The sequence below is a fragment of the Streptomyces sp. XM4193 genome (assembly GCF_023072595.1).
Classification (GTDB): Bacteria; Actinomycetota; Actinomycetes; order Streptomycetales; family Streptomycetaceae; genus Streptomyces.
Genome location: NZ_JALLGK010000001.1, coordinates 746,610 through 804,280, shown reverse-complemented (window position 1 = coordinate 804,280; position 57,671 = coordinate 746,610). Strand labels below are relative to the sequence as shown.

At 71.4% G+C, this 57,671-nt stretch carries 46 protein-coding genes, 2 tRNA genes, 1 other RNA gene and 2 pseudogenes (1 of these 51 only partly in view); 19 read left to right on the top strand and 32 right to left on the bottom strand.

The annotated features are described in order from the left end of the window. The 4 genes from MTQ01_RS25100 to MTQ01_RS25095 all read left to right on the top strand — a co-directional run. A protein-coding gene (locus tag MTQ01_RS25100) for a YbaK/EbsC family protein (RefSeq protein ID WP_308294353.1) crosses the window boundary here: on the top strand, window positions 1-142 show its final stretch. 728 nt of this gene lie to the left of the window's left edge; the window shows 142 of its 870 coding nt (coding positions 729-870); the start codon falls outside the window, past its left edge; the stop codon is at window positions 140-142. A 185-nt stretch (window positions 143-327) separates the two neighbouring features. Continuing rightward, on the top strand, window positions 328-1,281 hold the full coding sequence (locus MTQ01_RS03425; protein WP_247486771.1) for an ATP-binding cassette domain-containing protein: 954 nt from the start codon (window positions 328-330) through the stop codon (window positions 1,279-1,281). A gap of 37 nt (window positions 1,282-1,318) precedes the next feature. Then, window positions 1,319-2,176, top strand: a complete 858-nt coding sequence (locus MTQ01_RS03420) for an ABC transporter permease (RefSeq protein WP_247486770.1) — start codon at window positions 1,319-1,321, stop codon at window positions 2,174-2,176. A gap of 287 nt (window positions 2,177-2,463) precedes the next feature. Then, complete coding sequence (locus tag MTQ01_RS25095; RefSeq protein WP_247486769.1) at window positions 2,464-3,423, top strand: helix-turn-helix domain-containing protein; 960 nt, start codon at window positions 2,464-2,466, stop codon at window positions 3,421-3,423. Between the two features lie 661 nt (window positions 3,424-4,084). Here MTQ01_RS25095 and MTQ01_RS03410 read toward each other — a convergent pair. Then, entirely contained in the window at window positions 4,085-5,155 is a 1,071-nt protein-coding gene (locus tag MTQ01_RS03410; protein ID WP_247486768.1) for a polyprenyl synthetase family protein, read from the bottom strand. Window positions 5,156-5,606: 451 nt separating this feature from the next. Between MTQ01_RS03410 and MTQ01_RS03405 the strand changes: the two genes are divergently transcribed. Then, window positions 5,607-7,613: an AarF/ABC1/UbiB kinase family protein gene (locus tag MTQ01_RS03405; protein ID WP_247486767.1), complete on the top strand. Its 2,007-nt coding sequence runs from the start codon at window positions 5,607-5,609 to the stop codon at window positions 7,611-7,613. A 265-nt stretch (window positions 7,614-7,878) separates the two neighbouring features. On the opposite strand, the gene MTQ01_RS03400 is transcribed toward MTQ01_RS03405, so the two are convergent. The 4 genes from MTQ01_RS03400 to MTQ01_RS03385 form a co-directional block, all read right to left on the bottom strand. Continuing rightward, a complete protein-coding gene (locus MTQ01_RS03400; RefSeq protein WP_247486766.1) occupies window positions 7,879-8,772 on the bottom strand; it encodes an IclR family transcriptional regulator in 894 nt (297 codons plus the stop codon). A 201-nt stretch (window positions 8,773-8,973) separates the two neighbouring features. Continuing rightward, a complete protein-coding gene (locus MTQ01_RS03395) occupies window positions 8,974-9,897 on the bottom strand; it encodes an ACP S-malonyltransferase (protein ID WP_247486765.1) in 924 nt (307 codons plus the stop codon). A 213-nt stretch (window positions 9,898-10,110) separates the two neighbouring features. Then, window positions 10,111-10,905 (bottom strand): TrmB family transcriptional regulator sugar-binding domain-containing protein, encoded by a 795-nt coding sequence (locus tag MTQ01_RS03390; RefSeq protein ID WP_247486764.1) that lies wholly within the window; start codon window positions 10,903-10,905, stop codon window positions 10,111-10,113. A 304-nt stretch (window positions 10,906-11,209) separates the two neighbouring features. Then, window positions 11,210-11,971 carry a DNA-binding response regulator gene (locus tag MTQ01_RS03385; RefSeq protein WP_247486763.1) on the bottom strand — a complete coding sequence of 254 codons (762 nt, stop codon included), beginning with the start codon at window positions 11,969-11,971 and terminating at the stop codon, window positions 11,210-11,212. 1,457 nt (window positions 11,972-13,428) lie between these two features. Between MTQ01_RS03385 and MTQ01_RS03380 the strand changes: the two genes are divergently transcribed. Together MTQ01_RS03380 and MTQ01_RS03375 are read left to right on the top strand one after the other, a co-directional pair. Continuing rightward, a complete protein-coding gene (locus tag MTQ01_RS03380) occupies window positions 13,429-14,814 on the top strand; it encodes a bifunctional o-acetylhomoserine/o-acetylserine sulfhydrylase (protein ID WP_247486762.1) in 1,386 nt (461 codons plus the stop codon). Then, window positions 14,811-15,965 (top strand): homoserine O-acetyltransferase, encoded by a 1,155-nt coding sequence (locus tag MTQ01_RS03375; protein ID WP_247487704.1) that lies wholly within the window; start codon window positions 14,811-14,813, stop codon window positions 15,963-15,965. The genes MTQ01_RS03380 and MTQ01_RS03375 overlap by 4 nt, the downstream gene beginning before the upstream one ends. Here the strand turns inward: MTQ01_RS03375 and MTQ01_RS03370 are convergent. From MTQ01_RS03370 to MTQ01_RS03350, 4 genes are all read right to left on the bottom strand, one after another. After that, on the bottom strand, window positions 15,938-16,453 hold the full coding sequence (locus MTQ01_RS03370; RefSeq protein WP_247486761.1) for a potassium channel family protein: 516 nt from the start codon (window positions 16,451-16,453) through the stop codon (window positions 15,938-15,940). The two genes, MTQ01_RS03375 and MTQ01_RS03370, sit on opposite strands and share 28 nt — an antisense overlap. Before the next feature lie 704 nt (window positions 16,454-17,157). After that, window positions 17,158-17,586: an arsenate reductase ArsC gene (locus MTQ01_RS03360; protein ID WP_308294352.1), complete on the bottom strand. Its 429-nt coding sequence runs from the start codon at window positions 17,584-17,586 to the stop codon at window positions 17,158-17,160. Further along, complete coding sequence (gene arsB, locus MTQ01_RS03355) at window positions 17,579-18,703, bottom strand: ACR3 family arsenite efflux transporter (protein ID WP_308294351.1); 1,125 nt, start codon at window positions 18,701-18,703, stop codon at window positions 17,579-17,581. The genes MTQ01_RS03360 and arsB overlap by 8 nt, the downstream gene beginning before the upstream one ends. Further along, window positions 18,700-19,101 carry a helix-turn-helix transcriptional regulator gene (locus MTQ01_RS03350; protein WP_247486760.1) on the bottom strand — a complete coding sequence of 134 codons (402 nt, stop codon included), beginning with the start codon at window positions 19,099-19,101 and terminating at the stop codon, window positions 18,700-18,702. The genes arsB and MTQ01_RS03350 overlap by 4 nt, the downstream gene beginning before the upstream one ends. Window positions 19,102-19,180: 79 nt before the next feature. On the opposite strand from MTQ01_RS03350, the gene MTQ01_RS03345 reads away from it, so the two are divergent. Next, complete coding sequence (locus MTQ01_RS03345; protein WP_247486759.1) at window positions 19,181-19,654, top strand: ArsI/CadI family heavy metal resistance metalloenzyme; 474 nt, start codon at window positions 19,181-19,183, stop codon at window positions 19,652-19,654. A 140-nt stretch (window positions 19,655-19,794) separates the two neighbouring features. Here MTQ01_RS03345 and MTQ01_RS03340 read toward each other — a convergent pair. Beyond that, window positions 19,795-19,868 (bottom strand) — tRNA-Pro (locus tag MTQ01_RS03340). 83 nt (window positions 19,869-19,951) lie between these two features. Then, entirely contained in the window at window positions 19,952-20,881 is a 930-nt protein-coding gene (locus tag MTQ01_RS03335; protein WP_247486758.1) for a metallophosphoesterase, read from the bottom strand. 309 nt (window positions 20,882-21,190) lie between these two features. On the opposite strand from MTQ01_RS03335, the gene MTQ01_RS03330 reads away from it, so the two are divergent. Then, a complete protein-coding gene (locus MTQ01_RS03330; RefSeq protein WP_211041526.1) occupies window positions 21,191-21,646 on the top strand; it encodes a GatB/YqeY domain-containing protein in 456 nt (151 codons plus the stop codon). Between the two features lie 380 nt (window positions 21,647-22,026). On the opposite strand, the gene MTQ01_RS03325 is transcribed toward MTQ01_RS03330, so the two are convergent. Then, window positions 22,027-24,357: a transglycosylase domain-containing protein gene (locus tag MTQ01_RS03325; RefSeq protein WP_247486757.1), complete on the bottom strand. Its 2,331-nt coding sequence runs from the start codon at window positions 24,355-24,357 to the stop codon at window positions 22,027-22,029. Window positions 24,358-24,761: 404 nt separating this feature from the next. Between MTQ01_RS03325 and MTQ01_RS03320 the strand changes: the two genes are divergently transcribed. Then, complete coding sequence (locus MTQ01_RS03320; protein WP_374207581.1) at window positions 24,762-25,109, top strand: WhiB family transcriptional regulator; 348 nt, start codon at window positions 24,762-24,764, stop codon at window positions 25,107-25,109. Window positions 25,110-25,472: 363 nt separating this feature from the next. Here MTQ01_RS03320 and MTQ01_RS03315 read toward each other — a convergent pair whose 3' ends face one another. Together MTQ01_RS03315 and MTQ01_RS03310 are read right to left on the bottom strand one after the other, a co-directional pair. Beyond that, window positions 25,473-26,834, bottom strand: coding sequence for an ArsA family ATPase (locus MTQ01_RS03315; RefSeq protein WP_247486756.1), 1,362 nt, complete (start codon window positions 26,832-26,834; stop codon window positions 25,473-25,475). Then, complete coding sequence (locus MTQ01_RS03310) at window positions 26,831-27,826, bottom strand: ArsA-related P-loop ATPase (RefSeq protein ID WP_247486755.1); 996 nt, start codon at window positions 27,824-27,826, stop codon at window positions 26,831-26,833. The genes MTQ01_RS03315 and MTQ01_RS03310 overlap by 4 nt, the downstream gene beginning before the upstream one ends. Before the next feature lie 43 nt (window positions 27,827-27,869). Here MTQ01_RS03310 and MTQ01_RS03305 point away from each other — a divergent pair, with 43 nt between their 5' ends. The 3 genes from MTQ01_RS03305 (at window position 27,870) to MTQ01_RS03295 (ending at window position 30,601) form a co-directional block, all read left to right on the top strand. After that, window positions 27,870-28,025, top strand: a complete 156-nt coding sequence (locus tag MTQ01_RS03305; protein ID WP_211041531.1) for a DUF4177 domain-containing protein — start codon at window positions 27,870-27,872, stop codon at window positions 28,023-28,025. Continuing rightward, window positions 28,022-28,495 carry a RidA family protein gene (locus tag MTQ01_RS03300; protein WP_247486754.1) on the top strand — a complete coding sequence of 158 codons (474 nt, stop codon included), beginning with the start codon at window positions 28,022-28,024 and terminating at the stop codon, window positions 28,493-28,495. Before MTQ01_RS03305 ends, MTQ01_RS03300 begins: the two co-directional genes overlap by 4 nt. A gap of 258 nt (window positions 28,496-28,753) precedes the next feature. Further along, window positions 28,754-30,601, top strand: coding sequence for a prolyl oligopeptidase family serine peptidase (locus MTQ01_RS03295; protein ID WP_247486753.1), 1,848 nt, complete (start codon window positions 28,754-28,756; stop codon window positions 30,599-30,601). On the opposite strand, the gene MTQ01_RS03290 is transcribed toward MTQ01_RS03295, so the two are convergent. The 14 genes and pseudogenes from MTQ01_RS03290 to ffs all read right to left on the bottom strand — a co-directional run bounded on the left by MTQ01_RS03290 (window position 30,537) and on the right by ffs (window position 45,869). Further along, window positions 30,537-31,607 carry an SURF1 family protein gene (locus MTQ01_RS03290; RefSeq protein WP_247486752.1) on the bottom strand — a complete coding sequence of 357 codons (1,071 nt, stop codon included), beginning with the start codon at window positions 31,605-31,607 and terminating at the stop codon, window positions 30,537-30,539. The genes MTQ01_RS03295 and MTQ01_RS03290 overlap by 65 nt on opposite strands. Before the next feature lie 357 nt (window positions 31,608-31,964). Beyond that, a complete protein-coding gene (locus tag MTQ01_RS03285; RefSeq protein WP_247486751.1) occupies window positions 31,965-33,233 on the bottom strand; it encodes a hypothetical protein in 1,269 nt (422 codons plus the stop codon). After that, a complete protein-coding gene (locus MTQ01_RS03280) occupies window positions 33,230-33,835 on the bottom strand; it encodes a SigE family RNA polymerase sigma factor (RefSeq protein WP_247487698.1) in 606 nt (201 codons plus the stop codon). The genes MTQ01_RS03285 and MTQ01_RS03280 overlap by 4 nt, the downstream gene beginning before the upstream one ends. A gap of 660 nt (window positions 33,836-34,495) precedes the next feature. After that, window positions 34,496-35,767 carry an aspartate kinase gene (locus tag MTQ01_RS03275; protein WP_247486750.1) on the bottom strand — a complete coding sequence of 424 codons (1,272 nt, stop codon included), beginning with the start codon at window positions 35,765-35,767 and terminating at the stop codon, window positions 34,496-34,498. Between the two features lie 326 nt (window positions 35,768-36,093). Continuing rightward, the gene (locus MTQ01_RS24825; protein ID WP_282613131.1) at window positions 36,094-36,969 is read right to left on the bottom strand and encodes a putative RNA methyltransferase; all 876 of its coding nucleotides are present in this window, start codon (window positions 36,967-36,969) and stop codon (window positions 36,094-36,096) included. 107 nt (window positions 36,970-37,076) lie between these two features. Next, window positions 37,077-37,448: a hypothetical protein gene (locus MTQ01_RS03265; protein WP_247486749.1), complete on the bottom strand. Its 372-nt coding sequence runs from the start codon at window positions 37,446-37,448 to the stop codon at window positions 37,077-37,079. Window positions 37,449-37,701: 253 nt separating this feature from the next. Then, window positions 37,702-38,439 (bottom strand): roadblock/LC7 domain-containing protein, encoded by a 738-nt coding sequence (locus tag MTQ01_RS25220; protein WP_374207580.1) that lies wholly within the window; start codon window positions 38,437-38,439, stop codon window positions 37,702-37,704. Window positions 38,440-38,842: 403 nt separating this feature from the next. Continuing rightward, window positions 38,843-39,937, bottom strand: a complete 1,095-nt coding sequence (locus tag MTQ01_RS03255) for a hypothetical protein (RefSeq protein WP_247486748.1) — start codon at window positions 39,935-39,937, stop codon at window positions 38,843-38,845. 521 nt (window positions 39,938-40,458) lie between these two features. After that, a pseudogene (locus MTQ01_RS25090) lies at window positions 40,459-40,647 on the bottom strand (hypothetical protein); the annotation flags it as partial. Window positions 40,648-41,219: 572 nt separating this feature from the next. Next, window positions 41,220-41,984 carry a DUF5063 domain-containing protein gene (locus MTQ01_RS03240; RefSeq protein WP_374207579.1) on the bottom strand — a complete coding sequence of 255 codons (765 nt, stop codon included), beginning with the start codon at window positions 41,982-41,984 and terminating at the stop codon, window positions 41,220-41,222. Next, entirely contained in the window at window positions 41,932-42,531 is a 600-nt protein-coding gene (recR, locus tag MTQ01_RS03235) for a recombination mediator RecR (protein WP_211040222.1), read from the bottom strand. The genes MTQ01_RS03240 and recR overlap by 53 nt, the downstream gene beginning before the upstream one ends. Window positions 42,532-42,845: 314 nt before the next feature. Beyond that, window positions 42,846-43,184, bottom strand: a complete 339-nt coding sequence (locus MTQ01_RS03230; protein WP_211040223.1) for a YbaB/EbfC family nucleoid-associated protein — start codon at window positions 43,182-43,184, stop codon at window positions 42,846-42,848. 191 nt (window positions 43,185-43,375) lie between these two features. Continuing rightward, window positions 43,376-45,700 (bottom strand): DNA polymerase III subunit gamma and tau, encoded by a 2,325-nt coding sequence (locus tag MTQ01_RS03225; protein WP_247486746.1) that lies wholly within the window; start codon window positions 45,698-45,700, stop codon window positions 43,376-43,378. A 70-nt stretch (window positions 45,701-45,770) separates the two neighbouring features. Further along, an RNA gene (gene ffs / locus MTQ01_RS03220) (signal recognition particle sRNA small type) lies at window positions 45,771-45,869 on the bottom strand. A 73-nt stretch (window positions 45,870-45,942) separates the two neighbouring features. Here ffs and MTQ01_RS03215 point away from each other — a divergent pair. Next, window positions 45,943-46,030 (top strand) — tRNA-Ser (locus MTQ01_RS03215). A 273-nt stretch (window positions 46,031-46,303) separates the two neighbouring features. Here MTQ01_RS03215 and MTQ01_RS03210 read toward each other — a convergent pair. Continuing rightward, window positions 46,304-46,618, bottom strand: a pseudogene (locus MTQ01_RS03210) (transposase); the annotation flags it as partial. A 282-nt stretch (window positions 46,619-46,900) separates the two neighbouring features. On the opposite strand from MTQ01_RS03210, the gene MTQ01_RS03205 reads away from it, so the two are divergent. The 4 genes from MTQ01_RS03205 to MTQ01_RS03190 all read left to right on the top strand — a co-directional run bounded on the left by MTQ01_RS03205 (window position 46,901) and on the right by MTQ01_RS03190 (window position 54,133). Beyond that, window positions 46,901-47,524, top strand: a complete 624-nt coding sequence (locus MTQ01_RS03205) for a PadR family transcriptional regulator (protein ID WP_247486745.1) — start codon at window positions 46,901-46,903, stop codon at window positions 47,522-47,524. Between the two features lie 88 nt (window positions 47,525-47,612). After that, window positions 47,613-48,392, top strand: a complete 780-nt coding sequence (locus MTQ01_RS03200; RefSeq protein WP_247486744.1) for an ABC transporter ATP-binding protein — start codon at window positions 47,613-47,615, stop codon at window positions 48,390-48,392. After that, on the top strand, window positions 48,389-51,238 hold the full coding sequence (locus tag MTQ01_RS03195; RefSeq protein ID WP_247486743.1) for an FtsX-like permease family protein: 2,850 nt from the start codon (window positions 48,389-48,391) through the stop codon (window positions 51,236-51,238). Before MTQ01_RS03200 ends, MTQ01_RS03195 begins: the two co-directional genes overlap by 4 nt. Window positions 51,239-51,388: 150 nt before the next feature. Continuing rightward, complete coding sequence (locus MTQ01_RS03190) at window positions 51,389-54,133, top strand: hypothetical protein (RefSeq protein ID WP_247487696.1); 2,745 nt, start codon at window positions 51,389-51,391, stop codon at window positions 54,131-54,133. Window positions 54,134-54,578: 445 nt separating this feature from the next. Here MTQ01_RS03190 and MTQ01_RS03185 read toward each other — a convergent pair whose 3' ends face one another. From MTQ01_RS03185 to MTQ01_RS03175, 3 genes are read right to left on the bottom strand one after another with little or no spacing between them, the layout of a single operon-like run. After that, on the bottom strand, window positions 54,579-55,040 hold the full coding sequence (locus MTQ01_RS03185; protein ID WP_247486742.1) for a nuclear transport factor 2 family protein: 462 nt from the start codon (window positions 55,038-55,040) through the stop codon (window positions 54,579-54,581). Beyond that, window positions 55,037-55,999 (bottom strand): SDR family NAD(P)-dependent oxidoreductase, encoded by a 963-nt coding sequence (locus tag MTQ01_RS03180; protein WP_247486741.1) that lies wholly within the window; start codon window positions 55,997-55,999, stop codon window positions 55,037-55,039. The genes MTQ01_RS03185 and MTQ01_RS03180 overlap by 4 nt, the downstream gene beginning before the upstream one ends. Before the next feature lie 12 nt (window positions 56,000-56,011). After that, a complete protein-coding gene (locus MTQ01_RS03175; protein ID WP_247486740.1) occupies window positions 56,012-56,917 on the bottom strand; it encodes an oxidoreductase in 906 nt (301 codons plus the stop codon). Window positions 56,918-56,982: 65 nt separating this feature from the next. Between MTQ01_RS03175 and MTQ01_RS03170 the strand changes: the two genes are divergently transcribed. Beyond that, a complete protein-coding gene (locus MTQ01_RS03170; protein ID WP_247486739.1) occupies window positions 56,983-57,600 on the top strand; it encodes a TetR/AcrR family transcriptional regulator in 618 nt (205 codons plus the stop codon). Window positions 57,601-57,671 lie beyond the last annotated feature (71 nt).

Sequence of the window (57,671 nt, the reverse complement as noted above, 5' to 3'; positions counted from 1 at the left end):
CGTGGACGAAGACCTGTTGGAGCACGACATTCTCTATTTCAACGCCGCCCGACTCGACCTCTCGATGGCTCTCGCCACGAAGGACTATCTGCGGGTGGTGAATCCGCGCACCGCGCGCATCAGCGAACCGCCCGTCGGCTGACGGAGGCGGGCCGGACCACCCTCCCGGCCCGCCTCGGTCTCCCCTTCAGCAACCTGCATGCGGCACCGTCTGCGCGTCACCACCGCCTTAGCATCTCAAGTGCAGCGGTGGCGGCATTTTCCGATCACATATCCGAACCGTGGCCTGCTACCGGGCCGTCGGAGAAAGCAACGGAGGCCCAACACGTGGCTCAACCCCTGATTGAGGCAACCAACGTCACGAAGTCGTTCGGCGAGGTCAAGGCGCTGAACGGCGTGAACGTTTCGGTTCCCGAAGGTTCCATTCACGGCCTGCTCGGCCACAACGGCGCCGGTAAGACCACCTTGGTCCACATCCTGTCGACGCTGCTGCAGCCGACTTCCGGCACCGCCCGCATCTGCGGGTTCGATGTGGCCAAGAACGGCCAGGACGTCCGTCGCGCCATCGGACTGACCGGCCAGTTCGCCTCCGTCGACGAGCAGCTCTCCGGACGCGACAACCTGAACCTGATCGCCCGTCTGCTCGGCGCCAGCAGCCGCCAGGCGCGCACCCGCTCGGACGAGCTGCTGGAGCTCTTCGACCTGACCGCGGCGGCGACCCGGCCCATCTCCCAGTACTCGGGCGGTATGCGGCGCCGGCTGGACATCTCCGCCAGCCTCGTCGGCTCCCCCCGCGTCATCTTCCTCGACGAGCCGACCACCGGTCTCGACCCCACCTCCCGGCTGGGCGTCTGGGAGATCGTGGAGCGGCTCGCCAACGACGGTGTCTCCGTCCTGCTGACCACCCAGTACCTGGAGGAGGCGGACCGGCTCTGCGAGGAGATCACCCTGCTCTCCAAGGGCAGCGTCATCGCCCGCGGCACCCCCGCCGAGCTGAAGGCCGACGTCGGTCAGCGCATGGTGACCGTGACGCTGGCCTCCGAGGCCGACCTGCCGCTCGCGGTGAAGGCGCTGGAGCACGCCGGTGCGCAGCCGAACACCCAGGAGTCGGGTGCGGTCATCAGCGTCCCGGTCGCCGTCTCCTCCGACCTCGCGGTGATCGTGCGCGCCCTGAACGAGGCGCACACCGAGATCGCCGAGCTCGGATTCTCCGAACCGACCCTGGACGACGTGTACTTGAGGCTCACGCACGAGCCCGGCGGGCAGCCGGTGCCGGCATGACCGTCCGTCCCATTCCCACCGAAGAAGGAGCGCACCGATGACGGTCATAGAGGCCGAGGCCGGTCACCAGCCGAAGCCGCCCACGCCGGTGAAGAGCCGGCCGATCGACCAGTGGGGCTCCAGCAACCTGGTCTCCCAGACCATCGCGCTGACCCGCCGTTCGATCAAGCCCTACCTCCAGACCGGCGTCCTCGTCGTCACGTTCATCGAGCCGCTGGTCATGCTGCTGATGTTCGCCGGCGTGCTGAAGGTCCTCGGTGACGTCCCCGGCGGCGCCGCGGGCGGCCCGGACATGGCGTACATCGACAACCTGGTCCCGGCGATCATGATCATCACCTCGGTCGCCGCCGGCGCCCAGGCGGGCAACGGTCTGATCAACGACCTGCGCAACGACGTCATCACGCGCTTCCACACCATGCCGATCCGCCGGTTCAGCGTGCTGCTGGCCCGCAGCTTCGCCGACGCGGCCCGCGGTCTCTACCAGCTGATCGCCGTCGCCGTGCTCGCCGCACTGCTCTTCGGCTTCGCGCCCTCCGGCGGGGTCCTCGGTGTCATCGGCGCCATCTTCGTGGCGCTGCTCGTCGGTTGGTCGATGAGCTGGATCTTCATCGCGATGGCCGCGGTCCTGCGCAACGGCGATGTGCTGCGCATGATCACCACGCTGATGACCTTCCCGCTGCTCTTCGCCTCCAACGCCTTCGTGGACCCGGAGTCGATGCCGACCTGGCTGCGTGTCATCGCCCAGGCGAACCCGATCTCCTTCGCCAACGACGCCACCCGCGGACTGGTCGGCGGCAACGCCGACGCGATGGAGCTGCTGCTGACCGTCGTGGTCTGCTCGGCGCTCGTGGCAGTCTGTGCCCCGATCTCCAAGAAGTCCTTCCGCGTCATGTGAACCGACGCGAACGCCGCGGTCCCGGCAGCAACCACCGCCGGGACCGCGGCGTTTGAGTTCGTGTCAGACGCACTGGACGCCTGTCCGGTTCCGGCCCGCGGTGGCCGTTTGCTACCCCGCAGTGGCCAGTTCTTCCACCTTCCCCATCACGAGGCGCCTCAAACCAATCAATCTCTGGCACCAAGCTGTCGGAACCGCACTCTGAAGTTCCACACCGGTCGACCTCGCCCCTAGCTTTGAGCTCGTCAGGGCAACTGCCCCGGAATGAGAACTCCCAAGAGGTTGACGTGTCGGAATCCGGAATTGGTCTGGGTAAGCGTTCGGAGCACCTCTACCGGACGCTGCTCACAAGGACGAGTTGGCGTACGCACGATCTGGTACACGCGCTGGACTGGCCGCAGGAGGAAGTCGTACGCGCGATGGAGACGCTGCGGACCGAGGGTCTGGCCAGCATCTCCGAAGGCGACAGCACCGCCTTCCGCGCGGTCGAACCGTGCATAGCACTGCCCGCGCTGCTCGCGCGGTGGATGCGGGAGGGGCGTTCGCCCCAGCCGCGTCCGGTGGAAATCGACCGGTTCATCGCGCTGCACGAGCGTGCCGCCGAGCGGGTCGCGGAAACCCCCGGCGAGGGCCGGAACCGCAAGGACACCTCCACGGTGATCGAGCGGATGGTCGCGAAGGCCGAGCGCGAGCTCATCTTCCTGGTCCCCGGTCACATCGAGGGCGGTTACGAGTTCTCCCGGCCGCTGGTGGACACCGCGCTGCGCCGTGGCGTACGGGTGCGTGCCATCTGGGCCTCCTCGGTCTTCCAGCCCCCGGCCGCGATGGCACACGCCCAGTGGCTCGCCCAGCAGGGACTTCCGCCGCGCACCATCAGCACCACCCCGCCGCGCGCGATGATCCTGGACGGGTCGGTGGCGGTCGCCGTCGACGAGGTCGAGGGTCCCCGAGTGCTGCGCTCCGCACAGGAGGTGGAACCGCTGCTCGCCCTGACCGAAAGGCTCTGGGAGCGCGGCGCCGCGATTCGGCAGGTGGGCCGGAAACCCGGCATCCCCACCCCCCGCCGACCGCGCACCGAGATCGTTCTGCGGCTGCTGGCCGAGGGCCTGACCGACGACGCGATCGCCCGCAGGCTCGGCTGCAGCGTGCGCACCGTGCGCAACGACGTCGCCTCCGCCATGAACGCACTTGACGCGCGTAGCAGGTTCCAGGCCGGCGCCCGCGCCATGCAGGTAGGACTCATCTGACCTGCGCAGACCGCGCATTGTCAGCACTCCCCGGCGCGCCCTCCCCCCAGGCGCGCACTTCTCCACCAGCGCCGCCGCCGGCGGCAACTCGGCTCGTACGGGGGCGTCTCCGCTCCGTTGGGACGTCCCCACTCGTGCAGCCCCCTCAAGCGTCCGGGCCCGTCTCCCCCCACGGCCCGCGACCGGTCCCGCTCAGCGCGACCCACCCGCGGTGAACCCCACCCGCAGCCCGCAGCCCGCAGCCCGGACCGCGCGGTCACCGGCTCCGTTCCACTCCGCCCGACGTTCCGTTCACCCGCCCGCCCGTCAACTCATTGCACGGCGCTGCACGTCAAGTCACGTCATTGCACGGCGCGTTGGGTCCCAACGCTCGGTCCCTGCACGCTCGGGTCCGACACCCGGCTCACGCCCGTCGTCGTCCAGCTGCACCGCACACCGGACACGTCACCCGCCCCTCACCGTAGGCGCGTTCGACACCTCGCTGTACACGCGCCCGGCGCTCCCGTACGCGTCGCCGGGGACGACACCGTCGGCCGGACGGCTCACGAGACGCTGTCAGCGCAGGGCCAACTCCACCGCCTGCAACCGCCGTTCGGCAGCTGGGTCGCCCAAAGCACTGCGTGCGCACGGCAGTTGGTGCCGCTCGCACGGTGTGGGCGCCTCAAGCGATGCGGGTGGCCACGAAATCGCAGAGTGCGTCGAGTGCGCCGCGGGCCGGCAGCGGCGGCAGCGGTGCGAGCGCCTTGCGGGCCCGTTCCAACCGCTCGTGCATCAGCTCCCCGGCACGTTCGACGGCCCGCGACCGGGCGAAGAGATCGAGCACCCGGCCGTGCCAGTCCTCGCCGCGCGAGCCGGGGCCTGCCTCCAGCAGCGCCCGCAGCCGAGCGCCGCGCGGATCGCGGTCCTCCAGGGCCAGCAGCACCGGCAGGCTGTGCACCCCGGCCAGCAGGTCCTTGCCGCGCTCCTTGCCGGTCGCGGCCTCCGACGGGGCCAGGTCGAGGATGTCGTCGGCGGTCTGGAAGGCGATCCCGATCTGCTCGCCGTACTCGACCAGCGCCGCGACGGTCTCCGGCGGCGCTCCGGCCTGGAGCGCCCCCATCCGCAGCGACATCGACAGCAGCGCGGCCGTCTTCCCCGCGGTGACCTGGAAGTAGTACTCGATCGGGAGTTCGCCCGGCAACGGGCCGGCCAGCTCGCGCAGTTGGCCTGCGACGAGACGGTCGGCGGTCTCCGCGTTCAGCGCGAGCGCGCCCGGCGCGAGTCCGGCGGCCATCCCCGCGGTCCTGGCCAGCAGCCACGTGCCGCCGAGCACCGCCATTCGGTTGCCCCAGCGCCGATTGGCCGTCGCGGCGCCGTGCCGGGTGGCGGCCTCGTCGACCACGTCGTCGTGGTAGAGCGAGGCGAGATGGACCAACTCGGCCGCCACGGCGGCCCGTTCGACCCCGGCCCGCTCGCGGTCGGCGAACTCGGCGCCCAGCAGCACCAGCAGCGGGCGCAGCCGTTTGCCGCCGCCGGCCGCCAGATGTCCGGTGAGATCGGCGAAGCGGGGGTCGGGCACATCGCGGCAGGTCGCCAGGAGCAGCTGCTCGACGGAGGCCATTCTGCGGCTCATCCGAAGGTCGAACTCGCGCTCTTCACCGGGGAGTTCGGGGGACCCGTCGACGGGAGCGGCGACGCCCGCGACGACGCTGCGGCTGTCCGCCAGGGCTTCGTACAGCTGCTGTGCGGTCACGCGGATCACCCCAAGCTCAGGCGGCACGACCGCGGGCAGAGCCGTCGCGGGCGGCCGGTTCGCCGCCACACTCGCAGCCGTCGGACCGGCCAACAAGCTGTTGACCGCTAGCTGCCAGGGCCCCGTCTCCCCGGCCGAACAGGCGCCTCGGGGGCGGCGTCCGGGCTCCCGGGGCGACGCGGGGCCGTGCAGCAAACTGCCAGAAGCCGCCGCGCGCGTACCGCGGGTCGCCGGCGCCGGACCACAATGCGCGTGCGTACCTCTTGGCACGGAGCGCGGCTCTGCACCGAGCGCGGCACCCGCCGCCGCCCGCCGGCACGAACCCGACGCCGTCCCGCCGACGGGAGCCCGCACCTCGCTCGTGCATGCCCGCCGACTCGACGTTCCGACGCCTTCTCCCGTACGCCCGCGCACAGTTCCCGCGTTCGGGTCTGTCCCTACGATCGGTGAGGTGAATCCCGTCGCTTTCCTCCTGATCGCCGCGGCAACCGCCCTGCTCGGACCGATGATCATGGCTGTCGTGGCCCGTCGGCTGCTCGGGCTGCGCATCGGCACCGTACGCGCGCTGCTCACCGGTCTGGTGGGCCTGCTCTCGGCCGCCGTGGTGGGCACCGCGATGGGCCCCGACGCCGGCCAGACCCCGCTGGTGACCGTCCAGTTGGGTGCCGCGCTGCTGGCGGCCATGCTGTTCCTGGTGCTCTCCGAAGCGGCGGTGGCGGGCGGCTCGATGCAGGGCGTGGCCCGGCTGCCCGGGGCTCTGCGGCGCCGGGTGACGCGCAGCCGCCGCTACACCCAGCTGAGCCGGATCGCCGTACGGCACGGACTGCGCCGCTTCCTCAACGGCCGCTTCCGGCGCGGCACCGCGGACCCGCGGGAACAGGCCGCGCTGGCACGTTCGCTGCGGCTCGCACTGGAGGAGGCGGGCGCCACCTTCGTCAAACTCGGGCAGGTGATGTCCTCCCGGTACGACCTGCTGCCGGACGTCTTCATCCACGAGTTGAGCTCCCTCCAGCACGAGGTGACGGCGGAGCCCTGGGCGGACATCGAGCAGGTGCTGGCCGAGGAGCTGGGCGCCTCGCCGACGGAGGTGTTCGCCGAGTTCAACCCCGAGCCGCTGGCCGCCGGTTCGATCGCCCAGGTGCACCGCGCCCGGCTGCACGACGGGCGGGCGGTCGCCGTGAAGGTGCAGCGGCCCGGAGCCCGCCAGGTCGTCGAACGCGACCTCGACATCCTCTTCCAGCTCAGCGACATGCTGGACCGGCACACCGACTGGGGCCGCACCATCGGCGCCCGCGAACTGGTGCAGGGCTTCGCCACCTCGCTCGACGAGGAACTGGACTTCCACACCGAGGCCCGCAACACGGCGGCCGTCGCCGCGCACATCGCGAAGAACGAGGCCGCCACCCGTTCCGAGGCCGACGAGAAGGGCGACGGCGCCGCACCGCGGGAGCTGCCTCCCGTCCGGCTGCCCAAGGTCTTCGAGAAGCTCTCCAGCGAACGCGTGCTGGTCATCGAGTGGTTGGAGGGGACGACCCTCAACCGGGCCGACTCGGTGCTGGAGGCGCGCGGCCTGGACCGGGCCGCCCTCGCCCGCGACCTGCTCAACTGCCTGCTGCGGCAGATCATGGAGGGCGGCGTCTTCCACGCCGACCCGCACCCCGGCAACATCCTCATCCTGGAGGACGGCCGGCTGGGCATGCTCGACTTCGGTTCGGTCGGACGGATCGACGCCTTGCTGCGCACCAGCATGCGCAGCCTGCTCTTGGCCATCGACCGCAACGACCCGCTGGCGCTGTCGGATTCGCTGCTGGAGCTGGTGGAACGGCCCGAGGGCATCGACGAGGAGCGGTTCAAACGGACGATGGGGCGCTTCGCCGCCCGCCATCTCGCCCCCGGCGCACGTCCCGGCCACGAGATGTTCGCGGACCTCTTCCTGATCGTCGCCAGGTTCGGGCTCACCGTGCCGCCCGAGATCGCGGCGGCCTTCCGCTCGCTGGCCACCGTGGAGGGCTCGCTGGAGCGGCTGAACCCCGGCTTCGACATCGTCGAGGAGGCACGCACCTTCGCCACCAACGAGCTCACCCGGCGGCTCTCGCCCAAGCAGCTGACCCGCTCCCTCACGGACGAGGCGGCCGTCGTCCTGCCCATGCTGATGCGGCTGCCCCGACGCCTGGAGCGCATCACCGGCGCCCTGGAACAGGGCCGGTTCAGCGTCGGCGTACGGCTGCTCGCGGACGAACGCGACCGCCGCTTCATCCGCGGCATCGTGCGCGACGTGCTGTTCGCCTTCCTCGGCGGGCTCGCCGGACTGATGGGCATCATGCTGCTCTCCACCGACGGCGGGCCGCAGTTCGCCAACTCGCTGCGGCTCTTCGAGATCTTCGGCTACAACATGCTGCTGATCAGCTCGGTGCTGGTGCTGCGCGTCCTGTTCACGGTGGCCAAGACCGACCGGTGACCGCGCGGTCCCGGCCCGCCGGCCACCCCGTACGCGACAGCCCGTACGCGACAGCCCGAAGCACGCCCCACGCCCGCCCCTCGGCGGGGACGCACGGCACGGGCGGGCGGGCACGGGCGCGGGGCGACGTACGGGCGCGGGGGCGCGGGGCAGCCCTCGGCGGGTGCCTCGGCGGGTGCGGGCAACCGCCGATCGGGCCGCAAGTGGGCGTCGTACGGGCCCGGTTGAGGCGCCCACGGAGGCGGTACGGGCCGCCCCGCCCCGGTCAGTCGCGCAGAGCCGCGGGCCGGCCCTGCTGGAGGAGGTCGCCGAGCCGGTTCGCGGCGTCGAACACCGAGGCGCCGAACCGCCGGAAGGCGATCGGGTCCATCCGGCCCGGCTCGCCGGACACCGACAGCGCCGCCACCACCCGGCCCGCGCCGATCCGTACCGGCACCGCGTACGCCACCTCACCGGGCACCATCGCGTCGGCTCCTCTGGCCCAGCCCCTGCGACGCACCTGGGAGAGGTGCGCCGCGGTGAACCGCGCACCCCGCAGCCCGGCGAAGATCTCCTCGGGCTCCTCCCAGGCCAGCAGCACCAGCGCGACCGCGCCGCCGGTCAGCGGCCGCGCGGTACCGACCGGCGCCCGATCGGCACGGTCGGCGCGATCAGCGCGGTCGGCGGCTGTCCGCGCAACACGAGGAACGGCGTTCTCGCGACGAGCGTCGGCGCGGTCGCGAAGGCCGGCCTCGTCGTCGGGGTCGGGGGCGTCGTGGAGGCCGGCCCCGTGGTGGAGGTCGGGGGCGTCGTCCGAGGTGGCGACACAGAGCTGCGCCCGGCCGCTGCGGCGCAGCACCCGGGCGTCGAGCCCGGTCAGCGCGTGGAGTTCGGCGAGCACCGGCACCGCCTCCTGGGCCAGCCGGTCCTGCCGCGCCTCCACCGACATCGAGCCCAGCCGCGGGCCGAGGACGAAGCGTTTGCGGGAGTCGCGGGTGAGCAGGCCGAGGCGTTGCAGCGCCATCGCGATCCGGTAGGCGGTCGGCCGGGCGAGGCCGGAGCGGGCGACCAGCTCGTTCAGCGGCGTCGGTGCCTGCTCGACGATCTCCAGCAGCGTCGACGCCTTGTCGAGCACGCTGATTCCGCTCGCCCACTCACGGGTCCGGGTCGGTGTGCTCATCCGCGCACTCCCCCACCGCTGAACGCGACCGGCCCGCGGCTGCCCACGCCGCGGCGGCAGCGACCTCGTGGGCAGCTGCTTCGACTCCTCCGACCGATCTCGGTGCCGGATGCCATGGTGCGCCGGTCCCTCCCCCGCGGGCCCGGTGGCCTTCTCGGCCCGGCCGGTGCCCGTGACTCGCTCGTGGTGCCGTACCGGCCGTCAGTCCATCGCCGACGGCGCGTCCAGGGACACCACTTCGGTGCCCGGCACGATCCTGCGGATCAGCCCCGCCATGGTGCGGCCCGGTCCCAGCTCCACCAGCCGGCCGCAGCCGAGCGTCTCGGTGAGCGTGCGCACGCTCTCCTCCCACCGCACCGGCGAGGTGAGTTGGCGGGTGCCGTGGTCGGGCCAGTCGCAGTCGCCGTCGTGGGCCGTCGCGTCGACGTTGGCGACCACCGGCACATGGCGGGCGGCGAACTCGGTCTCCTTCAGCGCCAGCGTGAGCGCCTCGGCCGCGGGCGCCATGTACGGGCTGTGGAACGCGCCGCCCACCTGCATCCGGATGAACTTCGCCCCGTACTCCGGTGCTTCGAGCGCCACCTGGCCGACCCCGTCGACGGAACCGGAGACCACGGTCTGGCCGGGGGCGTTGATGTTGGCGACCCAGACCTCCTCGCCCTCGGCGCGGACCGCGGCGACCAGTTCCTCCACCTTCTCCAGCGGAGCCGCCACCAGGGCGCCCATCGTGCCCCCGCCGTCCCGGGCCGCCTCGCGCATCGCCCGGCCGCGGGCCGCGACCAGCTTCGCGGCGGCGGGCACTGTCAGCGCCCCGGCCGCGGTGAGCGCGGTGTACTCGCCGAGGCTGTGCCCGGCACAGGCGATCACCTCGCCGCCCAGCGCGTCGCGGCGCACCGCCTCCGCGTGGGCGATCACCGAGACGGTGAACACCGAGAGTTGGGCGAGATCGGTGCGCCGCAGCGTCTCGGTCGGGGTGTCCAGCAGCAGCTCGGCCATGTCCTCGCCGACGACCTCGGAGACCTCCGCGGCGATCGTCCAGGACGGGGTGTCCCGCCAGGGCTCGCCCATGCCCTGCTTCTGCGTTCCCTGCCCCGGGAAGACCAGGCCGATCTGCTGCTGACTCATGGGAGTGCCTTCCGCACGGAGTGGACCGAGGGGCGGGGACCTGCACGGGGTGCCGCACCAAAGCCCCGCGAGGGGCGACTCGGGGAATGAACCGCCGGACGGGAGCCTCCGGATGCGGAGGGCGTCCCGTACTGGTGGCTCATCCAACTGCGCCGTTCCGGCCGGGGCAACGCCGCTTTCATGAAGCTGCGATCCCGGGCGGAAGGCGACATCTCACCCCTGCGGGCCGCCCGGCTGTCTGGGCACGGACGAGGAGGAGGGCAGCAGTCCGAGCTCCGCCGCCCGAACTCCGGCCTGGAAACGCGAGTTGGCGCCGAGCAGCGCCATGATCTCGGCGACGTAGCGCCGGTAGGTCCGCACCGAAACGGTCAGCTCGCGCGCCGCCACCTCGTCGGTGACGCCGGCCCGGAGCGCGCCGAGGATCTGCCGGCTGAGCACGGTGCGGTCCCGGTCGCCGAAGATGCTGTGCTCGTCCGCGGGCAGCGAACTGTTCCAGATGCTCTCGAAGTACATCCGCAGCGCCTGGAGCACCTCGGGCTCCTTGATCAGCGAAGCCCTGCGCGCCGCCGACGGCCCGGCCACCACCAGCGCGGTGGAGCCGTCGGCGATCAGCACCTGGAGGGAGGGCAGCCGCACCACCCGTACGGCGATCGGCTTCGTCTTGCCCGACTCCTGCCGGGGGAAGGACTCCTCGGCCAGCACCGGCGAGACCAACACCCTTGTGGTGACCGAGTCCTGAGCGCAGTTCAGGAGATCGCGCTCGGTCCAGCCGGCCCCCTCCAGCCGCTCGCTGGAGCTCGGCACCCGGGAGTGCAGGATGTCGATGGTGTCCTCGGCCTGCTCGATCAACTCCCGGGCGTAGGTGAGGACTTTCGCGTAGCTGCCGCTGACCGCGGTGATGAGCTGCTCCTGCCGACTGCGGTCGCGGTGGATGACCATCGTCGACTCGATCAGCTCCTGCACCGTCAGCAACGCGTACTCCAAATCGTCCCCCGGTCTCCGGTGCACGTGTCACTCCACTTGGTTCGTCGAATGCTGTCGATTGCTGGGCTGCCGCGGCGAGTTGCGGCCGACCGCAGCGGATCGCCGCGTACCGGCGGCGGGCGGGCGAGGACGGGACGCGGCGTACGGGACGCCGGCCGCGGCGGCGGGCGGGTACGCGCGCCCCGTCGGCACGTGCCCGTCTGTACGTGTCCGTCTGTACGAGTGGCACGTGCCCGTCGGCACGGGACGGGCGGACGGGGCGGGCGCAAGCGGGCCCCGCGGCCCGGCCCACGTGCGGTCCGGCCCGCGGGCGGCGCGGCGTACGGGCTCAGTGCTCCTGCGGGAGCAGGCCGACCTCGACCGCGCGCACTCCGGCCGCGAAACGGGAGGAGGCGTCCAACTCCCGCATGATCTCGGCGACATGGCGGCGGTAGGTGCGCAGCGAGACCTGCAGTTCACGGGCCGCGGCGGCGTCGGTGCGACCGGCGCGCATCCGCTCCAGGATGCGGCGGGTCAGCTCGGTGCGCAGTCTGGGGCTGAGCTCCAGATGGTCCCCGAGCCTGCGCCCGCGCGACCAGACACCGACGTAGAGCATCTCCATGGCGCTGACGGTGGCGGCGTCGGTGACGACCGCGGCACCCTTCCCGGGCGACCGGAGAAAGGCGAACGACCCGTCCACCACGACGACTTCGCGCAGATCGTGGCGGAACACCCGTACGTCCGGGCGGCTGTTCAGCTGGGCGGAGGCCGCGTCGGCGGCGGTCGGCGTGCAGAGAATCCGCACGGACACCCCGTCGGGTACGTGCCCGAGGCAGCGCAACACGGCTTCGACGAAGCCGACCGAGCCGCTGAAGGAGACGCTCACCGAGCGCCGGGCCCGGAAGATGAGCTGTTCCAGGGTCTCGGTGGTGACGCCGGCGTCCGTCTGCATGACGCCGGACGCGGACGGCCGCCGCCGGTGCAGGGTGACGGTGGACTCGATCAACTGGCGGGCCTGGAGCAGGGTTTGCTCCAGATGCGCCGCATGGCTCTGGGCCGCGGACCGCACCGGCACGGCGACCCTTGGACGTTCGAAAACTGTCTCAGTCATGTACTCCCCCGTGATGTACACAGCCTTGCGCTCACGCGCCCGCACCGGCCGGCCCGTCGCAGCGCCCCGCGGTGTTGCCGCCGGACGCGGAAATAAAAGAATTGAATGTGCGATTGCCTCGCACCAAACTTTCGACGAGCTGCCCGAGCGCGGTTCGCGACGACCGGTCGAGGCATTCCTGATGGCCTCAACCAAATCAGCTGCGAAGAATCGCAACTCCTGATCGGAAGTCAACCGCCACGGGTCATTCACTGTCAACAAGCTGCACCGGCCCTCGGTGCGCACGGAACCCGTACTCGATTCCGACTCGTCGCGCCGTCGAACGGCGGTCGAGCACGCCACCACTGTCCTCAAGTGGCCATCTTCCCCCGAGCGCCCCCTGCCGCCCCGATCGGCGAGCCCCCGAACCCGGCACCGACCGCCCGCCCGAGCACATGACAGGTGTCATCACTTGGGTCGGTTTTTTACTGGCTGGTAGCCAGTCAACGTCGGTCACCGCCCCCTCCGAAGCCGCCTCGAAGTACCCCTCCGACAGGACCTCCGGAGCGAAATTGCTGGTCGACAGGGAAACGAGAGAGCGCCGCCAAGCCTGAACGATCATGAAAAGCCTCTCGCGGAGGAGGCGGGGCAAAGACTCCGAGAACTTTAGGTGTAGCAAGCACTGTCACTGACAATCACTCCCCACCCCCTCCGTGCCCCCGCGCACCGGAACCCCGGACTCCCCTTCCCCGACCGGGAACGGAACCCCTCATTCCGCAGTCGGGTGCGAGCACACCTCACCAGACAAGTGAACCCGGGGCCCGAATCGCCGCCGCTCGGCATGGTGATGCCAGCACCTCACACCAGGGACGCCGCAAACCACCCATAACGGTCAGCACCCCAGCCGATTCCACGGCGGATTTCCTCGCCCTTTCCGAGGGGCCCGCTCCGCGTACACCCCGCCGGAAACAACACGCGTGCAACTCGCCCCGCCCCGGCAGAGGAAAACCCTCCGCCCCTGTCGAGCGAGAAAAGAAATTGAACGCCAAAATAGTGTCAGGGCCACCCATCTCCGTCCGCCGTGATTCCGCACCCCGGTTCCGACTCCCCGTGCTCGCGCCCTCACGCAACGTCCCTCCCCCTGCGGGGTGTTCGAACGGCCCGTCGAGTTGTTGCCCGCACATTTCGGGTTGATGGACACCTCCTTGCATCCGTTCCGACCCCGGACGGGCCGCCCTACGGTCGAAGAACGGCCCGTCGGTGCGCACGAGTCCGCGTCCGCGCCACGGCCCGTCCACCCGCCCACACGGAACCGGCCCCGGCCCCACCCGGGCCACCGAACGACCAGGCCACCGGCCCACCGGCCCACCGGCCACGAACGACCCGTCCGCCCACCGCCCCCACCGCGCCCGAACGGCACCGACGAAGCACCACCCGTGCGAAGAGCCGCACCGGCGCGGCAGCACAGAAGGAACGACATGAGCCAGACCGTCGACGCCGCGACCGGCGGCACCGCCACGGACCAGCCCCAACAGGCCGATTCCGCCTGGGCGTTCGAGACCAGGCAGATCCACTCCGGTGCCGAGCCCGACCCCACCACCGGCGCACGGGCCGTACCGATCTACCAGACGACCTCGTTCGTCTTCGACGGCACGCAGCACGCCGCCGACCTCTTCTCCCTCGCCGAGCCCGGCAACATCTACACCCGCATCCACAACCCCACCCAGAACGTCTTCGAGGAGCGCGTCGCCGCGCTGGAGGGCGGCGTCGCCGCGGTGGCGCTCGCCTCCGGGCAGGCCGCCGAGACGCTCGCGCTGCTCACCCTCGCGGGCGCGGGCGACCACATCGTCTCCAGCACCTCGCTCTACGGCGGGACGTACAACCTCTTCCGGCACACGCTGCCGAAGTTCGGCATCGAGGTGTCCTTCGTCGACGACCCGGACGACATCTCCGCCTGGCGCGCGGCGGTACGGCCCAACACCAAGGCGTTCTTCGCGGAGACGCTGGGCAACCCCCGGGGCAACGTCACCGACGTACGCGCTCTGGCCGACGCCGCCCACGACGCCGGGCTCCCGCTCATCGTCGACAACACCGTGCCGACGCCCTATCTGCTGCGTCCGCTGGAGCACGGCGCCGACATCGTGGTGCACTCCGCCACCAAGTTCCTCGGCGGCCACGGCACGACCATCGGCGGCGTCGTCGTCGACGGCGGCACCTTCGACTTCGGCGCACACGCCGAACGCTTCCCCGAGTTCTCCGAACCCGACCCCAGCTACCACGGGCTGCGCTACTGGCCCGACCTCGGCCCGAGCGCCTTCGCCGTGAAGCTGCGCGTCCAACTGCTCCGCGACCTGGGGCCCGCGCTCTCCCCGCACTCGGCGTTCCTGCTGCTCCAGGGCGTCGAGACACTCAGCCTCCGGCTGGAACGGCACTCCGCCAACGCACAGCGGATCGCCGAGTGGCTGGAGCAGCGCGAGGAGGTCGCAGCCGTCCACTACCCCGGGCTGCCCGGAAACCGCTGGTACGAGGCGGGCCGGCGCTATCTGCCGCAGGGCGCCGGAGCGGTGCTCTCCTTCGAACTGCGCGACGGCGTCGAGGCCGGAAAGCGCTTCGTCGACGCCGTGCGCCTCTTCAGCCATCTCGCCAACATCGGCGACGTCCGCAGCCTGATCATCCACCCCGCCTCCACCACCCACAGCCAGCTCACCGAGGAGCAGCTCACCGCCGCGGGCGCCGACCCCGGGCTCGTACGGCTCTCGGTCGGACTGGAGAACGTCGAGGACCTCCTCGCCGATCTGGAGACCGGCTTCCGCGCCGCCGCGCAGGTCGGCGCCCCCGCACCGGCCGGCGGGAGCACGCCCTGAGCACGTCCGCACACCCGGGTCCCCCTCCCGCCACCGGAGCCTGGCAGGAGGGGGACCCGCCCGGCGCCCGCCGCTTCTTCACCTCCACCCGGCCGCTGCCGCTCGAACTCACCGGCGAGCTGCCGGAGTTCACCCTCGCCCACGAGACCTGGGGCACCCTCGCGCCCGACCGCTCCAACGCCGTACTGGTGCTGCACGCCCTCACCGGCGACAGCCACCTCGCCGGAGCCGCCGGCCCGGGCCACCCCTCGCCCGGCTGGTGGGACGCCCTGGTCGGACCGGGCCGCCCGCTGGACACCGACCGCTGGTTCGTCGTCGCCCCCAACGTCCTCGGCGGCTGCCAGGGCAGCACCGGCCCCGCGTCCCCCAGCCCCCTGCCGGGCGCCGGCGGACGGCCGTGGGGCAGCGCCTTCCCCCGCCTCACCCAACGCGACCAGGTCGCCGCCGAGGCCCGGCTGGCGGACTCACTCGGCATCGATCGCTGGCACTGCGTCATCGGCGGTTCCATGGGCGGCATGCGCGCCCTGGAATGGGCCGCGACCGCCCCCGACCGGGTGCGCGCACTGTGCCTGCTCGCCTGCCCGGCAGCCGCCTCCGCCGAACAGATCGCCTGGGCCTCGCTCCAGATCCGCGCCGTGCGGGACGACCCCGGCTGGCACGGCGGCGACTACCACCGCCTGCCCGACGGACACGGCCCCCACCGCGGACTCGGCACCGCGCGGCGCATCGCCCACCTCACCTACCGCACCGAGCCCGAACTCCAGACGCGCTTCGGCCGCGCCGCCCAGCCCGGCGAGGACCCCACCCGCGGTGGCCGCCACCAAGTGGAGTCCTATCTGGACCACCAGGCGGACAAGCTGGTGCGCCGCTTCGACGCCGGCAGCTACGTGACGCTCGCCGAGGCCATGAACACCCACGACGTCGGACGCGGACGCGGCGGTACGACGGCCGCCCTGCGCCGGCTGCGCTCCCCCGCGCTCGTGGTCGGCGTCGACACCGACCGGCTCTACCCGCCCGCCCAACAAGCCGCCCTGGCCGCCGCGATGCCCGACGCCGAACTCCGCCTGCTGCGCTCCGACCACGGCCACGACGGCTTCCTCGTGGAGACCGAACAGGTCGGCACTCACCTGCGCGAGGTGCTCTCCCGCTGAGACGGGGCGCCCTCCCGCTGAGCGCCGCGCGTACCGAGCATGCCCCGCAGCTGCGTGCTGAGCGCCGCACCCGCCGCGGTCAGGAACACCAGGCCGTACACCAGTTGGAGAACCACCACGATGCGCGCGGTCTGACCGGTGGCGACGACATCGCCGTAGCCGACCGTGGTCAGCGTGACCATCGTGAAGTAGAGCGCGTCCAGCCGGGTCTCCAGCCCACTCATCTCGCCCGGATACCGCGACAGCGCGAAGTACCCCGCGGCGAAGATGTGCACCGAGACCATCATCAGCACCGGGATGACGAAGCCGGGCCGGGCCGTCGGCCGTTCCAGCAGCACGTCCCGGATCTGCCACACCAGCAGCCCCGCCACCGCACCCAGCGCCCCCACGAACACCGCCCAGCTCGCCGTCGGCCGATGCGGGCCGAAGTGGTGCAGCGGCAACAGGAAGTACCCCGCCAGCAGCAGTACGCACAACAGCACCGCCACACTCCACGGCCGCACCCGCCAGAACAGCGGCCGACCGGGACGCCGAAGCTGCCCCTGCCCCGACCGCACCCGCCTGAACGGCACATGCGACCGCACCTCCCCCCACCCTCCCCTCCGGCGCCCTCCCTGCTCCCGACGCTCTCCCTGCTCCCGACGCACCTCCCGCCGACCCACCTCCTGCCGGCGGCCCTCCTGCTGACGCACCTCGCGCCGACGGCCCGAACGACCGCGTCCCGGGCGCCGTGTTCCGAACCGCCTCGCCACCGCCACTCACCCCGCTTCTCGAAGCACCGCACCCCTCCGATCCTCCGCACCCCCGTCCCCCGCACCACCCCACCACCCCCAAACGGCCCCACCCCACCCCGCCCGGGTGGAGTCGGGCGGACCCGGCGCAGAGCCTTCCGGACGCGGCCGATCCCCTCGGACCGTCCCTCGCGCACCGAATCGCCCAGAGCCTCTGCCGCAGAACCACGACCGCCCAAGACGGCTGCACAGCACGCGACTTACGGGCACACCCGAAGCCCAGGGCACTCACCACCGACTTGCAAAAGCGGCACTGCCGCACGCTCCTGAGCGCCTGCGCTTCTCGATTCCGGCGCTCTGCCGGCAAGGACACGAGACGGCTCGGCCCACGCGCCGCAAACCAGCGATGACGTGATCCGGGCCGGCCTCGCGCGAGCGCTTCGAGCGCCGGCCCGACCTCGTCAGTCGGCCTGCTGTGTGTCCGTGGGCTGGAGTTCGGCGAGCAGGTTGCGGATGTGCTGCTCGATCCGGTCGCGGATCGGGCGGACGGCCTCGATGCCGCGACCGGCCGGGTCTTCGAGCTCCCAATCGAGGTATCTCTTGCCCGGGAAGACCGGGCAGGTGTCGCCGCAGCCCATGGTGATCACCACGTCGGATGCCTGTACGGCGGCCGCGGTCAGCACCTTCGGCTTCGCCGCGGACATGTCGATGCCGACTTCGGCCATTGCCCGGACGGCAGCCGGGTTCACGGCGTCCCCCGGCGCGGACCCGGCGGAGCGGACCTCGACACGGTCGCCCGCGAGATGGGTGAGGAAGGCGGCGGCCATCTGGGAGCGTCCGGCGTTGTGGACGCACACGAACAGCACGGACGGCTTCGAGACCTCAGACACGGGCGGAACCTTCCGGGGCGACGTCGGGTGTGACCGCCGGTGCGGGCTGTGGGAAGAAGCGGCGGGCGGCGAGGGCGACGTGGACCAGACCGATGAGTACGGGCACCTCGATCAGGGGCCCGACCACTCCGGCGAGGGCCTGGCCGGAGGTGGCTCCGAAGGTGGCGATGGCCACCGCGATGGCGAGCTCGAAGTTGTTGCCCGCCGCGGTGAACGCCAGCGTGGTGGTCCTGGCGTAGCCCAGTCCGACCGCGCGCCCGACCGCCATGGACGCGGCCCACATCACTGTGAAATAGACCAGCAGCGGCAGCGCGATCCGTACGACGTCCAGCGGCTTCGAGGTGATCGCGTCGCCCTGAAGAGCGAAGAGCACCACGATCGTGAACAGCAGCCCGTACAGGGCGAACGGCCCGATGCGGGGGATCAGCTTCGTCTCGTACCAGGTGCGGCCCTTGGCCTTCTCGCCGAGGCGGCGGGTGAGGAACCCGGCCAGCAGCGGGACACCGAGGAAGATCAGGACGGAGCGGGCGATCTCCCAGACGGAAACGTCGAGCGCGGTCTGCTCCAGGCCGAGCCAACCGGGGAGCACGGAGAGATAGAACCAGCCGAGCAGGCTGAACGCGATCACCTGGAAGACAGAGTTCAGAGCGACGAGTACGGCGGCGGCTTCGCGGTCGCCGCAGGCGAGATCGTTCCAGATGATGACCATGGCGATGCAGCGGGCGAGGCCCACAATGATCAGGCCGGTGCGGTACTCGAGCAGGTCCGGCAGAAAGACCCAGGCCAGGGCGAACATCAGGGCCGGGCCGACGACCCAGTTCAGCACCAGAGACGGGACGAGCAGACGACGGTTGCGGGTGACAGTGTCGAGCCGGTCGTAACGAACCTTGGCGAGCACCGGATACATCATCACGAGCAGGCCGAGCGCGATGGGCAGCGAGACACCGGTGACGGTGACCGTCGCGAGCGCGTCCCCGAGGCCGGGCACGAGGCGACCCAGTCCGAGGCCGGCTGCCATCGCGATCAGAATCCACACCGCGAGGAACCGGTCCAGGAAAGACAGCCGCCGGGCGACCGGCCCCCCGGAGGCCTCCGAGGCAGCCTGTTCGGTTCTCACGAGGCGGCCCCTGGCGGCACGGCCCCGGACAGCGGCTGTCCCGCGGGCCGGGTGAGAATCGCCGCGAGCCGGTCGGTCATCTCCGGCAGCAACCGGTAGTACACCCACGTCCCGCGCCGTTCGGAATCGATGAGCCCGGCCTGCTTCAGCAGCTTCAGGTGATGGGAGATCGTCGGCTGCGACAGGTCGAAGGCCGGGGTGAGGTCGCAGACGCAGACCTCACCGCCTGCACGCGAGGCGATCATCGACAGCAGCCGCAGCCGGACCGGGTCGCCCAGCGCCTTGAAGACCCTGGCCAGCGTCTCGGCCTGACCGTCGTCCAGCGGAGCGGTCAACAGGGCGGGGCAGCACCCCTCGACGCCGTCCTGACCGAGCACCACGAGCTCTTGTTTCGACATCCTTCTATGTTGACATTCATCGATGCACGCCGCAAGGTTGATTCGACAAACATCGATGCACCAGCTCCGGGGAGACCTCATGTCCCGCGCCCAGCTCGCACTCAACGTCGCCGACCTCGAAGCGTCGGTCACCTTCTACTCCAAGCTCTTCGGCGTCGAGCCCGCCAAACGCCGCCCCGGCTACGCGAACTTCGCCATCACCACCCCGCCGCTCAAACTCGTCCTCATCGAGGGCGAGCCCGGACAGGAAACCCGCCTGGACCACCTCGGAGTCGAGGTGGGGACCACCGACGAGGTCACGGCCGCCACCACCCGCCTCAAGGACGCCGGACTCGCGACCTTCGAGGAGAACGACACCTCCTGCTGCTACGCCCTCCAGGACAAGGTCTGGGTACACGGCCCCGGCAAGGAGCCCTGGGAGGTCTACGTCGTCAAGGCCGACGCCGACCAACCGGGAAAGAGCGCCGCAATCGGCAGCGACGCCTGCTGCGCCGATCAACCGGAGACCACCGCGACCGCACCGTCGGCCGGGAACTGCTCCTGCGGCAGTTGAGCCGTCGCACACGCAGTCCCGGACGGGGCGGCCCGGCGTGGAACTCGCAGTCCTCGCCGGCATTTCACCACGGGAGCCACACGCACGTCAGGCCGGTTCTCTCGCAATGAGAAAACCGGCCTGACGCGGTGTTACATCTGTCGGGGTGGCGGGATTTGAACCCACGACCTCTTCGTCCCGAACGAAGCGCGCTGCCAAGCTGCGCCACACCCCGAAGCAACGAGCACTACTTTAGCCCACGGTCGCGCTGAGGCGAAATCCGGTTTCCCGGGCGGTGGAGAAGCGCTCGTGCGCTGGTCAGCGGGGTCGTTCGGTGAGGGTGAGGAGGGTCGCCTCGGGCGGGCAGGCGAACCGGATCGGGGTGTAGCGGTTGGCGCCGCAGCCCGCGGAGACGTGCAGATAGGAGCGGCGGTCGCCGACACGGTGGTCCGAGAGGCCGCTGACCCGTGCGGTGTCCAGGTCGCAGTTGGTGACCAGGGCGCCGTAGTACGGGATGCGGAGCTGGCCGCCGTGGGTGTGCCCGGCGAGGATCAGCGGGTAGCGGGCGGCGGTGAAGGCGTCCAGCACGCGCAGATAGGGCGCGTGGACGACGGCGAGGGAGAGGTCCGCGTCCGGGTCCGGTCCGCCTGCGACCTCGCTGTAGCGGTCACGCTTGATGTGCGGGTCGTCGAGCCCGGTGAGGGCCAAGTGGCCGTGTTCGAGCTTGAGTTCGCCGCGGGCGTTGGTGAGGCCGACCCAACCGGCGGCGTCGAAGGCGTCGCGCATCGGCTCCCACGGGTTGTGGATCGCGCCGACGACGGGCTGGTTGCCGTTGAGGCCGTGGCGACCGCTCGCCTTCTCGATCAGGTAGCGGCCGGGGTTGCGCAGCCTCGGGCCGTAGTAGTCGTTGGAACCGAAGACGTACGTGCCGGGGAACTCCATGAGGGGTTCGAGCGCGTCCAGCAGCTCGGGCACGGCGTGCGGGTCGGAGAGGTTGTCACCGGTGTTGACGACGAAGTCGGGCCGCAGACCGGCCAGCGACTGCAACCAGCGGCGCTTCTTCGTCTGGCCCGAGACCATGTGGATGTCGGAGACGTGGAGCGCCCGCAGCGGCTTCATCCCCGGCGGCAGCACGGGGACCGTGACCCGCCTCAGCCGGAACGAACGGGGCTCCACGAGCGTCGCGTAGCCCACGCAGGCCGCGCCGAATGCCGTGATGCCGAGAGGTACTCCATATCGCGCACGCATTCGTCAATGGTCGCAGAAGCGGCGGGTGCCCTCACCCCACGCCCCGACACCGCGGAGCCCGGCACGTGCGTGGCGGCGGCAGGGCCTGCCGGCCCCCGGAACGGCGACCGACGAAACGGCCGGGACGGCGACGGAACGACCGGTGCGGACGGCCCGGAGCCGCGCCGGACGGTGACGGAGTGCGGTGACGGAGCGCGGGAACGGAGCGCGGGGACGGACCCGGGGACGGTCGCGGAGCTACGGCCGGCGGCGGGGTCCGGGCGGTATATCGGTAACGCCGTTCGGGCGGCTGCTGGCAGACTGACCGCCATGACCACGCTCAAGTCCACACTCCAGGACGACCTGACCACAGCGATCAAGGCGCGCGACGAGCTCCGTTCCGCCACGCTGCGGATGACGCTCACCGCGATCACCAAGCAGGAGGTGGCGGGCACCGAGGCCCGTGAACTCACCGACGACGAGGTGCAGAAGGTGATCGCCGGAGAGGCGAAGAAGCGTCGCGAGGCAGCGAAGGCCTTCGCGGACGGCGGTCGCGAGGAGCAGTCGACGCGCGAGCTGGCCGAGCACGAGGTGCTCGCCGCCTACCTGCCGCAGCAGCTGACCGACGAGGAGCTGAACGTCCTGGTCGCGGACGCGGTGGCGGAGTCCGGCGCCGAGGGGCCGAAGGCGATGGGCGCGGTCATGAAGATCGTCAACCCCAAGGTCGCCGGGCGGGCCGAGGGCGGTCGCGTTGCCGCCGCGGTGAAGCGGGCGCTCGCGGGCTGACCGACTGCCGCGCACCGCACGGGAGTTCCGCCGCCGCGCACTCCGGGCCCGTAGGTACGGACGCAGGTACGGACGACCGGCCGCGTACGCCGCCTGCGGCAGGGACAGTACGGCACGGCCGCGGACGCACCGTGCGCCGCACACCGCACGGGCCGCACGGTCGCGTACGGCGGACGCCTCGTACGACGGGTGCGCTCGGCGGGGCGGAGACCCCGCTTGCGGGAAGAATTGAGGAGGGGCCTCCTCTCACTGGTTGGTGAGAGGAGGCCCCTCCTTCTGTCTGCCTCCACGCTCCTGCCCCTCGGCCGCCCGGGCCGGTGACTCCTCGGCCGCCCGGGCCGGACCGGTCGCGGGAGCGACCCGCCGGCAGCCGCGGCCGGTCAGCGGGGGGCGGGCCAGCCGGGGCCGCCGGAGTCGCCGCCGCCGATCCAGCCGCCACCTCCGTCGCCGCCGCCGATCCAGCCACCGCCGCCGTTTCCACCGCCGTCGCCGCCGCCGATCCAGCCGCCGTTGTCGCCGCCCGAGTCGCCGCCGCCGATCATGCCGGGCGGGCGCGGACGGTCCGGCGGGCGGTTGTCGTCGCGCTCCCGCCGGTCGCCCTCGTCATCGCCGTCGTCGCCGTCGTCGTCCTTGTCCTTGTCGCCGCGCGGGACCTTGATCGACTCGAACTTGGGCTTCTCCGCGCCGTCCAGGGCGCCGGTCATCGCCGCGCGCCAGATCGGGCCCGGCAGTCCGCTGCCGCTGACCTTGTCGTAGAACCGGCCGCCGATCGTCAGGTTGAACATCTCGACGCGCTGCGCCCCGTCGGAACCGACCCACACGGCGGTGGACAGGTTCGGTGTGTAGCCGACGAACCAGGCGTCGCGGCGGCGCTCGGTGGTGCCGGTCTTGCCCGCGTTGTCCCGGCCGGAGAGGCCGACGGTGGCGCCGGTGCCGTCCTCGACGACGCCCTTGAGCATCTGGTTGACGGAGTCGGCGGTCTTCTCCGACATCGCCCTGCTGCACTGCGTCTTGGGCGGGCGCAGCTGGTTGCCCTTGGCATCGGTGACGCTCTCGATGGCCACCGGCGTGCAGTACGTGCCGCGGTTGGCGAAGGTGGCGTAGGCGTTGGCCATGTGGAGCGGGGTGCTCTCCAGGCCGCCGAGGCCCATGGAGGGCTTGGGCTCGAGCTGCTTGCCGGTGCCCGAGCGCACGCCCATCCCGGTCGCCATCCTCGCCGTCTCGCACATGCCGGTCTTGCGCAGCAGGTCGATGGAGTAGGTGTTGACGGACTTGCCGAGCGCACTGGTCATGTCCCAGGTGCCGGACATGTCCTTGCGCTCGTTCTGGACGCTGTACTTCCCGGTGCCGTAGCGGGAGTTGTCACAGTTGCGGAAGTCGGCGTTGTCGAACTCGGTCTTCCACGGGCTGCTGTAGGTGTCCGCCGGGTTGACGCCCTTCTCCAGCGCCGCCGCGGCGATGATCGGCTTGAAGGTGGAGCCGACCTGGAACCCGAGTGTCGTCCCGCCCATGGTGTTGTCGACCGCGAGGTTCAGCACGGTCTCGTGCTGGTTCGGGTCCGTGCCGTACGGGCGGGACTGGGCCATGGACTGGATGCGCCCGGTGCCCGGCTCGACCGAGACGACGGAGGCGGCGACCTCGTCCTCCTTGTTGACCTTGCCGGTGGCGGCCTCGCCGGCGGCCTTCTGGGCCTTGGGCGAGAGCGTCGTACGGATCGTCAGCCCGCCCTCGCGCCAGCGGTCGGCGCGCTCCTTGTCCGTCTTGCCGAACGCCTCGTTGGTGAGGAACTGCTGGCGGACGTAGTCGCAGAAGAAGCCCGCGTCCATCTCGGCGGTGATGCAGCCGTTGCGCGGGGTGCTGACCTTCAGGCCGAGCGGGGTCTCCCTGAGCTTGGCGAGCTGCGCCCGGCTGATGTCCCCGTTGGCCGCCAGTCGACCCAGCACGACGTTGCGGCGCTTGAGGCCCTCCGCCTCGTCGTTGATCGGGTCGTAGCGGCTGGGCGACTGCACGATCCCGGCGAGGAGCGCGGCCTCCTGGACCTCGAGGTCCTTGGCGGGCTTGGAGAAGTACCGCTGGGAGGCCGCCTCGACGCCGTAGGTCTGCTGACCGAAGAAGGTGATGTTGAGGTAGTTCTCCAGGATCTGGTTCTTGGAGAGCTCCTGCTCCAGCTCGATGGAGTACTTCAACTCCTTGATCTTGCGCCCGATCGTCTGCTTGGTGGCCTGGGCGACCTTGTCCGCGTTGTCGCCGGCCTCCTCGACGAAGACGTTCTTCACGTACTGCTGGGTGAGGGTGGACGCGCCCTCGGACACCTCGCCGGACTGGGCGTTGCGGTTGAGCGCGCGCAGCACGCCCTTGAGGTCGACGGCTCCGTGCTGGTAGAAGCGGGCGTCCTCGATGGCGATGATCGACTTCCGCATCCACGGGGACATGTCCTCGAGCGGGACGACCGTGCGGTTGCGGGAGTAGACGTCGGCGATCAACCCGCCCTCGGAGTCCAGGATTCGGGTCTTCTGGCTGAGCGCCGGTTGCTTCATCACGGCGGGGATGTCGCCGAATCCGTCCGCGGTGCCCTTCGCGGCGAGGCCGATGGCACCGACCGCGGGGAGCGCGATGCCCGCGGCCACGGCGCCGGCCAGCACGCTGACGCCCAGGAATTTCGCCGCCTGCTGGGTCGGCGACAGTCCGCCGCCGGAGCGCTTGTTAGCCATGTTCGCAAGCCTACGTTCTCAATCGCCGGACAGAGGTGCGTCAGCTCGCCTACTCTGGCGTACACGTCCGGGGGTCGCCTCGTACGTCTCTTCGTGTCACTCCAGTGAGTGATGAGAGCTGTACCGAATTGTCGCTCTTCAGCGACCGCACTCCCGTCACCCACGCGCGCCGACCGGGGCCTTGTGCCCCAACTGTCCGATATGAGCCTGCAGTTGGGCGCGCCTCGCACTCACTCCGTTGGGTGATCTGTCGCGCACCCATAGTCCGATCGGGCCATTCAAGATTGGGCCGGTCGGGGGTGTTGTCAGTTGCTCGCTTTCCGTAACGTCCTCAACTGGCGACGGTGCATATGCCGTTAGTCGCCGTGGGGGAGCCTCAAATCGGGAGAGGACGGCACCAGCAAATGAGCAGCTGGGTTACCGACTGGAGTACGCAGGCAGCCTGCCGTACGACAGATCCGGACGAACTATTCGTGCAGGGAGCGGCACAGAACAGGGCGAAGGCGGTGTGCACCGGATGTCCGGTGCGGACCGAGTGCCTGGCCGACGCCCTCGACAACCGCGTGGAGTTCGGCGTGTGGGGAGGTATGACCGAGCGGGAACGACGCGCCCTGCTGCGCCGACGTCCGACGGTGACCTCCTGGCGCCGACTCCTGGAGACGGCCCGCGCCGAGTACGAGGGGTACGCCGTGCCCTTCGACGAGGCCTGCGCGGCGGAGGACGTTCCACAGGTCGCGGCCTCGGCAGGCTGACCCCGACACCGGAGCACCGGCCCTCGTGCACGTCCCCCGTCGGGCGCGGCCGCGGGCCGGGTACCAACCGGTGTCGCGTAGGAACCGGTGTCGCGTAGGAACCGGTGTCGGGTACGAACCGTCGCCGGGCACGGACGGGTGGTGTGGCCGTGCGGAGTGCGGCCGGAACGAGCGGCGAGCGCCACGCCACCGTCGGCAGAGCGCCGCCGAACGACCGGCCGGCGAACGGCTGGTGGGCGAACGGCCGGCCGGCGAAGCGCCGTCGGCTGAACGACCGCTGGGCGTACGCCCCTGGTCGGTTGCCGCGTGGGCGGCAGAGGCGGCCCGGCCGACGACGGCCGGCCGGAGACCAGACGGCGGTTCTCAGGGCGCCCGGTCGGCCGGTGACTGGTCCGCCAGGCATTCGCCCACCTCGCGCAGGCCCGTCAGGTCGTGCACATCGCCGGGCAGCGCCGGCACCACTGCCACCGGTACCTGCGGATGCAGCGCGGTGAAGCGGTCCCTGGTGCGCCGCTCACGTGCGATCACCCGCATCCGCTCGGCGTGCAGCCGCAACAGCCCCGCCGCGTACGCCTCCACAGCCACCGGCCCCGTACGCGCCGTGTCCGCCGCACGTGCCGTGTCCGCCGTACGCGTCGGACCGTCCTCGTCCGCCGGTCCGTCGGTGCGCGCCGGATCGGGCTCCGCACCGGACGCACCGTGCTCCGCGGGCGCACCGGGCTCCGCGGACGCACCGGGCTTCGGGGGCGCCTCGGGCGGGTGGGACGTGTCCGCGGCTTCCTGGAGCAACTCCGCTGCGGCCAGGGCCCGTTCGGCACCCAGGCCGTCCGCGCCGCTGCCGTGCACCCGGTTCAGCACGAGCCCCGCGAGCGGCATCCGGTCCGCTGCGAGCCGCTCCACGAAGTACGCCGCCTCGCGCAGCGCGTCCCGCTCGGGCGCGGCCACCACGACGAACGCCGTGCCCGGCGCCTGGAGCAGACGGTAGGTGGCCTCGGCGCGCTGCCGGAAGCCGCCGAACATCGAGTCCATCGCACCGGCGAAGGTCTGCACGTCCTTCAACAGTCCGGTGCCCAGCACCTTTCCGAGGACTCCCGTCACCGCGGAGAGCCCGCTCATCCCGAGGTTGACGAAGCGCATGCCCGCGCGCCCGCCCGCTCTGGCCGGCGCGGTCAGCACCCGGATCAGCCTGCCGTCGAGGAACGAGCCCAGCCGGTTCGGCGCGTCCAGGAAGTCCAGCGCGGAGCGGCTGGGCGGGGTGTCGACCACGATCAGGTCCCACACCTCCTGGCCGCGCAGCTGCCCCAGCTTCTCCATCGCCATGTACTCCTGGGTTCCGGCGAAGCCGGCGGAGAGCGACTGGTAGAAGGGGTTGTCCAGGATCGCGCGGGCCCGCTCGGGGTCCGCGTGCGCCTCGACGATCTCGTCGAAGGTGCGCTTCATGTCGAGCATCATGGCGTGGAGTTCACCGCCGAGGGACTCGTCGATGCCGGCGACCCTGCGCGGGGTGTTGTCCAGCTCGGTCAGGCCCATCGACTGCGCCAGCCGGCGTGCCGGGTCGATGGTGAGGACGACGACCTTCCGGCCGCGTTCGGCCGCGCGAACCCCGAGCGCGGCGGCGGAGGTGGTCTTGCCCACTCCGCCCGAACCGCAGCAGACGACGATCCGGGTTCCGGGGTCGTCGATCAGCGGGTCGATCTCCAGCGCCGGCGGCTCCTTGAGGGTCATCGCGGCACCCCCTGCTCCCGCAGCCGCTCGGCGAGCGTGTAGAGCCCCGCCAGGTCCACTCCTTCGGTCAGCATCTCGAACTCCTTGGTGTCCAGCCCGAAGTCCGCGACCTCCGCTCGGCGTTCGGCCTCGGTCGCCACCCTGGCGGTGTGCTCCGCCGCCTCCCGCAGCAGCGGTTCGACCAGCCGGTCGGCCTTGCCGCCCCGTCGGGCGCCGCCCAGGCCGGCCGTGGCGAACGCCTTCGCCAGCGCCGTGCGTCCCGCACCGGCCGCGTACCGGGCGGGGTCGAAGTCCGGGGGCAGCAGGCCGGAACGCTGCCGGCTGACCATGTTGACCAGTACGGAGCCGACCGGCAGGCCCGCGCGGCGCAGTTCCGCGATGCCGTCCGCGGTCTCCTGCACCGGCATCTCCTCCAGCAGCGTCACCAGGTGCACCGCGGTCTCCGGCGACTTGATCACCCGCATCACGGCCTGCGCCTGGTTGTGCACCGGGCCGACCCGCGCCAGGCCCGCCACCTCGTCGTTCACTCCGAGGAAGCGGGTGATGCGGCCGGTGGGCGGGGCGTCCATGACCACCGCGTCGTAGCGGAATTCACCGGATCGGGTACGGCGTCGGACGGCCTCGCACGCCTTTCCGGTCAGCAGCACGTCGCGCAGGCCGGGGGCGATGGTGGTGGCGAAGTCGACGGCTCCGACGCGGCGCAGCACCCGGCCCGCGCCGCCGAGCCTGTAGAACATCTGGAGGTAGTCGTAGAGCGCCTGCTCCGGGTCCATCGCCAGCGCGTACACCTCGCCGCCGCCCGGGCCCACGGCGATCCGCCGCTCCTCGTAGGGCAGTTGTTCGGTCTCGAAGAGCTGGGCGACGCCCTGGCGCCCCTCGACCTCGACGAGGAGCGTGCGCCGGCCCTCCTCCGCGAGGGCGAGCGCGAGTGCCGCGGCGACCGTCGTCTTGCCGGTGCCGCCCTTGCCGGTGACCACATGGAGCCTGCTCACCCTGCGAGCCTAACCACGGTCCGGCACCGTCTACCCTCTGACCATGACGAAATGGGAGTACGTAACCGTGCCGCTGCTCGTACACGCCACGAAGCAGATTCTGGACACCTGGGGCGAGGACGGCTGGGAGCTGGTCCAGGTCGTGCCGGGCCCGAACCCGGAGCAGCTGGTGGCCTACCTCAAGCGGGCCAAGCAGTGAGTGCCGTCGAGGCACGACTGGCCGAGCTGGGCCTGACCCTTCCCGAGGTCTCCGCGCCGCTGGCGTCCTACGTGCCGGCGGTGACGACCGGCACCTCGCCGACGTATGTCCACACCGCGGGCCAACTGCCGCTGGTGGACGGCAAGCTGGCGGAGACGGGCAAGGTCGGCAGCGAGGTCTCGCCGGAGCGGGCCAAGGAGCTGGCCGCGATCTGCGCGCTGAACGGCCTCGCCGCGGTGAAGTCCGTGGTCGGGGACCTGGACCGGATCGCCAGGGTCGTCAAGGTGGTCGGTTTCGTCGCCTCGGCACCGCACTTCACCGGTCAGCCCGGTGTGCTCAACGGCGCGAGCGAGCTGCTGGGCGAGGTCCTCGGCGAGAAGGGCGTGCACGCGCGCAGCGCGGTGGGTGTCGCGGTGCTGCCGATCGACGCCCCGGTCGAGGTCGAGCTCCAGGTCGAGCTGGCCGACTGACCCGGCGCCGCGCCCCTGCGGCGCGGACCGCCGTCGGTACGACGCCTCTGCCGCACTGCGGCGGGGGCGCCTCGCCGTCAACCGCCCCGAGCCGGACGGCTCCCCGGGCCGGGCGGACCCCGGTCAGGTGCACCCCGTCAGGCGGACCCGGACGGCTCCCCGGGCCGGGCGGGGCCTCGGGGGCCTGCCGGGCCGCCTGTGGCGAGTGGGGCTCGGCGCGGGTTCGGGTGGCCTTCACCGGGCCCGCACAATGGACGCATGACCGATGACACTTCGTCCATTCCGCCCTGGGAGCAGCGCTTCCGCGCCCCCCGCGTCTCGTTGCCCGAGTGGGCCGAGGACGCGCCGTCCCGGTCGCTGTTCGTCTCGAACGCGACCGGGACCTTCGAGCTCTACACCTGGGACCGCGACACCGACCGCCGCCGCCAGGCGACCCGGCGTCCGAACGGCACCACCTTCGGCACCCTCTCCCCCGACGGCGAGTGGCTGTGGTGGTTCGCCGACACCGACGGGGACGAGTTCGGCGTGTGGCGCCGCCAGCCGTTCGGTGCGGCGGTGGAGGACGCGGGCGCGGACTTCGTCTCGGGTTCCGCCGGGGACAGCGCCTCCGAGCCGGCCGTCGCGGGTCTGGAGCCCTCCTACCCGTCCGGCCTGGCGATCGGCCGGGACGGTACGACGGTGGTGGGACGCTCCACCGACACCGACGGCAGCACGATCCATGTGCTGCGCCCCGGCGGCGAGTTGAAGGAGGTCTACCGGCACCAGGAGTCGGCGGGCGTGGGCGATCTCAGCCACGACAGCGATCTGCTGGTCATCGAGCACACCGAGCACGGCGATGCGATGCACTCCGCGCTGCGAGTGGTCACCCTGGACGGCGAGACCGTCGCGGAGCTGGACGACACCGAGGGCGGCACCCGCGAACTCGGCCTGGCGGTCCTCGGCTTCGCACCCGTGGCGGGCGACAGCCGGCTGCTCGTCGGCCACCAGCGGCGCAACCGCTGGGAGCCGCTCGTCTGGGACCCCCGCACCGGCGAGGTCACCGAGCTCGACATCGATCTGCCGGGTGATGTCAGTGCCGAGTGGTACCCGGACGGGAGCGCGCTGCTGATCGGCCACGGCCACCAGGCGCGCAGCGAGCTGTGGCGGTTCGACCCGGAGACGGGTGAGCTGCTCCCGGTGCCCACGCCGAAGGGCACCGTCTCGGGCTTCGGCGCGCGGCCGGACGGTTCGGTGGAGTACGTCTGGTCCTCGGCCGCGGAGCCGCCGGTCGTGCGCTCCACCGACGGCGGTGTCGTGCTCGACCCGCCCGGCCCCCGGGCGCCGGCCTCGGTGCCGGTGGAGGACGCGTGGGTGGAGGGCCCCGGCGGCACCATCCACGCGCTGGTGCAGCGCCCCGAGGGCGAGGGCCCGTACCCGACGATCTTCGAGGTGCACGGCGGGCCGACGCACCACGACAGCGACTCCTTCGCCTCCGACCCGGCGGCCTGGGTCGACCACGGCTTCGCGGTCGTACGGGTCAACTACCGCGGCTCGACCGGCTACGGCCGGGAGTGGACGGACGCCCTCAAGCAGCGCGTCGGGCTGATCGAGCTGGAGGACGTCGACGCCGTACGGCGGTGGGCGGTGGACAGCGGACTGGCGGACCCGGAGCGGCTGGTGCTCTCGGGCGCCTCCTGGGGCGGCTATCTGACGCTGCTGGGGCTCGGCACCCAGCCCGAGCACTGGGCGGTCGGGCTGGCCGTGGTGCCGGTCGCGGACTACGTGACGGCCTACCACGACGAGATGGAGGCCCTGAAGGCGATGGACCGCACGCTGCTGGGCGGCAGCCCCGAGGAGGTGCCCGAGCGCTACCGCGAGTCCTCACCGATCACGTACGTCGACGCCGTACGGGCGCCGGTGTACATCTCGGCAGGTCTCAACGACCCGCGCTGCCCGATCCGCCAGGTGGAGAACTACGTCGACCGGCTCAAGGAGCGCGACCACCCGCACGAGGTGTACCGCTACGACGCCGGGCACGGCTCGCTGGTGGTCGAGGAGCGGATCAAGCAGGTGAGGATGGAGCTGAGCTTCGCGCTGCGGCACCTTCCGGAGCGCTCGGCCCGCTGACGCCACCGTCCGCCGACCGGTCGGAGCCCTCCGGCCGGTCGGCCGCCTCCGCGTCCGGGCCGTCTTCTGCCCCGGACGCGGCCTCCGGCCCCGGGCCGTCCGAACCCTCGGTCGCGCCGGCGGTCGTGTCGGCCGAAGTCTCGGCGGTCGCGCCGGCCGAGGTCGCGCCGGCCGTGGCGCCGGTCGGTGCGGGCTGCTTCGCGGCGCCCGGCGGCGGGGTGACGATCCCCATCGCGGCGTCCCTGGCGACCTCGACCTCGCGCCGGAAGAAGCGGAACCACATGAACGCCACGAAGGCGGCGAAGACGAACCACTCGGCCGTGTAACCGAGGTTCTGGAACGCCTTCAGATCGAGTCCGGTGTCCTTCGGCGCCACCGGCGGCACCGCCTTCAGCGGCTGCGGCAGCTGCTCGGGATCGACGACGGTGATCCAGGCGTTGTACACGTCGTAGGACACCAGGTTGACCAGTGAGGCCGCGCTGATCCGGTCCAACTGCCCGGCTGGCAGCCCGGTCTCGCCGCCGGTGGTCTCGGAGGACTGGAGCGCACCGCTGACCGTGACCTCGCCGCGCGGCGGCGCCGGTACGTCCTCCGGTGCCGGTTCCCCGGCGAGCCAGCCGCGCACGACCGGCAGGACCCGCTCGCTGTCCTCGTCGGCGCCCTCGATCGGGCCGCCGTCGTCGGTGCGCAGCAGGGTCACGACGTAGCTGCCCCGCTCGCCCTCCAACGTCCGGCCCGGGGAGAGGAACTGGTTCTCGGTGTCGTACGTGCCGCGCGCCTCGGCGACCTTGCCCGAGGTCTGCTTGTCGACCGGCATCAGCTCCGCCAGCGGCTTCGCGCGCTGCTGGGCGATCTGCTCGGTCTGGGTCTCCCGTTCGCGGTGGCCGGCGGCCCTGTCCTCGAAGCGGGAGAGCTGCCAGCTGCCCATGAACAGGCAGAACGGAACCGCGGTGACGAGGAAGAGGTTGATCGCCCACCAGCGGGGAGTCAGCAGAAACCGGTACACACCGCCAACGTTACGGGTGCCCGCCCGCCGGCCGGGAGCCGCCCCCGTGCTGAACGCCGCCCGCGCCCGGTCCCCGAGCGCCGCGTGCGCCTGCCGCAGGCACGGTTCCGCGGCCGGGCGCAGGCCGGGGCGTGCCGGGCCGCGGATGCCCCGCGTCGCGCCCGTACCGGCGTCGCCGCGCCGCGCCCGGGGCGCCGTACCGTCGCCGCGCGGCACGGCCGTCGCGCCCGTACCGCCGTACCGCCGCGGGCCGGGGCGTGCCCGGTCACGGGTGCGTGCCGCAGGAGCCGTGAGCACGAGGGTTGTCGCCCCGGGACGTCCGCGACTTGTGGGTCAGGCGGTCCGGCGGTCCGGCGGTCAGGAGGTCTGGAGCGGAGCCGTGCGGTAGACCTTGCCGGTGCAGGCGACGTCGAAGTGCACGGTGGGCAGGCTCGGTTCGCCGGCGGCGGGCGTGTAGTTGAGCAGGACGGCCGAGTTGTCGGCGTCGCCGCCGTCGGTGCCGCCGGACTGCGGCTCGGGGCCGCTGGGGGTGGCGTCGCCGCCGTCTCCCCCGCCGCCGACCGCGCTGTCGCCGCCGTCGCTCCCGCCGTCGCCGCTGTCACCGCCGTCGCCGGGATCCTCGGTGCCGCCGCCCGGGCCGCCGGGTGGCGGATCGGTCGGGTCGGGCTCCTCGCCCCTGGGGGTGCAGGTCTGGCCGCGCGCGGGGGACGGGATCCAGGCGAACTTCACCTGGTACGCCTCGCCCGGCCGCAGGACGACCGGCCCGTTCTGGTCGGAGGGGTCGGGCAGTTCGGTCGCCCGGCCGCCCGGAGTGTGGTCGAGGACCTGGAGGTCGGAGCTGGGCGCCGAGCCGACGCCGCTGGCCTTAAGCCCGTCCCTGCCCTTCACCCGGCAGGTCTGGTCGGAGACGTTGGTGAGCTCGAAGGAGCCGTAGACGCGGCCCCTGCTGTCGGGGTCCCCCACGGTGACGTCGCCGTTGCCGAGCTGGTCGGGGCCGCAGCCGGGCACGCCCACGGTGGGGCCGCCGTCCCCGCTGGGGGAGGCCGAGTCCTCTGCCGAGGGGTCGCCGGACGGTTTGCCCGTACTGCCCCCGCTGGCACCCGAACCGTCCGCGCTCTCCTGGTCGGCGCCGCCGAGGCCGCCGCCGACCGAGGCGCCGTCCTCGTACGGGTCGGACTTCTCGCCCGGTCCGCTGTGCGCGGCGTTGCTCTGGCTGTCGCCGTTCAGCGGCCCGGGGACGACGCCGGCCTGCATCAGCGGCAGCGTCACCCCGACGACCAGGGCGGCAGCGCCCGCGCCCACCATCGCGTTGCGGCGACGGGCACGGCGTACGGGAATGGCGTGGCGGATCTCCTCCAGCGCGCCGGGGCGGGGCTCCAGCCCCTCGGCAGCGCCGTGCAGCATCCGGCGCAGCGCCTCGCCCTCGGCCTGCGCATCGCCGGGGTCGCTTCCGGCCGGTGGTTCCTCGGAGCTCCGGCGGTACGCGTCGGCCCCGTCGGAACCGGACGGGCCGCTTCCGGCACGCCCGGAGTCCGCGCCGCCGACCGCCCAACTGGTGCCGGGCGTACGTTCGTCGGGCTCCTCGGGACGACCGCCGGCGGGACGCTCGTGCCTGTCCTCGCTCATACCGGTGTCTCCATCGCTACGCGTAGCGCCGCTATTCCGCGCGAGCCGTACGCCTTGACCGATCCGCGCGAGATCCCCAGGGTCTGGGCGACCTGCTCCTCCGTCATGTCGGCGAAGTACCGCAGGACCAGCACCTCGCGCTGGCGCCGCTGGAGTCCGCGCAGGGCGCGCTTCAACTCGTCGCGCTCCAACTGCTCGTAGGCGCCTTCCTCGGCGCTGGCCATGTCCGGCATCGGCTTGGAGAGCAGCTTCAGACCGAGGATGCGTCGGCGCAGCGTCGAACGGGAGAGGTTGACCACGGTCTGGCGGAGGTAGGCGAGCGTCTTCTCGGGGTCCTTCACGCGACTGCGCGCGGAGTGGACCCGGATGAACGCCTCCTGGACGACGTCCTCGCAGGAGGCCGTGTCGTCCAGCAGAAGTGCCGCCAGTCCGAGCAGCGAGCGGTAGTGCGCGCTGTATGTCTCGGTGAGGTGGTCGACCGTGGTACCCGCAGTCATCGCGTCGTCAGCGCCCTCGCGTGGCGCTGACGCCGTCGACGACTGGGCGGGCCACGGCGCGATTACGGGCATCCCGTTCGCCATGACCGCTCGAGCCGCCCGCATGGGGCCTGCCGCTGCCAGTTCCAGTGCCTCTGCCACACCAGTTGGACACGCTGCCCCCCGTCATGGTTGTACGCGGACCCGCTCGAAGCGTGTGACGGATGCGACATGTCCGGTGCGGCCGGCGTGAACACTCTCGCGCCGAGCATCGTGGTATTCGCAGCCATCGAAACCGCCTCTTCCTCAATTGCCCCACTTTTTCAGTAGTTTCAGCCGGTCGATCGGCGACCGTGCGGCACAGCCGGCCCAGCGTCTCGACTACGACAGTGTGGGGCAAAGACGCTTCCGTGGAACCACTGGTTGCAGAAGACGGCGGGGGAAAATCGTCACGCAGAGGGCTGGTCCAGATCAAGGCGGTCCCAGCACAACTTGATCACAAGGTCTCCATCGAATGCGAAATAGCACTCAGGGTCCACCGAACCCGACAGGGGATGCTTTCTGCGGTCGAATCCGCAGTCGTGTCCACAAGTCGCACACCCGGCGACCGCGGAACCCCCGACTCCGGAGCGGCGAGCGGGCCGGGAACGGCGGAGCCCGCCGGTCGGACCCCGGAGCGGGGTGCGACCGGCGGGCTCAATGCCGCCGCCGTACGCGGGTGTTGACGCCGTACGGGCGCGGGCACCGGCTCGCCGCGAGCGGCGGTCGGCACCCGGGCCGGGTGCCTCAGCGGCCGGTGCCGCCGTAGACGACCGCCTCGTCGCTGTCGCTGTCGAGACCGAAGGCGGTGTGCACGACGCGCACCGCCTCGTTCACCTCGTCCTGGCGGGTGACCACCGAGATGCGGATCTCGGAGGTCGAGATCAGCTCGATGTTCACGCCGGCGTTGGCGAGCGCCTCGAAGAAGGTCGCGGTGACACCGGGGTTGGTCTTCATGCCCGCGCCGACGAGCGAGATCTTGGCGACCTGGTCGTCGTAGCGCAGGGAGTCGTAGCCGATGCCCTCCTTCTGCTTCTTCAGGGCGTCGATGGCCCTGCGCCCGTCGGTCTTGGGCAGCGTGAAGGAGATGTCGGTCAGACCGGTGGACGCGGCGGAGACGTTCTGCACCACCATGTCGATGTTCAGCTCGGCGTCCGCGATGGCCCGGAAGATCGCCGCGGCCTCACCGGGCTTGTCCGGAACTCCGACGATCGTGATCTTGGCCTCGGAGGTGTCGTGTGCCACCCCGGAGATCAGCGCCTGCTCCATCGGTTGGTCCCCTCGCGGTTCGTTGCTGACCCAGGTGCCCGGCAGCGGCGAGAACGACGACCGGACGTGGATCGGGATGTTGTAGCGGCGTGCGTACTCCACGCACCGGTGCAGCAGCACCTTGGAGCCGGAGCTTGCCAGCTCCAGCATGTCACCGAAGGAGATCCAGTCGATCTTCTTGGCCTTCTTCACGACGCGGGGGTCCGCGGTGAAGACACCGTCGACGTCGGTGTAGATCTCGCAGCACTCGGCGTCCAGCGCGGCGGCCAGCGCGACCGCGGTGGTGTCGGAACCGCCGCGTCCCAGCGTGGTGATGTCCTTGCTGTCCTGGGACACACCCTGGAAGCCGGCGACGATGGCGATGTTGCCCTCGTCCACGGAGTCCTTGATCCTGCCCGGCGTGACATCGATGATCCGGGCCTTGTTGTGCACGGCGTCGGTGATGAGGCCGGCCTGGCTGCCCGTGAAGGACTGCGCCTCGTGGCCGAGCGATTTGATCGCCATCGCCAGCAGGGACATGGAGATCCGCTCTCCGGCGGTCAGCAGCATGTCGAACTCGCGCCCCGAGGAAATCGGGGACACCTCTCTTGCGAGATCGATCAGCTCGTCCGTCGTGTCACCCATCGCCGAGACCACGGCCACCACTTGGTGGCCCTTCTTCTTGGCCTCGACTACCCGCTTGGCAACGCGCTTGATGCCCTCGGCATCCGCAACGGAGGAGCCGCCGTACTTCTGCACGACTAGGCTCACGTGCGCTCCTCGTATCTCTGTCTCACCGGGCCCATGGCCGGGGCCCTCGGTCGGCTCAGTTTAGCGAGCGGATGAATGCCGTCCTCCGGTTGTCACCGGGTGACATTCGAGCCCGCTCCGCGAACTCCTCTTCCCCCATATCGGCGAGACATACGGGAACGTAAGGGAGGTCACATCGCGGTGATCGTCGACCTTGTGGACGGGTTCGGTGGTTTCTCGGCCATTTTCGTGCAGGTTTCCCGAACGCGCTCCCCCGGGCGTCCCTCAGTGCCGCCGACAGTGCCGCCGACGCGCCGCGGACGGCCCGGAGCCGGGCCCGGCGGGGGTCACGCCCCCGCGCGGGGGCGGTGCACGGAGAGCCGGAAGGCGGTCGTGGCGGTGCAGCGGTCCGGCAGTCCCCGCTCGGCGCGCTCGCGCAACTCGGCAGCCGACACATGGTGACCGGTGGGACCCATCAGCACGAGCCCGACCGCCTGCTCGCGGGTGAGCGACAGCGGTCCGCCGACGACCTCGGCACCCGCGGACCCGAAGTGGTCGCCCAAGCTCCGTTCCAGCCGGTCCTTCTTGGCCTCGGCCACCGCCAACAGCCCCAGGGGCTCACGGAGTTCGGCCAGATGACCGTCGGCCGGAGTGACGACGAGCAGCGTCCCGGACGGGGTGAGCACCCGGTGGTACTCGGCCGCGTTGCGCGGGGCGAACACGTTCAGCAGCAGATCCGTCGACCCCGTGCGCACCGGCAGCGGCTGCCACAGGTCCCAGGTCGCGGCGCCCGCCCGCGGATGGGCGCGGGCGGCCCTGCGGACGGCGTACTTGGAGGCGTCCAGCCCCAGGCCGACGGCGCCGGGGAGGGCTTCGAGCACCGCGGCGAGGTAGTGGCCGGTGCCGGTGCCGGCGTCCAGCACCCGGGCGTCGGGCGGACAGTGGGCGGCGGCGAGCCGGGCGAGCGCGTCGGTGAGGTGGGAGTAGAGGCCGCCGGACAGCGTGTCGGCACGGGCCTGCACCATCTCGGCCGTGTCCGAACTGGGCACGTGGCGACCGCCGGAGAGCAGCCCGACGTACCCCTGCCGGGCCAGGTCGTAGCTGTGGCCGCGGGGGCAGGCCAGCGAGTCGCCGCGCGGCGTGAGTTCGTCCGCGCACTGCGGGCACACCAGCGTCGCGAAGGGGCGGCGCGGTGCGGAGGGTGCGGGTTCGGCTGCGGGCATGATCGTCCTCGGCTGCGGCGTACGGATGGAAGACCGCCGACGCTACCGGAGGCCGACGCTCCTGTTGTCCACACCCTGTGGACAACAGGAGCGCGCACACTTCGAGGTCAGACCTCCAACTCGCCCTCGATCTTTCTGAGTTGGTGCCGGGCCATCGCCAGGTTCGCCCGGCCGCGGTCGAGCGCGAGGTAGAGGAAGAGACCGTTGTCGGACGCCGAGCGGAGCAGCCGGATCAGGTGGTACTGGCTGCCGAGGGTGATGAGGACGTCCTCGATCTCCTCCTGGAGCCCCAGATGCTCCATCGTGCGGACCTTGGCCCGCACGACATCGGTGTTGCCCGCGGCGGCGACGTTGAGGTCGAGGTCCTTGGTGCCGCCGGTGGTCCCGAGCGCCATACCGCTCGAGTAGTCGACGAGAGCGGCGCCGATCGCGCCGTCGATCGTCATGGCCTCCTTGAGGGAGGCTTCGGTATTGGCCATGATCGTCAACTTCCTTCCAGCGTCGGTGTGTTCACGGTTCGGCGTGCTCACGCATCGGCGTGTTCACGGTCGGGGCGGTTTCGGTTCGGGGCGGTATCGATTCGGGGCGGTATCGATTCGGCGTGTTCACGGCTCGGGCGTTCACGGCTCGAGGCGTTCAGGCTTCGAGGCGTTCAGGCTTCGAGGCGTTCAGGCTTCGAGGCGTTCAGGCTTCGAGGCGTTCAGGCTTCGGCGTGTTCAGGCTTCGGCGTGTTCACGGTTCGCGCGGGCCGTCGGCAGGATTGCCGGCGGTGGCCCCGGCCGCCCCGCCACCCCGCCGGACATCCGTACGGCCCGACGGGCCCGCCGCCGTAGGCGCAGCCGTGCGCGCCTGCGGTGCGGTCGCCGAACCGGGCGGGAGCGGCTGGGCGCGGGCCGGTGGCGGCTCGGCGGAGGACTCGGGGGCGCCGGCCGGCTCGGAACCGCCGGCCGAGTCGCGGCGCGGGGCGGAGCCGGGACCGGCGGCGGCCTCGGGGCCCGTACCGGAGTCCGGTCGGCGGCGCGGCAACGGGGAGCGCGTACGGGCGGTGCGAGCGGGCTCCGACCGGCTCCGACCCGGCGCGGGTGCGGCGCCCTGGTGGAGCAGTTCGGCGATGCGGACGCCCGCGCGGCGCGCCTCCAGATGCAACCGGCCGACGTTGGCCCGGGGTTCGGCCAGCACGGTGAGCACCGCGGAGGGGCCGGCGGCGTACGTCGCCACATAGCCGGTCTCGCCGCGCAGCACCAGCTCGCGGAAGCCGCCGCTGCCGGTGACGTCCGCCAGCCGCAGCGCGACACCGAGCGCGGCAGCCGTGAGGGCGGCCGTCCCCTCCGCCTCCACCCCTTCGGTGTCCGCGGCGAGCACCAGACCGTCGGCGCTGGCGGCGAGCGAGCCCGTCAGATGGGGAACGCGCGCCCTCAACTGCCGCAGTTCATCGACCAGTTCGTCCAGCGCCACGGGCTCCGGGGCCATCAGCTGTCTCCTCCCGGTGAGCTGTCTGAGAGCGCGCCGCATCACGACGCGCAGCATTCCCGACACGGGGCAACCGCATGGGGGCACCGGCCACCGACCGGCAGAGCCCTGCGTCGCGCGGCGGCCGGTGCGCACCGCTCCAGAGCCCGCAGCCCGGCCGCGCGCAACTCCTCGGCACGCAGCGCCACGGCATGCAGCCCTGGCGCGTGCCGCCCGAGAAACGGGCGCGCGGCGAGGCTCGCGGGCGTACGGCTGCGCGGACGCGAACACAGCCGCGCGTACGCCGGCACGGTCGGTCGTGCGTACGGCCGGGGCGGCGTCGGCGCGTACGGCAGCGCGTCCCGCCCGACGTACGGGTGGTCGCGCGGATGGTGGCTGCGCGGGCTGCGGCGTGGACGGGGGTTCACAGCTTCTCCTCCAGGGCGTCGCGGACTCGGCGGAGCAGGGCGATGTCGGGTTCCGCGCCGTGGGCGGAGTCCGGCGCGAGATCGGGACCGACCGCTGCGGCGTGGTCGGGGGTGCGCCCGCGCGCGGCCGGTCCCGGCCTCGGCGCAGCATCGGGCACCCGCAGATGGCCGGTCGTTCGCCCGTGGTCGGTCGTCCGCCGATGGTCGGGCAGGCGCTCGGCGTCCCGCCCGGCGTCCCGCACAGGCTCGCGCCCGGTCTGCCGCCCGGAATCGGAACCGGGGAGGGCGTACCGGGCCCATCCGGCCGCGTAGGCGGTGGGCTCCTTCACCCTCCGGGGCAGCACGGGACGGCGTGCGGCGGCGTCCCCGGCGGCTGGAGCGGGCCACTGGGCGCGCAACGGCTCCAGATAGCCCGCGTTCGCCAACCTCCGTACGTCCAGCAGTACATGGAAGGTGGGCCGGCCGAGCAGCCGCGCGATGTCGGTGGCCGAACGCGCACCGTCGGCGGCGGTCAGCACCGGCTGCCTGCGGGGCGGTACGGCGGGCAGCCCGGCACATCGCCAGGGCCGCCCGCCGGCGCGTGCCGCCAGCGCCGCACTGCTGGGGCGGACGGGGGCGGCGGCCTGCGGCTGCGGCGGCGCGTTCAGCAGTCGGCAACGGCGGCGCACCTCACGGTCGACCACCGCCGCCGGGACCGGGCGTATCGCGCCCAGCCAGTGGTCCGCGCCCGCCCGGAACCGCAGCGGGGCGAGGTCGCCGCCGAGCGCGAACCAGGCCGCGTCGTAGAGCGCGCCGAGATGACATATCTCCAACTGGCCGCGCGCAACGCGGCCCTCGGCGAGCAGCGCGTGGGCGACCCGGCCGCGACGTTCGCTCTGCCGCAGCGCGGACTGCCAGGCGTCGGCGGCGGTCCGGCCCGCCCGTACCAGCAGTTCACCGATGGTGGGGGCGGCCGGACTCTCGGCGTGCACCACCTGACCGGCCTGCAGATACACCGCGCCCGCCTCCCCGAACAGCGCACCGGTGGCACCCTCGGCCGCCAGCCGGGCGAGCACCTCCAACCCGTCCTCGCGCACGTCGGCGGGTCTCACTCCCACACCAACCGGTCGGCGAGGTCCCGCAGCCGGAGCCTGGCGAGCGCCAGGTTGCCGTCGTCGCGGCGGAGCCACAGATAGAGGAAGACGCTGCTGTCGATGTCGGTGCGGACGAAGTGGAGCAGGTGGTAGCTGTCGCTGGCGCTGACGATGACGTCCTCGCAGGCGAGGGGCGGCACCTCGTAGGCCCCGTGCGCACCGGCCGGCACGGGATGCGCGTTCGCACCCGCGGGCCGGGCGCCGGGGCCGCCGGCGGTGCGGGGGCTGCCGGGGCGGTCCTCGGCCGGGGGTCGCGGGCCCTGCGACGGCACCCGGTTCGGCTGCGGCTCGCGGCCCCGCTCCGCCGGAAGGCCCTCCGACGGGGAGCCCTCCGACGGGGAGCCTCCCGGCGCAGGCCCGTGCCGCCCGGGACCGGCGACGGGGCCACCGGCCCCACCGCCCGCCGGAGCGTCCCGGTCAGGAACGGAAAACCCGGCCGCGGGCGGCGGGTTGTGCGTACGTCCGGTGAACTCCCGTACGGCGAAGGAGGGTTGCTCGGCGGCCATCCGGGCGAGCTCGGCGGTCTCGGCCGCCGACACCTCGTGATCGCCGGCCGGCGACTCCCCCACCGTCCCGAGGGCAAGCCCACTGGTCCAGTCGACCACGGCGGCGCCACGCGCACCCGGCAGTTTCATGGCTTCCAGTAAGCACGCGTCGATCCCGGGCACGTCAACTCCCCTCCCGTCGCCACTCGTTCGAGTGTCGGTGAGGACGAAGCTACGGACCGTGGATGCCCGTTTGGAGGATTTCCCGCGTTTTGCTCCGCATAGGTGCACATGCCACTAGAGTTCTGAGCAAACCCTTTTGGCAGTTGCCCCAGGCACAACTCGGGCCCCGGACGCCACGCGTTTCACACGCCCACCCCCGGCACCCGCCACCCCGCACTTCCCTGCCGGACGCACCTCGGCCCTGCGCACCCGTACCCGTACCGCGTGCCGTGTGCCGCATCAGTGCTGCCTGCCGTACTCATGCCGTGTGCCGTGCCCGTGCTCGTCGGCGCTCGGGGGCGCAGTGGCGGTCGCTCGTGGCGCTCGTGGGCATACCCCGCGCCTGCGCCGCGCCTCGGAGCCACCCGTACCCGGGACCCGCTCCGCCCACCCGCCGGAGTCGCGCAGCGGGTGCGGGCGCCGTCGTCCGTGGCCCGGACGGCGAAAGCCGCTCCTCGGGCACGAGGAGCGGCTTCGCACAGCAGCGGCGGAGGTGAAGGACGGCCGGCGCACGGCAGCGCGCCGCCGCGCCCCTAACTTCCCTGGCGTCGACGCGGCTTGATACCGAGCGGCGCGCCGATCTCGGCGGCCATGACCGCTCCCGCGGCCCGCTCCAGTTCGATGTCGTCGCCCTCGGCGTCGTTGTCGGTGTCCAGCCCGTCCAGATCCGCGAGCGGGGTGTTCAGCCGTACGTGCGCGACCAGCGACTGGAGCGCCCTGAGCGCCGCGGAGGCGGTCGGGCCCCAGTTGGAGAGGTAGGAGAACTGCCACCACCACAGCGCCTCGGAGACCCGGCCGGCGCGGTAGTGCGCCATGCCGTGCCTGAGGTCGGTCAGCACATCGGCCAGATCGTCGGAGATCCGGCACGCGACCGGCGTACTGCGGGGAACGTAGGGGTCGAAGACCTCGGAGTAGACGTCAACCGGCTCGAGCAGCTTGGCCAACCGCTCCCGCAACTCGTCCACATCGGGCTCGGGGCCGATGTCCGGCTCGTACCGCTCCTCCGGAAGGATGTCCTCGTGGGCGCCCAACCGACCGCCGGCCAGCATCAGTTGGGAGACCTCGAGCAGCAGATACGGCACTGCGCTGTCGGGATCGTCGCCCTTGGCGACCTCGGTGACAGCGAGTATGAAGCTCTCCACCTGGTCGCAGATCTGCACGGCGAAGTCGTCCGGGCTGTCGGTGTGCGCGACGCGCTCAGCGCGGTGCACCTGCCCGTCGACAGTGGCGGTGGCGGTATCGGCGTCAGACATCAAGCAACCTTCTCCCCTCGAAGGCACGGCCAAGCGTGACTTCATCGGCGTACTCCAAGTCTCCCCCGACAGGCAGACCACTCGCCAGCCGTGTGACTCTCAGGCCCATGGAAGAGACCATGCGGGCCAGATACGTGGCGGTCGCCTCCCCTTCCAGGTTGGGGTCGGTGGCCAGGATCAGCTCCGTGACCGCGCCGTCGGCGAGCCGCGCCAGCAGCTCCCTGATCCGCAGATCGTCGGGTCCGACGCCCTCGATCGGGCTGATGGCGCCGCCGAGCACGTGGTACCGGCCCCGGAACTCCCGGGTCCGCTCGATCGCCACCACGTCCTTGGGCTCTTCCACGACACAGATCACGGTAGCGTCACGGCGCGGATCGAGACAGACCCTGCACTGCTCCTCCTGCGCCACATTGCCGCAGACCGCGCAGAAACGGACCTTCGCCTTCACCTCGTTGAGCGCCTGCGCCAGCCTGCGCACGTCCGCCGGGTCGGCCTGGAGCACATGGAAGGCGATCCGCTGCGCGCTCTTGGGACCGACGCCGGGCAGCCTGCCCAACTCGTCGATGAGGTCCTGAACCACGCCTTCGTACACGGTCGCTGTCTTCCTTTCCTGCCTGCCCCGCACCTGTCCGCGACGCCGACCCTGCGACGCCACGCATCCACAGCACGCACGCACGACGCCGACTCCGCGGCGCCGACTCCGCGACACCGCACGGGCTGCGCCGGCGCCGTACGGCCGCACCTCACCGCACTGTGCCGCCGTTCCGTGCCTCCGTACCGCTGCGCCACCGCGCCGCACGGGCAAATCCCTCTCCCGCGCCGCCCGTTGGCGGCACCGCCGCGGGCGCGCCGGCCTCCGAGGAGGCCGACCGCCCTGTCACCGCGGGGCGTTGACCGCCCCGCGACTCACATCGGCAGGTTCGGCATACCGCCGCTGAGGCCCTGCGCCAGCGGACCCAGCTTCTCCTGCTGGAGCTGCGTGGCAGCGCTGTTGGCGTCGCGCACGGCGGCCAGCACGAGATCGGCGAGCGTCTCGGTGTCCTCCGGGTCGACGGCCTTGGGGTCGATCACCAGGGCCTTGAGCTCGCCCGAACCCGTGACCGTGGCCTTCACCAGGCCACCGCCCGCCGAACCCTCGACCGGGGTCTCGGCCAGCACCTGCTGTGCCTCGGCGAGATCCTGCTGCATCTTCTGCGCCTGCTGCAGCAACTGCTGCATGTCGGGCTGCCCACCACCGGGAAACACGGCTTCGCTCCTTGTAGAAGTCGACTGCTCTTGACTGGACCTGCTCGCTGCACTGCTTCCACCGCGCAGCTCCTCGGACGCCGCCGGGGCGGATCCGCACAGCCGCGCCCCGCCACCGCCCCGATGACAGGACCGATACGACAGCACTGCCGTCACGACGAGCCTACGTGCTCCGCGCGACGGCCGGGAGGTCACTGGTGACTGATCTCCTCGATCACCGTCGCGCCCAGCTCCCGGACGATCAACTCGTGGCCGGAGAGCGCCGACTCGTCGAGATCAGCGTCGTCCTCCTGCGGAATATCGTCCTCGGCACTGACATGCGGTACGGAGGCACCCCCTCCGTAGCCACCGCCGTAGCCGCCGGACGCGGGCGGCTCCTGAGCAGCCGGACGCGCCTCCCGCTCCCCACCCGGCGCACTGCCGGCTGCCTGCCCGCCGCCCTGTCCGCCCTGTCCACCCGGTCTGCTCTGCCCGCTCTGCCCGCCGGAGGACGGGCCGCCGACCGGCTCGGCCGCACCCGACCGCGGCCCGGAAGCCCCGTACGCCTCGGCGCCGGACTGGCCGGACGGCGCCGACGCGGTGGAGCCGTGCGGGCCCCCGGGCCCGGGGTCGGGAGGCTCCGGGTGGCCGCCGGGAGCGCCCTGAGGCCCTCCCGAACCGAACGCCGGGCCGCCGCCGAAGCCGCCACCGGCCGCCCCGACACCGCCGAACCCGCCACCCGGGCCACCGGGACCACCGCCGAAGCCCCCCGGCCCGCCGGGCCCGCCGGCGGAGCCGTCCGCGTCCACCACCGTCTCGATCTTCCACTCCACCTGAAAACGCTCGCGCAGGGCAGTGACCAGGACCTCTTCGCTGCCACCGCTGCCGAAGCTGTCGCGCGCACCGGAGTTGGAGAAGCTGAGCTGGACCGTCTTGCCGTCGAAAGCGCTGACGCGGGCGTTCTGGCTCAGCAGGATCCAGGTGAACCGACGTCTGCTCTTGACCTCGTCCAGCACCTGCGGCCACAGCCGCTGCACCTGCGCCAGATCCGCCGTCGCACCGCCGCCGGACGAGCCCGCGCTCGCACCCGCCGACGAACCGGCGGAGTCCCCCTCGAGCGAGGACGTGGCGTCCGACTGAGCCGCGCCCGAACCCGACGGCCACGCACCCGGTCTGCGGGGCTCTCCGCCGCCGCTCACCGGAACCGGAGCCTGCGGAGGCGCCGACGGCGGAGGCGGGCCCGCCTCCGCCCCACCGGGAACGCCCTGCACCGGGCCGCCCTGCACCGGACCCTCGACTCCGGGCCCGCCGACCGGCGGCCCCGCGACGGCCCCCGCACCGGGAACGGGACCGCCCTGCACCGCCCCGCCACCGAGCGCGACACCGCGCTCCAGGCGGTCGAGCCGCGCCTGCATCGCCCGCTCGTCGCCGTACGCCGCCGGAAGCAGTACCCGAGCGCAGATCAACTCCAACTGGAGCCGGGGCGAGGTCGCCCCACGCATCTCCGTCAGCCCGGTGTTGACCAGATCGGCGGCCCGGCTCAGCTCCGCGGGCCCGAACGCCGACGCCTGCGCCTCCATCCGCTCCCGCACATCGGCCGGTACGTCGAGCAGGCCCTTCTCCGCTGCGTCGGGCACCGCGGCCAGGATCACCAGATCCCGCAACCGCTCCAACAGATCGGTCACGAAGCGACGCGGATCGTGACCGCCCTCGATCACCCGGTCCACTACCTCGAAAGCAGCCGCGCCGTCCGCTGTGGCGAACGCCTCCACCACCGAGTCGAGCAGCGCCGAGTCCGTGTAACCGAGCAGCGCGGTCGCCATGTCGTACGTCACACCCTGCTCACCCGCCCCCGCGAGGAGCTGGTCCATCACCGACATCGAGTCCCGCACCGAACCCGCGCCGGCCCGAACGACCAGTGGCAGCACGGTCTCCTCGACCGGGATCTGCTCCTGGCCGCACACCTGGGCGAGGTAGTCGCGCAGCGTGCCGGGCGGCACCAGCCGGAACGGATAGTGGTGCGTACGCGAACGGATCGTCCCGATGACCTTCTCGGGCTCGGTCGTCGCGAAGATGAACTTCAGGTGCTCCGGGGGCTCTTCGACCACCTTCAGCAGGGCGTTGAAGCCCGCCGGGGTGACCATGTGCGCCTCGTCGATGATGTAGATCTTGTACCGGCTGGAGGCGGGCCCGAAGAACGCCTTCTCGCGCAGATCACGCGCATCGTCCACACCGCCGTGCGACGCGGCGTCGATCTCGATCACGTCGATCGAACCGCCCCCGCCGCGCGCCAGATCCATGCAGGACTGGCACTCCCCGCAGGGCGAAGGGGTGGGACCCTGCACGCAGTTCAGACAGCGCGCCAGGATCCGCGCACTGGTCGTCTTGCCGCATCCGCGCGGCCCGCTGAACAGATACGCGTGGTTGACCCTGTTGTTCCGCAGGGCCTGCTGGAGGGGATCGGTCACATGCTCCTGCCCGATGACCTCGGCGTAGGTCTCGGGCCGGTAGCGACGGTACAGAGCGAGGGACGACACGAGTACGACCGTAGCGGAGCCCACTGACAACCCGGACCCGCCGGCTCTCTCCGCAGGTCAACTCCCCGACAACGACAACGCCCCCCACGCACCCGCCAGAGCCGACCTACCCTTGCTGCCTTCCGGCCCTGGGGGAGTTCAGTCAGATAGCGCCACGTGAGGGGCTGACGCCAACAGTACCTGATGGTGGGAGGCGGTATCGAGTTCGCGACCACTCCTTCGGGTCCTGTACTGTTTGCCGCGGAGGATTCGCCTAGAGGCCTAGGGCGCACGCTTGGAAAGCGTGTTGGGTTCACACCCTCACGAGTTCGAATCTCGTATCCTCCGCCACAGCCTCACCGGGCTGTTAACGAAGGCCCCGACCGCTCAGCGGCCGGGGCCTTCGTTGTCGTGCGACTTCGTACGGGGCGGACGTCACGCACGAGAGCGACCAGTGCACGCCGACCTCACACGAGGTGGGCCCACCGCACCCACCGCAGAACCGGCAGGAGTCGACACGCCATCGACGGTGACATGCCCCCGGCCACCCATCACGCCCCGGGGAGTGCCGCCACGGCTCGCCAAGGCGCGCTGTCGAGTTTGGGATGGTTCGAATTGGTGGGGTTATGCGGCGAGTTCGATGGCCTGCTGTGTGCGGGGTTCGCAGAAGGTGCCGTCTCGAAGCATGACGAGCGGAACGCTGATGTGTTGGCGGGCGAGGCGAAGTAGACCCTGGGCGTGGGTCTTTCCGCGGGTGCGTTGTTTGTCGTAGTAGGCGCCGGAGGCGGGGTCGGCGTTCATACAGGCGAAGGCGGACACAAACATGGCTCGCTTGAGCTGCCGGTTGCCGCCTCGCGGGGCGCGTTCGCCGTGGATCGAGGTGCCCGAGGACTTCGCGATCGTGGCGAGCCCGGCACAGGAGGCCAGTCGCCAACACGTCGCAGGCAGTTGGAACAACGCCCCCGGGACAGCCGGGGCGCCTCTCGGACACGACCTCCGATCCGAGAAACGGTTCGCGCACACAGCGAGTCGATCGCGAACCTCGGCGAAGCCGCGCACTTCACAGGGCGTCGTCGCACACCCCACGCCGATCTGCGGTTCGGACACAGGTTGCGACGAGAGTCCACCTCCCCTCCGAGAGAGGGAGAGAAGCAGCACGGGGGGGCGCCCCACCACAGAAGCATTCGCTTTCACGGAACATACCCGGTATACATACTCGGTATGTCCATTCGTCACGGGTTGCTGGCCCTCTTGGAGCGGGGCCCGCGTTACGGCTCCCAGCTCCGCACCGAGTTCGAGTCGACGACCGGCTCCACCTGGCCTCTCAACGTCGGTCAGGTCTACACAACGCTCGGCCGCCTGGAGCGTGACGGCATGGTCGTGCAGAACGGAGTCGACGATGCCGGGCACGACCTCTACGCGATCACCGATGCCGGCCGCGCTGAACTTCACAGTTGGTTCCGGGCGCCCGTGGACCGCACGAATCCGCCTCGCGACGAGCTTGCGATCAAACTCGCCATGGCTGTGGGAGCTCCAGGCGTGGAGATCCGCGACGTCATCCAGTCCCAGCGTCACCACACGCTCAAGGCGATGCAGGACTACACCCGGCTCAAGGCCCAGGCCCTGGCTGCGGTGCCGACCAACCGGGACGAGGTCGCCTGGCTCCTCGTGGTGGAGCAGCTGATCTTCCAGGCAGAGGCCGAGACTCGTTGGCTCGACCACTGCGAATCACGGCTTGTACGCCTCGCTGCTGCCGTCGCCGCCGAGTCCCCGGCCGGGGCTGTCCATCCAGGAGCCCCATCCCAGTCCTCACCCGGGTCCGGCTGGCTTCGCATTCAGAAGTAGCAGTTCAGGACCCGGCATTTCTCAGCGATGCGCGCCCTGTCACGTGTACGACCCGGCCGCGTTGCCATTGAAGGAGCTTCGCCCCGCTATGCGTTCGTCTGTTCCAGCCGCGCCGACGCCTTCTTCCGGACCGTCAGCAGGCAACCCCGTGCTCGAACTGCGGGCGCTGACCCGTACCCACGGCTCAGGCATCGCCGAGGTACACGCTCTGCGCGGCATTCACCTCACCGTCTGCGCAGGGGAGCTGGTCGCCGTGATGGGCCCCTCCGGCTCCGGCAAGTCCACTCTGCTCACGCTGGCCGGCGGTCTGGACACCGCCACCAGCGGCCAGGTGCTCATCGAGGGCCGAGACATCGCCGGACTCGGACCCAAGGCGACGGCCGCCCTGCGCCGCCGCCGCATCGGCTACGTCTTCCAGGACTACAACCTCATCCCCGCTCTGACCGCAGTCGAGAACATCTCGCTGCCCCGTGAACTCGACGGCGTTTCCGTGCGCAAGGCTCGCAAGGAGGCCCTCGCCGCACTGGCCGAGATGAGGCTGGAGAAGATCGCCGAGCGCTTCCCCGACGAGATGTCCGGCGGTCAGCAGCAACGCGTCGCCATTGCTCGCGCCCTCGTCGGCGACCGGCGCCTCGTGCTGGCCGACGAGCCGACCGGAGCACTCGATTCCGAAACCGGCGAAGCCGTACTGGCTCTACTGCGGACCCGGTGTGACCAGGGCGCGGCCGGCGTCATGGTCACACACGAGCCTCGCCACGCAGCATGGGCCGACCGAGTCGTCTTCGTACGCGACGGCTCGATCGTGGACCAGACCCTCACCACTCAGGCGGACTCTTTGCTCTCCGGTGAAACCGGGATCGCCCAGTGAGGCCGTTCGCCGGATGGCGTGCCGCCGTCCGCATTGCCCGGCGTGATGCGCTGCGGGCCAAGGGCCGCAGCATTCTGGTCGCCGTGATGATCGCTCTGCCGATCCTGGGTGTGACTGCAGCCAGTCTTTCCCACCGCAGCCTTCAGCCCACCCTGGCCGAGAAGCTGACAGCGGAACTCGGCTCAGCCGACGCCCGGTTCGTATCAGCGGACGTGGGCCCGGTGGAGGTCGAGCAGATGCCCTCCGATGCGGATCAGTGGCGCCTTCCCGATGGAGTTCCCTACCCGGATTCCGAGGAGGACGACCGCACAGTCGATGTGCCCGCGGCCCTCCCCACGGGGTCGCGACACCTCACCGAACAGTCCGCCCCCGCTTCCGTGACCACTCGCCACGGCATGGCCGATGCCCGGATCACCGAGGTGGACGCCGGTGACCCGATGCTGCGCGGGCGGATTGAACTGGTCGACGGCGCCTACCCGAAGTCGGAGAAGGAGATTGCCGCGACGGCGGCATTCGCGAAGTCTTCCGGGCTGTCTGTCGGCGACCGCCTCACCGTTCGCGAACCCGACCGGTCCTACACTCTGACCGGCCTTGTGGAACTTCCCGCCGACCTTGAAGCGAAGTTCCTCTACGCCCTTCCGGGTGCGGTGATTGCTCCGTGGCAGAAGGCAGCCGCCGGCGACAAGAGCGTTGCCCCGCCTCAGGTGAGTGAGCCGGCATGGCTGGTGAAGGGGCCGCCGGGGGCCGGGGTGACCTGGTCGGATGTTCGGGCGGCCAACAAGAAGGGCGTGGTGGTGACCTCCCGGCAGGTTTCCCTGGACCCGCCGCCGGACGCCCAAGTTCCGGCTGCCGGGAACTTCCATGAGGAATCCGACGGCGGACTGACCGCGGCGGCCCTCACCGTAGCCGCGATGGCCGTCCTGGAGATCGTGCTGCTGGCCGGTCCGGCCTTCGCCGTCGGAGCCCGACGCTCCCGTCGCCAGCTGGGTCTGGTCGCCTCGTGCGGCGGCACCCGCAGCCAAGTCCGGGCCGTGGTACTCGCTGGTGGCGCCCTGCTCGGCGGAATCGGCGCGGTTGCCGGTGTCGCCGCCGGTTTCGGCCTCACCTTCCTCTTCCGCCCGATGATCGAGGAGTTCAGCGGCCGCCGCTTCGGTGAACTTGCCGTCCACCCCTGGGAGATCATCGCCATCGCCGCGATCGGCCTGGTCACTGGTGTCCTCGCCTCACTCGCCCCGGCGGTCGTGGCGGGCCGCCAGTCCGTTCTGGAGTCACTCACCGGCCGCCGCGGTTCCCGCCGCAACTCGCGCGCCCTGCCGACCATCGGCGCGGTCCTGCTGACGGGCGGAACCGCGCTCGCCCTGTACGGCGGCCTCGACGGTTCCACCCAGCTGGTCGCGGTCGGCTCCGTCCTCGCCGAACTGGGCCTGCTCTGCTGCATTCCGGTCATCGTCGGAGTTCTCGGCCGCCTCGGCCGCCGGCTGCCGCTGATCCCCCGCATCGCACTGCGCGACGCAGCCCGCAACCAGGGTCGTGCCGCACCTGCTGTCGCCGCCGTAATGGCCGCAGTGGCGGGGAGCGTTGCCATCGCCACGTACACCGCCAGCACCACCGCGGAAGAGGCGCACGAGCACCGCCCCAACCTGACCGCGGGTACCGCCGCTCTGATGGCTTCCGACACCAGCGCGAGGTCACTCGGGCAGGCAGCAGTGGAGCAGCACTACCCCCTCAAAGGAGCGCCCGTCGACATCGGTAGGCCCTGGGCGGGCAGCAACTGCTCAGTCCACTCGGGTGAAGAGGGAAGGGACTGCGGCAGCCTCGAACTCGTCAAACCTTCCGGAGCAGCTCACTCCTGCCCGCTGTCGGGTGCGGGCGCCACAGAACTCGCCCTGCGGATATCCGCTGACGAGCACAGACACCTGATGGACTCTCCCGCCTGCACCGACGAGAAGTACGTGCAGCGGGTGTTCCACGGTGACGATCACAAGATCGTCATCGGCGGAGTCGAACTCCTTGACTCGTACGTAAAACTCACGGACCCGGAAGCCGCGAAGGCTCTCGCTTCCGGCACCCCGGTCCTGCTGAACTCCGCCTACGCGAAAGACGGTACGGCCACGATCAAGGCCGTCCACGCCTACAGCAGCCGCGACCCGAAGTCGAAGGAGCACTACTCCCAGGAGCCCACCACCACCGTCGACTCGTTGGAGGTGTATGTCGCGCCGGACCGTTACGCGGCGACCCCCGGCATCAGGATGATCATGCCGAAGGAGGCCGCGACCGATCTCGGTCTGCAGGTGGAGGACATCGGTAGCGTCTACACGCTGTCCCGCGCCCCCTCGGAGGCCGAGCAGCAGGCCGTCGAAGCCGCCATCGCACGGAGTGGAAACGCCGCTCAGGTCATTGCGGCGACCGAAGCTCCCCGCGGCGACGACGATTCGACCCTGTTGATCCTCGCCCTCTTCGCCGCCGTCGTGACTCTGGGCGCGGCTGCCACCGCGACCGGCCTCTCCAGGGCCGACGCTGAGGCCGATCTCGCCACGCTCAGCGCGGTGGGCGCACCTCCGGGGGTGGGGCGCTCGCTCCCCGGCTTCCAGTCCCTGGTAGTCGCCTTCACGGGAGTCTTGCTCGGCACGGCGGCAGGGCTCGTACCCGCGGTCGCTCTCCGTCTGACCGACCTGCGCACCGCGCTGGCGGAGATGCGGGACCTACCGATGCAGTCGGCGTACACCCCGATTGTGCTCCCGTGGCCGACCATCGCGTTCCTGGCCGTGGCTGTCCCCGTGCTCGCGGGGCTGCTCGCCGCGGCCCTGGCCACCCCCCGCACCGCCCTGGCACGGCGCGCAGGGTGACGCGCTCGTGCCGGATGTCCGGGTAATCACTGCTTTAGCGGAGCATTCACGCAAACACAGCCAGACCACAACCAATACACCGACGCCCAGAATCGAGGACTCACTTTGAGACGTACCAACAAGCTATGGCCCATCGCGGTAGCGGTGCTGATGGTGTCAGGAGCGGCGCCGGCAGCGGGCTTCGCAGCGCCCGAGGCACGCAGCGCCGAGAAGACCGAAGTCGGCAAGGGACTGCCGCCGGGTTGGCGTATTGCGACCGACAACGGGCAGCACCTTCTGGAGTGGCGGGCGCCCAAGCCGTTCCCCGTGAGCGGCGCCCGCGTGGAGTTCCGCGCGAACGGCACGCTCGTGGGCGTACCCGAACGGCAGGACGACGGCCGGTCCTTCCGGCTCCCGCTCGACCGGGTGCGCACAGCCGATCTGGATTCCCTCCAGGTCCAAGCCGCCGGACGCCGGATCGACGACCCCACGGGCAAGAGCGCCGGAGCGGGCGCCACAGCAGACCCTGCCCCAACGCTCCCGCCCCAACTCCCGGCAGGGTCCGTCGATCCGGGCAAGCCCGGCTCGTACGCCACGACCACCGCCGAGTACGACTTGCCTGCGGTGAAGCTCCCCGGCCTGGCCAAGCCCGTCGAGATGCGCGGTGTCGTCGTCGCCCCCGAGCAGGCGTCCGGCGAACGCCCCTTCGCTCTCTTTCTCCACGGCCGCCATTCCACCTGCTACGTTCCCGGCACCGAGGAGCTGGACGAGAACTGGCCCTGCGCCGAAGGCAGCGAGCCGATCCCCAGCCACCGGGGATATCTGCGTGACCAGAAGCTGCTGGCCTCCCAGGGGTATGTGACCGTCTCCATCTCCGCCAACAGCATCAACGGCCAGGACGAGGAGTTGGAGGACGACGGCGCCCAGGCTCGTTCCTCACTGATCCGCCACCATCTGGGCCGTTGGGCCACCTGGGCCACCGAGCCCGACTCCGCTCCCGCTGCCCTGCGCAAGACCCCCACGGCTGACCTGTCCCGGACACTCCTCGTCGGCCACTCGCGCGGCGGCGAGGGCGTCAACCGAGCTGTGATGGACAGCCTCTACCCACCACCAGCCGCCCAGGACGGCTACCGCTCAAAGGCTCGCTGGAACATCCGGGGAACTGTCAAGATCACGCCCTCGGTGCTCGGCCAGAACCCGGTGCCCGACGTCCCCTCGCTCACGATCCTGGGCGGCTGCGACGGTGACATCACCGACCTCCAAGGCCAGGTCTACACGGACGGCACTCGCGGCGTCAGTCAGGGCAAGGCCATGCACAGCTCGGTGTACATGGTCGGCGCCAACCACAACTTCTTCAACAGCGAGTGGACCCCGGGCCAGGCCAAAGCCCCTGCCAACGACGACTTTCTCACTCTGATGCCACCTGGCGTGAAGGATCCGCTCTGCTCGCCCGACGCTCCCGGCCGGCTCACCGCCGATCAGCAGCACCAAGCGGGCTCGACCTACATCGCCGCTGCCGCACAGCTCTTCGTCGACGGTGACGACCGGGTGCGCCAGCTCGTCGACGGCTCCGGCCGCCGCGCCCCCTCCGCGGACCCGGCGCGGGTCCTGACCCACGCGGTCGGCGGCAACCGAAGCGCCCTCTTCCTGCCCGACGACCCGCAGGGCTCTCCGAAGGTGTCCGGTGCGCGAATGTGCGACGCAGTCGGCCCCGACGACTCTGCATGCATCAGCGACGCAGGCGGTCCGGGCTTCTCCCCTCACTTCGCGAACTGGCTTCCACAGCACGAGAGCGGACGACGCGCGATCGCCCTGAACTGGAAGGAGCCAGACACCGCTGCCCGGATCACACCTGCTGAACCCGTGAAGGTCGAGGGTGCCCAGAGTCTCGCGCTGCGCATCGCCGTACCACCGAACACGAGTGACACCCGTTTCGACATCCACCTCGAGGATGCCCAGGGCAAGCGCGCCAAGCTCGGCGCCGTCCGCCTCGACGGCCTGCCCGGCACCGACCGCACCAAGTCGGTCTGGGCGCAGGAAGTGCGTGTCCCGCTGACTCCCGCGGCCCGGGCGGGCCTCGACGCGGATCGGATCGCTCACCTGGAGCTGACGCCGCGATCTTCCCCCGGCAAGGCGTGGCTGATGGACGCCTGGTCCTGGAAGCCCGGCACCCCCGAGGTCACGGCCGCACCCCTCACGCGCGTCGATATCGGCCACCTCACGGTGAAGGAAGGCGACTCCGGCTCACGCACCTACCAAGTGCCCGTCCGAACCACTGGGCAGCAGGCCGGAGCTGTCCGGATTCACGTCATCGACCCGGACAGCGGCGAGGCCACCGCCAAGCTGGTCGAGGTCGGCCCCGGCAGGCCCGGGATCACGGTGGAGGTCGAAGTCGAGGGCAATGAGCGCTACGGGCCGGACAAGCGCCACGCCGTCGTGGCCAAAGCGGTCCGGGGCACAGTTGTCGGCTCACACACCGGCGGCATCACCATCGAGAACGACGACCCGATGCCAGAAATCGGTGTCGAGCCGGTGGCCGCCGAAGTCACCGAGGGCAAGCCGCTGAAGTGGCGCCTCTCTCTCTCGGCGGAGGCGGACGAAGAAATTCTGGCCCTGGTCAAGGTCCTTCCCGTCTCCGGCGGCCGGCCGGAACTCACCACAGCCGATGTGGACCAGGAGTGGCTGAGCCAGCACGTGGACGAGGTCCCGAACCCGGCCGTCCCGCTTTCCGAGGCGTTCGAGGACTACTACATGATGCTCGAGTTCCCGGCAGGAGAGAAGTTGGCGGACCTGGCGATCCCGACCCTCCACGGCCAGGGTGAGAGAGCGACCAAGTACGTCCGCCTACAGCTCACGGACGACGGAGACGAGCCGCTGGGCTCACCCTTCGAGGGTGTGGTCCGCAAAGCCTCGTAGCACCTCTGCCCCACAGCCTCGGGCCCCGCGCGGATCCGCGCGCTCCTGGCCGCCCAGCGCCATGGCGCCACAGTGGCCGGCCCTGCCCGCTCAGGGCCGGCCGGGGCGGGCGCTCGGAGTGGGTCCGTGAACAGACGGCCCGGTTCACCGTAAGTGCCGGGGCAGTCCGACCTGACGGGCGGTCGGCACACGTACGCTCTTGCGAGCCCCATCCCCGCTTCTCCGCCACTGCCTCACCGCACCTGTTGACGATGGTCCCGGACGCGCAAGCAACCGGGACCTTCGTCCGTCGTGGTGCGGCCCAAGTCAGGCGGACGGGTCCTCCTTCGGAGGCAACCCGCGTCGGGCCGCGTTCGTTGATCGTTCCCCGGTGTACGTCCGTCGACCCGTCGACCAGCCTGCGGCCCGACCTGCCGGGTCAGGCAATCGGGGCGGGGCCGCCGGGTCAGGTGGTAGGGGCGGGGGCTGCCAGGTGCGCGTTCTCCTGGTGGGTGGCGGTGAGCTTGACACTGCTGAGGCGCCAGCCGTGCGGTGTCCGGACGGCCTCGTTGTCGTAGAAGCCGACGACGAGCCATCGGTCCGGTCCGCCCTCCGCCCGCTCCTCCGGCACCCAGTGTTCGGCGCGGACGTGCGCGTGGATGGTCGCGCGGTCGCCGTCGATCTCGACCACGTGGCCGGTGACGCAGTGGTGGGTGGCGGCGAACGGGGCGAAGGCCTGACCCAGCGCCTGTACGTACTCGTCGAGCGGCACGGTCATGGGCGGCATGTCGACGACCGAGGAGAAGTCGAGGGTCACCGAATCGCTGTGGACGAGGTACGGGCGCCGGGTGAAGTCCTTGAGATCGGCGATGTCGGCGTAGCGGCCCATCAGTTCGATCAGTTCGATGCGGTCGGCGAGGGTGCTCATGAAGGGTTCCCGGTGGGTCCGTGGGCGGGCTCGGATGCGGGTGTGGACATCGGCTCGGGCGCCGAGGTGGGCTCCGGATTCCGGGGCCGGTGGCTCCTGGTGAGGACGGCGTCCATCAGCCGGGCCGGCAGGAATCGCGCGAGGGGAACGATGAAGGCGGCGTCCGTGCCGAGGGTGTAGCGGGCGCGGGGGCGGGGCGTGGTCGCCACCCTGGCGATCTTGTTCCCCGCCTTCTCCGCGGACAGCGCACGCTGGAGGAAGGCCGCGTTGGAGGCCACGGTCGCGTCGACGAGGCCGCCGTAGAGACGTTGGTGTTCGAGGCTCATCGCGGCCGCGAGTTCGAGGGAGATGTCACCGCTGCGGGCGGCCATCTCGGTCCGGACGCCGCCCGGCTGGACGACGACCACCTGCACTCCGTGCGTCGAGACCTCGCGGCGCAGCGAGTCGCTCGCTGCTTCGAGGGCGAACTTGGTTCCCGCGTACGCCCCGAAGACGGGCAGCGCCGCCACCCCGCCCACGGAACTGATGTTGACGATCCTGCCGCGGCTCCGCCGGAGGAACGGCAGGAGCTTCTGGATGACAGCGATGTGTCCGAAGAGGTTCACCTCGAACTGCTCGCGCCACAGGGCAAGTGGGAGCACCTCGACGGGAGCGTTGATCTCGATGCCCGCGTTGTTGACCAGGATGCGCAGAGCGCGCTGCTCGGGGTCGTCGGCGATGCGCCGGGCGAGGGCTTCGATGTGTTCCGGGACAGTGATGTCCAGGGTGATCGGTTCGATGTCGTCGGCCCGGACGGCGTCCGCCTCGGCGGCGCTGCGCACTCCGGCGAGCACGTGGTGCCCCTGGGCGGCGAGGGCCTTGGCGGTCGCCGCTCCGATGCCGGTCGAAGCACCGGTGACGACGACGAGTTCGTGCGGCTTGCGGGTTCTCTTCCGCTTGTATTTCGGTGGACGTATCACCGTGGCGGCCTTTCAGGAGGTGGTGGTCGCGGGTTCGTCGAGCGGGAAGCGGGTGCCGGTCAGCTCCTCCGACACCTGCCACAGCCGCCGTGCCGCGGCGAGGTCGCGCGCTCGGGCTGCCCGACCGACCAGCGTCGGCGCGCCGCGCATCCCCCACAGCCGGCTGGGGCCGACGTAGCTGTCTCCGGGGAGGTCCGCGGTGGCGGCGCAGAGCGTGGGCAGCGCGCCGTCCTCGGCGCTGTGGGCGATGAGCCCGACGAGGAACTTCTCGACACGGAAGCCGAGGGAGGGCCCTGCCTCCGCGCGCATCAGATTCGTCGAGGAGATGCCCGGGTGCGCGGCCGTCGAGATGACGCGTGATCCCGCGCCGGCGAGCCGACGCTGGAGTTCGGCGGCGAACAGGAGATTGGCCAGCTTGGACTGCGTGTAGGCGGCGTTGGGCTTGTACGGCCTGCGTTCCCACTGGAGATCGGAGAAGTCCAGCGAGCCGATCCGGTGGCCGAGCGAGGCCACGGTGACCACTCGTCCTCTGACACGCGGCAGGAGCAGGTTCGTGAGCGCGAAGTGGCCCAGGTGGTTGGTACCGAGCTGCAGCTCGAATCCGTCCGCCGTCCGGGAGAGCGGCCCCAGTGAGAGTCCGGCGTTGTTGATCAACAGGTCTACGGGGCCCGGCAGTTCGCGGGTGAACGCCCGTACGGAGGAGAGGTCGGCGAGATCGAGGGTGCGGACCCGGACGGAGCCCGTCATGGTCGCCGCCGCCGCTTCCCCCTTCCGCGGATCGCGCACGGCCAGGACAACCCGCGCACCGCGCTCGGCGAGAACGCGGGCGGTGACGAGCCCGATTCCGCTGTTCGCGCCGGTGACGACGGCGGTGCGGCCGGTCAGGTCGGGAATGTCGGCGAGGGAGAATCTGGACATGACTTGAGAGTAGCCATCGTCAACATTGTAGTCAATGGCAACATCGCGCTGAGTAGGCTGACCCCATGCCTGACACCACCCAGCAGCGGCCCTACCACCACGGGAACCTCCGCACGGAGCTGCTCGAAGCGGCCGAGCGCAACCTGCGGAAACACGGGGTCGAGCAGCTCTCCCTGCGGGACCTGGCACGGGACGTCGGCGTGAGCCACGCGGCACCCCGCCGGCACTTCGCGGACCGCCGCGCACTGCTCGACGCCCTCGCCGAGTCGGGATTCGTCCGACTGGGCGCGACACTGCGCGCCGCGGTGGACGAGATCGACGACGAGGGTGATCTCCCCGCCCACCTGCACGCGTTCGCATCGGCCTACGTTCGGTTCGCGACCGAGAACGCCGCACTGGCCGGGCTCATGAACTCCAGCAAGCACCGCCCGGGGGCGACCGCCGTCGCCGAGGCCGCGGCAGCCGCGTTCGGACAGATCGGCGACCTGATCGAAGAGGGCCAGGCGCGCGGGGAGTTGGAGCAGGGCGACCCGGAGGCCATCGGCCTCGTCATCTACGCCACCGTGCTGGGCATCACGTCCATGTACAACAGCGGGATGATCGAGCCGGGACGACTCGAAGGACTCGTGGACACCGCGGTGACACAGTTCCTGCGAGGCGCCCGCCCACCGGAGCCCCACTGACGGCAGAGCGCGAACGCGAGCGTCGCCGTGCCCACCCGGCCCGAGCCGGGCCGTCCGTCCGTCGGTCCGTC

Bases quoted from the DNA above. Each gene is read 5' to 3' on its own strand.
- MTQ01_RS03420 (WP_247486770.1), top strand. From the start codon at position 1,319: ATGACGGTCATAGAGGCCGAGGCCGGTCACCAGCCGAAGCCGCCCACG.
- MTQ01_RS03400 (WP_247486766.1), bottom strand. From the start codon at position 8,772: ATGAGCACACCGACCCGGACCCGTGAGTGGGCGAGCGGAATCAGCGTG.
- MTQ01_RS03395 (WP_247486765.1), bottom strand. From the start codon at position 9,897: ATGAGTCAGCAGCAGATCGGCCTGGTCTTCCCGGGGCAGGGAACGCAG.
- MTQ01_RS03385 (WP_247486763.1), bottom strand. From the start codon at position 11,971: ATGACTGAGACAGTTTTCGAACGTCCAAGGGTCGCCGTGCCGGTGCGG.
- MTQ01_RS03380 (WP_247486762.1), top strand. From the start codon at position 13,429: ATGAGCCAGACCGTCGACGCCGCGACCGGCGGCACCGCCACGGACCAG.
- MTQ01_RS03350 (WP_247486760.1), bottom strand. From the start codon at position 19,101: ATGTCGAAACAAGAGCTCGTGGTGCTCGGTCAGGACGGCGTCGAGGGG.
- MTQ01_RS03345 (WP_247486759.1), top strand. From the start codon at position 19,181: ATGTCCCGCGCCCAGCTCGCACTCAACGTCGCCGACCTCGAAGCGTCG.
- MTQ01_RS03335 (WP_247486758.1), bottom strand. From the start codon at position 20,881: ATGCGTGCGCGATATGGAGTACCTCTCGGCATCACGGCATTCGGCGCG.
- MTQ01_RS03330 (WP_211041526.1), top strand. From the start codon at position 21,191: ATGACCACGCTCAAGTCCACACTCCAGGACGACCTGACCACAGCGATC.
- MTQ01_RS03325 (WP_247486757.1), bottom strand. From the start codon at position 24,357: ATGGCTAACAAGCGCTCCGGCGGCGGACTGTCGCCGACCCAGCAGGCG.
- MTQ01_RS03320 (WP_374207581.1), top strand. From the start codon at position 24,762: ATGAGCAGCTGGGTTACCGACTGGAGTACGCAGGCAGCCTGCCGTACG.
- MTQ01_RS03315 (WP_247486756.1), bottom strand. From the start codon at position 26,834: ATGACCCTCAAGGAGCCGCCGGCGCTGGAGATCGACCCGCTGATCGAC.
- MTQ01_RS03305 (WP_211041531.1), top strand. From the start codon at position 27,870: ATGACGAAATGGGAGTACGTAACCGTGCCGCTGCTCGTACACGCCACG.
- MTQ01_RS03295 (WP_247486753.1), top strand. From the start codon at position 28,754: ATGACCGATGACACTTCGTCCATTCCGCCCTGGGAGCAGCGCTTCCGC.
- MTQ01_RS03285 (WP_247486751.1), bottom strand. From the start codon at position 33,233: ATGAGCGAGGACAGGCACGAGCGTCCCGCCGGCGGTCGTCCCGAGGAG.
- MTQ01_RS03280 (WP_247487698.1), bottom strand. From the start codon at position 33,835: ATGCGGGCGGCTCGAGCGGTCATGGCGAACGGGATGCCCGTAATCGCG.
- MTQ01_RS24825 (WP_282613131.1), bottom strand. From the start codon at position 36,969: ATGCCCGCAGCCGAACCCGCACCCTCCGCACCGCGCCGCCCCTTCGCG.
- MTQ01_RS03265 (WP_247486749.1), bottom strand. From the start codon at position 37,448: ATGGCCAATACCGAAGCCTCCCTCAAGGAGGCCATGACGATCGACGGC.
- MTQ01_RS25220 (WP_374207580.1), bottom strand. From the start codon at position 38,439: ATGGCCCCGGAGCCCGTGGCGCTGGACGAACTGGTCGATGAACTGCGG.
- MTQ01_RS03240 (WP_374207579.1), bottom strand. From the start codon at position 41,984: ATGAAGTCACGCTTGGCCGTGCCTTCGAGGGGAGAAGGTTGCTTGATG.
- MTQ01_RS03205 (WP_247486745.1), top strand. From the start codon at position 46,901: ATGTCCATTCGTCACGGGTTGCTGGCCCTCTTGGAGCGGGGCCCGCGT.
- MTQ01_RS03200 (WP_247486744.1), top strand. From the start codon at position 47,613: ATGCGTTCGTCTGTTCCAGCCGCGCCGACGCCTTCTTCCGGACCGTCA.
- MTQ01_RS03190 (WP_247487696.1), top strand. From the start codon at position 51,389: ATGGTGTCAGGAGCGGCGCCGGCAGCGGGCTTCGCAGCGCCCGAGGCA.
- MTQ01_RS03185 (WP_247486742.1), bottom strand. From the start codon at position 55,040: ATGAGCACCCTCGCCGACCGCATCGAACTGATCGAACTGATGGGCCGC.
- MTQ01_RS03175 (WP_247486740.1), bottom strand. From the start codon at position 56,917: ATGTCCAGATTCTCCCTCGCCGACATTCCCGACCTGACCGGCCGCACC.
- MTQ01_RS03170 (WP_247486739.1), top strand. From the start codon at position 56,983: ATGCCTGACACCACCCAGCAGCGGCCCTACCACCACGGGAACCTCCGC.